42 protein-coding genes, 4 tRNA genes, 1 other RNA gene and 1 pseudogene (1 of these 48 cut by a window edge) are annotated in these 43,597 nt (G+C 69.9%); 12 read left to right on the forward strand and 36 right to left on the reverse strand.

The features are described from left to right. Positions 1-89, forward strand: partial view of a serine acetyltransferase gene (locus R4P08_RS06045; RefSeq protein WP_317812880.1) — the end only. It extends 472 nt beyond the left edge of the window; the window shows 89 of its 561 coding nt (coding positions 473-561); its start codon lies beyond the left edge, outside the window; its stop codon occupies positions 87-89. 17 nt (positions 90-106) lie between these two features. Here R4P08_RS06045 and R4P08_RS06050 read toward each other — a convergent pair. Then, positions 107-188, reverse strand: a tRNA-Leu gene (locus R4P08_RS06050). Positions 189-246: 58 nt separating this feature from the next. Here R4P08_RS06050 and R4P08_RS06055 point away from each other — a divergent pair. Both R4P08_RS06055 and R4P08_RS06060 read left to right on the forward strand, forming a co-directional pair. Continuing rightward, positions 247-828, forward strand: a complete 582-nt coding sequence (locus tag R4P08_RS06055) for a hypothetical protein (protein WP_317812881.1) — start codon at positions 247-249, stop codon at positions 826-828. Further along, positions 825-1,199, forward strand: a complete 375-nt coding sequence (locus R4P08_RS06060) for a DUF3817 domain-containing protein (RefSeq protein WP_317812882.1) — start codon at positions 825-827, stop codon at positions 1,197-1,199. Before R4P08_RS06055 ends, R4P08_RS06060 begins: the two co-directional genes overlap by 4 nt. 46 nt (positions 1,200-1,245) lie before the next feature. Here the strand turns inward: R4P08_RS06060 and R4P08_RS06065 are convergent, their stop codons facing one another. From R4P08_RS06065 to clpS, 7 genes are all read right to left on the reverse strand, one after another. Then, complete coding sequence (locus tag R4P08_RS06065; protein ID WP_317812883.1) at positions 1,246-1,896, reverse strand: non-canonical purine NTP pyrophosphatase; 651 nt, start codon at positions 1,894-1,896, stop codon at positions 1,246-1,248. Between the two features lie 2 nt (positions 1,897-1,898). Further along, positions 1,899-2,684 carry a ribonuclease PH gene (gene rph / locus R4P08_RS06070; RefSeq protein WP_317812884.1) on the reverse strand — a complete coding sequence of 262 codons (786 nt, stop codon included), beginning with the start codon at positions 2,682-2,684 and terminating at the stop codon, positions 1,899-1,901. A gap of 42 nt (positions 2,685-2,726) precedes the next feature. Further along, positions 2,727-3,506, reverse strand: a complete 780-nt coding sequence (locus R4P08_RS06075) for an MBL fold metallo-hydrolase (protein WP_317812885.1) — start codon at positions 3,504-3,506, stop codon at positions 2,727-2,729. A 94-nt stretch (positions 3,507-3,600) separates the two neighbouring features. After that, positions 3,601-4,446, reverse strand: coding sequence for a glutamate racemase (gene murI, locus R4P08_RS06080; protein WP_317812886.1), 846 nt, complete (start codon positions 4,444-4,446; stop codon positions 3,601-3,603). Continuing rightward, complete coding sequence (locus R4P08_RS06085) at positions 4,443-5,144, reverse strand: rhomboid family intramembrane serine protease (RefSeq protein WP_317812887.1); 702 nt, start codon at positions 5,142-5,144, stop codon at positions 4,443-4,445. The genes murI and R4P08_RS06085 overlap by 4 nt, the downstream gene beginning before the upstream one ends. 73 nt (positions 5,145-5,217) lie before the next feature. Then, the gene (locus tag R4P08_RS06090) at positions 5,218-5,829 is read right to left on the reverse strand and encodes a DUF2017 domain-containing protein (RefSeq protein WP_317812888.1); all 612 of its coding nucleotides are present in this window, start codon (positions 5,827-5,829) and stop codon (positions 5,218-5,220) included. A 4-nt stretch (positions 5,830-5,833) separates the two neighbouring features. Further along, positions 5,834-6,178: an ATP-dependent Clp protease adapter ClpS gene (gene clpS / locus R4P08_RS06095; protein ID WP_411741169.1), complete on the reverse strand. Its 345-nt coding sequence runs from the start codon at positions 6,176-6,178 to the stop codon at positions 5,834-5,836. 53 nt (positions 6,179-6,231) lie between these two features. Between clpS and R4P08_RS06100 the strand changes: the two genes are divergently transcribed. Beyond that, the gene (locus tag R4P08_RS06100; protein WP_317812889.1) at positions 6,232-7,602 is read left to right on the forward strand and encodes a nicotinate phosphoribosyltransferase; all 1,371 of its coding nucleotides are present in this window, start codon (positions 6,232-6,234) and stop codon (positions 7,600-7,602) included. Positions 7,603-7,649: 47 nt separating this feature from the next. After that, complete coding sequence (locus tag R4P08_RS06105; protein ID WP_317812890.1) at positions 7,650-9,758, forward strand: ATP-dependent DNA helicase; 2,109 nt, start codon at positions 7,650-7,652, stop codon at positions 9,756-9,758. 55 nt (positions 9,759-9,813) lie between these two features. On the opposite strand, the gene R4P08_RS06110 is transcribed toward R4P08_RS06105, so the two are convergent. From R4P08_RS06110 to ctaD, 3 genes are all read right to left on the reverse strand, one after another. Then, on the reverse strand, positions 9,814-10,653 hold the full coding sequence (locus tag R4P08_RS06110; RefSeq protein ID WP_317812891.1) for an aminoacyl-tRNA hydrolase: 840 nt from the start codon (positions 10,651-10,653) through the stop codon (positions 9,814-9,816). Beyond that, positions 10,650-11,879 carry a phosphoserine phosphatase SerB gene (serB, locus tag R4P08_RS06115; RefSeq protein WP_317812892.1) on the reverse strand — a complete coding sequence of 410 codons (1,230 nt, stop codon included), beginning with the start codon at positions 11,877-11,879 and terminating at the stop codon, positions 10,650-10,652. Before serB ends, R4P08_RS06110 begins: the two co-directional genes overlap by 4 nt. Before the next feature lie 180 nt (positions 11,880-12,059). Next, entirely contained in the window at positions 12,060-13,820 is a 1,761-nt protein-coding gene (gene ctaD / locus R4P08_RS06120; protein WP_317812893.1) for a cytochrome c oxidase subunit I, read from the reverse strand. Positions 13,821-14,072: 252 nt separating this feature from the next. Here ctaD and R4P08_RS06125 point away from each other — a divergent pair, with 252 nt between their 5' ends. Beyond that, complete coding sequence (locus tag R4P08_RS06125; protein ID WP_317812894.1) at positions 14,073-15,209, forward strand: ABC transporter substrate-binding protein; 1,137 nt, start codon at positions 14,073-14,075, stop codon at positions 15,207-15,209. A 112-nt stretch (positions 15,210-15,321) separates the two neighbouring features. On the opposite strand, the gene nrdF is transcribed toward R4P08_RS06125, so the two are convergent. The 5 genes and pseudogenes from nrdF to ykgO all read right to left on the reverse strand — a co-directional run bounded on the left by nrdF (position 15,322) and on the right by ykgO (position 20,235). Then, positions 15,322-16,338, reverse strand: a complete 1,017-nt coding sequence (nrdF, locus tag R4P08_RS06130) for a class 1b ribonucleoside-diphosphate reductase subunit beta (RefSeq protein WP_317812895.1) — start codon at positions 16,336-16,338, stop codon at positions 15,322-15,324. Positions 16,339-16,393: 55 nt separating this feature from the next. Beyond that, positions 16,394-18,499 carry a class 1b ribonucleoside-diphosphate reductase subunit alpha gene (gene nrdE / locus R4P08_RS06135; RefSeq protein WP_317812896.1) on the reverse strand — a complete coding sequence of 702 codons (2,106 nt, stop codon included), beginning with the start codon at positions 18,497-18,499 and terminating at the stop codon, positions 16,394-16,396. A 4-nt stretch (positions 18,500-18,503) separates the two neighbouring features. Beyond that, positions 18,504-18,995 (reverse strand): annotated as a pseudogene (nrdI, locus tag R4P08_RS06140) (class Ib ribonucleoside-diphosphate reductase assembly flavoprotein NrdI); the annotation flags it as partial. Between the two features lie 96 nt (positions 18,996-19,091). Then, positions 19,092-19,322: a glutaredoxin-like protein NrdH gene (gene nrdH, locus R4P08_RS06145; protein ID WP_317813120.1), complete on the reverse strand. Its 231-nt coding sequence runs from the start codon at positions 19,320-19,322 to the stop codon at positions 19,092-19,094. A gap of 790 nt (positions 19,323-20,112) precedes the next feature. After that, positions 20,113-20,235 carry a type B 50S ribosomal protein L36 gene (gene ykgO / locus R4P08_RS06150; protein ID WP_317812897.1) on the reverse strand — a complete coding sequence of 41 codons (123 nt, stop codon included), beginning with the start codon at positions 20,233-20,235 and terminating at the stop codon, positions 20,113-20,115. A 175-nt stretch (positions 20,236-20,410) separates the two neighbouring features. Here ykgO and nadE point away from each other — a divergent pair, with 175 nt between their 5' ends. Next, positions 20,411-21,274, forward strand: a complete 864-nt coding sequence (nadE, locus tag R4P08_RS06155) for an ammonia-dependent NAD(+) synthetase (RefSeq protein ID WP_317812898.1) — start codon at positions 20,411-20,413, stop codon at positions 21,272-21,274. A gap of 37 nt (positions 21,275-21,311) precedes the next feature. On the opposite strand, the gene R4P08_RS06160 is transcribed toward nadE, so the two are convergent. The 11 genes from R4P08_RS06160 to prfB all read right to left on the reverse strand — a co-directional run bounded on the left by R4P08_RS06160 (position 21,312) and on the right by prfB (position 29,851). Then, on the reverse strand, positions 21,312-22,406 hold the full coding sequence (locus tag R4P08_RS06160) for a serine hydrolase domain-containing protein (RefSeq protein WP_317812899.1): 1,095 nt from the start codon (positions 22,404-22,406) through the stop codon (positions 21,312-21,314). A 79-nt stretch (positions 22,407-22,485) separates the two neighbouring features. Next, a tRNA-Ala gene (locus R4P08_RS06165) sits at positions 22,486-22,561 on the reverse strand. A 124-nt stretch (positions 22,562-22,685) separates the two neighbouring features. Further along, positions 22,686-23,429 (reverse strand): DsbA family protein, encoded by a 744-nt coding sequence (locus tag R4P08_RS06170; protein WP_317812900.1) that lies wholly within the window; start codon positions 23,427-23,429, stop codon positions 22,686-22,688. Positions 23,430-23,594: 165 nt separating this feature from the next. Beyond that, positions 23,595-23,968: a transfer-messenger RNA gene (gene ssrA, locus R4P08_RS06175) on the reverse strand. A 92-nt stretch (positions 23,969-24,060) separates the two neighbouring features. After that, a complete protein-coding gene (locus R4P08_RS06180; protein ID WP_317813121.1) occupies positions 24,061-24,906 on the reverse strand; it encodes a DMT family transporter in 846 nt (281 codons plus the stop codon). Continuing rightward, positions 24,906-25,412: an SsrA-binding protein SmpB gene (gene smpB, locus R4P08_RS06185; RefSeq protein WP_317812901.1), complete on the reverse strand. Its 507-nt coding sequence runs from the start codon at positions 25,410-25,412 to the stop codon at positions 24,906-24,908. Before smpB ends, R4P08_RS06180 begins: the two co-directional genes overlap by 1 nt. 145 nt (positions 25,413-25,557) lie before the next feature. Next, positions 25,558-26,460: a permease-like cell division protein FtsX gene (gene ftsX / locus R4P08_RS06190; RefSeq protein ID WP_317812902.1), complete on the reverse strand. Its 903-nt coding sequence runs from the start codon at positions 26,458-26,460 to the stop codon at positions 25,558-25,560. Continuing rightward, the gene (gene ftsE / locus R4P08_RS06195) at positions 26,460-27,149 is read right to left on the reverse strand and encodes a cell division ATP-binding protein FtsE (protein WP_317812903.1); all 690 of its coding nucleotides are present in this window, start codon (positions 27,147-27,149) and stop codon (positions 26,460-26,462) included. Before ftsE ends, ftsX begins: the two co-directional genes overlap by 1 nt. Positions 27,150-27,216: 67 nt before the next feature. Beyond that, positions 27,217-27,849, reverse strand: a complete 633-nt coding sequence (locus tag R4P08_RS06200) for a hypothetical protein (protein WP_317812904.1) — start codon at positions 27,847-27,849, stop codon at positions 27,217-27,219. Continuing rightward, positions 27,849-28,745 carry a mechanosensitive ion channel family protein gene (locus R4P08_RS06205; protein ID WP_317812905.1) on the reverse strand — a complete coding sequence of 299 codons (897 nt, stop codon included), beginning with the start codon at positions 28,743-28,745 and terminating at the stop codon, positions 27,849-27,851. Before R4P08_RS06205 ends, R4P08_RS06200 begins: the two co-directional genes overlap by 1 nt. Continuing rightward, positions 28,742-29,851: a peptide chain release factor 2 gene (gene prfB, locus R4P08_RS06210; RefSeq protein WP_317812906.1), complete on the reverse strand. Its 1,110-nt coding sequence runs from the start codon at positions 29,849-29,851 to the stop codon at positions 28,742-28,744. The genes R4P08_RS06205 and prfB overlap by 4 nt, the downstream gene beginning before the upstream one ends. A gap of 169 nt (positions 29,852-30,020) precedes the next feature. Here prfB and R4P08_RS06215 point away from each other — a divergent pair, with 169 nt between their 5' ends. The 3 genes from R4P08_RS06215 (at position 30,021) to R4P08_RS06225 (ending at position 33,635) form a co-directional block, all read left to right on the forward strand. Then, positions 30,021-30,854, forward strand: a complete 834-nt coding sequence (locus R4P08_RS06215; RefSeq protein ID WP_317812907.1) for an inositol monophosphatase — start codon at positions 30,021-30,023, stop codon at positions 30,852-30,854. Positions 30,855-30,973: 119 nt separating this feature from the next. Beyond that, positions 30,974-32,380, forward strand: coding sequence for an acyl-CoA dehydrogenase family protein (locus R4P08_RS06220; protein ID WP_317813122.1), 1,407 nt, complete (start codon positions 30,974-30,976; stop codon positions 32,378-32,380). Between the two features lie 49 nt (positions 32,381-32,429). Next, positions 32,430-33,635 (forward strand): acyl-CoA dehydrogenase family protein, encoded by a 1,206-nt coding sequence (locus tag R4P08_RS06225; protein ID WP_317812909.1) that lies wholly within the window; start codon positions 32,430-32,432, stop codon positions 33,633-33,635. An 83-nt stretch (positions 33,636-33,718) separates the two neighbouring features. Here R4P08_RS06225 and R4P08_RS06230 read toward each other — a convergent pair whose 3' ends face one another. Both R4P08_RS06230 and R4P08_RS06235 read right to left on the reverse strand, forming a co-directional pair. After that, a complete protein-coding gene (locus tag R4P08_RS06230; RefSeq protein WP_317812910.1) occupies positions 33,719-34,429 on the reverse strand; it encodes a peptidase S1 in 711 nt (236 codons plus the stop codon). Positions 34,430-34,565: 136 nt separating this feature from the next. After that, positions 34,566-35,180, reverse strand: coding sequence for a helix-turn-helix domain-containing protein (locus tag R4P08_RS06235; protein WP_317812911.1), 615 nt, complete (start codon positions 35,178-35,180; stop codon positions 34,566-34,568). A gap of 150 nt (positions 35,181-35,330) precedes the next feature. Here R4P08_RS06235 and R4P08_RS06240 point away from each other — a divergent pair, with 150 nt between their 5' ends. After that, a complete protein-coding gene (locus R4P08_RS06240; RefSeq protein ID WP_317812912.1) occupies positions 35,331-36,491 on the forward strand; it encodes an acyl-CoA dehydrogenase family protein in 1,161 nt (386 codons plus the stop codon). A gap of 61 nt (positions 36,492-36,552) precedes the next feature. Here the strand turns inward: R4P08_RS06240 and R4P08_RS06245 are convergent, their stop codons facing one another. Further along, positions 36,553-37,251: a helix-turn-helix domain-containing protein gene (locus R4P08_RS06245; protein WP_317812913.1), complete on the reverse strand. Its 699-nt coding sequence runs from the start codon at positions 37,249-37,251 to the stop codon at positions 36,553-36,555. Positions 37,252-37,409: 158 nt separating this feature from the next. On the opposite strand from R4P08_RS06245, the gene R4P08_RS06250 reads away from it, so the two are divergent. Then, positions 37,410-38,240 (forward strand): class I SAM-dependent methyltransferase, encoded by an 831-nt coding sequence (locus R4P08_RS06250; RefSeq protein WP_317812914.1) that lies wholly within the window; start codon positions 37,410-37,412, stop codon positions 38,238-38,240. Between the two features lie 19 nt (positions 38,241-38,259). On the opposite strand, the gene R4P08_RS06255 is transcribed toward R4P08_RS06250, so the two are convergent. The 6 genes from R4P08_RS06255 to R4P08_RS06280 all read right to left on the reverse strand — a co-directional run bounded on the left by R4P08_RS06255 (position 38,260) and on the right by R4P08_RS06280 (position 43,595). After that, positions 38,260-39,348 (reverse strand): NAD(P)-binding domain-containing protein, encoded by a 1,089-nt coding sequence (locus R4P08_RS06255; RefSeq protein WP_317813123.1) that lies wholly within the window; start codon positions 39,346-39,348, stop codon positions 38,260-38,262. A 150-nt stretch (positions 39,349-39,498) separates the two neighbouring features. Beyond that, positions 39,499-40,314, reverse strand: coding sequence for an enoyl-CoA hydratase/isomerase family protein (locus R4P08_RS06260; protein ID WP_317812915.1), 816 nt, complete (start codon positions 40,312-40,314; stop codon positions 39,499-39,501). 7 nt (positions 40,315-40,321) lie between these two features. Further along, entirely contained in the window at positions 40,322-41,794 is a 1,473-nt protein-coding gene (locus R4P08_RS06265) for an aldehyde dehydrogenase (RefSeq protein WP_317812916.1), read from the reverse strand. Between the two features lie 168 nt (positions 41,795-41,962). Beyond that, the gene (locus R4P08_RS06270) at positions 41,963-43,060 is read right to left on the reverse strand and encodes an NAD(P)-dependent alcohol dehydrogenase (protein ID WP_317812917.1); all 1,098 of its coding nucleotides are present in this window, start codon (positions 43,058-43,060) and stop codon (positions 41,963-41,965) included. Between the two features lie 179 nt (positions 43,061-43,239). Then, a tRNA-Met gene (locus tag R4P08_RS06275) sits at positions 43,240-43,313 on the reverse strand. Between the two features lie 205 nt (positions 43,314-43,518). Beyond that, positions 43,519-43,595: transfer RNA gene (locus R4P08_RS06280), tRNA-Met, on the reverse strand. Positions 43,596-43,597 lie beyond the last annotated feature (2 nt).

Below are 43,597 nucleotides of genomic sequence, written 5' to 3' on the forward strand. Positions count from 1 at the left end.
TGCGAACCGAAGTGCCGCCTGACGTCGAAAACCCTGCCGAGGTCGGGGTCACCCTGAGCGGGCGGGTTCCGTCTGGGCCAGCCGCCTAGGGCATGCCGGACACCTGTGCGCCCGGGGAGACTTGAACTCCCACATCCGTAGATACTGGAACCTAAATCCAGCGCGTCTGCCAATTCCGCCACGGGCGCCCGCCCGGGGGTACCGGGCGAGGTGAGCTTACCGCGCGGTCGGCGGTACCGTGGAGGGGTGTCCGACACCCTGAGTTCCCGCGCGGCCGCAGGCGAGCCCGCCTCCGGCCGTCCGGCCTCCGCGAAGGTCGCGCATCGTCCCGCGTGGATCGCATTCGTGGTCGTCGGAGCGATCTTCTGCCTGGGGATGGGCTTCTGGCAGCTCTCGGCCTACCAGGCGGCCTCGGGCACCGTGCAGAACCTCGGCTACACCTTCATGTGGCCGTTCCTCGCCGGGTTCCTGGTCTATGCGTACCTGAAGTACATCCGGCTCGAGGCCGACGAGCGCGAGACCGATCCCGACGCGGGAGACCGCGGGCCGGTGGACGGCGACGACGACGAGGTGGGCGATCAGCCGGACGGACCGCGGACGGCCCGGACCGCCCGCACGCGCGCCCCCGTGGTCACCGAGATCCCCGCCGATCTCCTGCCCACCCGGCGACCCCCCGCCGATACCCGGGCCCGCGACGAGGGCCTGGACGCCTACAACGCCTACCTCGCCGAGCTGGCTCGCCATGACCGGGCCGCTACGGTCAAATCCGAATCGGGCACATCCGAATCAGGCACGCCCGACAATCCGCAGGAGAGACCAGCCACATGACCGCCGCGACCGCCCCCGAGACCGACCGCCGCAAGCCGGATCCCAACGGCAAGATCCGCGGCGCGCTCACCCGGTACCGGGTCCTCGCCTGGATCACCGGCGTGTGGCTCCTGATCCTCACGGCGGAAATCGTCTTCAAGTACCTGATCCTGGACAACTCGGCGGACGCGCCCGACTGGTTCACCTACATCGGGCAGGCGCACGGCGTCTTCTACATCCTCTATCTCTTCATGACGCTCGATCTGGCCATCAAGGCGCGCTGGGCGGCCTCCCGCACCCTGCTGACCGCGCTCGCCGGAACCATCCCGTTCCTGTCGTTCTGGTTCGAGCACAAGCGGACGGCGGACGTGCGGGCCGAGTACGCGGTCTAGATACGCGGTCTAGACACGACCCGACCCCTGGCCGACCGATGGGCCGTCAGCGGCGCCTGCCGCGCTCCGCGAGCTCGCGCAGCGCCGGCACCAGCGCCCGCAGCGCCCGGCCGCGGTGGGAGTCGGCGTCCTTCTCCCCCGGCGTGAGTTCGGCGGCGGACCGATCGGAGCCCTCGGGCAGGAACAGCGGGTCGTAGCCGAACCCGCCCTCGCCGCGAGGTTCCCGCAGCACGCTGCCCGGCCAGCGTCCCTCCGCGACCCGCGTCATGAGGGTCGCCGTCGAGGGTGCCGAATCCCGCGCCGAGTAGACCAGGGCGCAGCTGGAGAAGAAGGCCGCGCCGCGGCGATCATCGGGGACATCCGACAGCTGCGCCAGCAGGAGCGCGTTGTTGGCCTCGTCGTCGCCGTGCCGCCCGGACCAGCGCGCGGAGAGCACGCCGGGCATCCCGTTCAGCGCGTCCACGGCCAGCCCGGAGTCGTCGGCCAGGCACGCCAGGCCCGTCGCCTTCCAGCCGGACCGCGCCTTGATCAAGGCGTTGTCCTTGAACGTCGCGCCGTCCTCCGGCTCCTCCGGGAAATCGGGCACCTCGTCCAGGCCGATCACCTCGATGCCGTCGATCCCCTCGGCCTCCAGCACGCGGCGCAGCTCGGCGAGCTTCTTGGCGTTCCGGCTGGCGACCAGCAGGCGCACGGCCACCGCTATCGCCTCGCGGCCCGCGCGGCCGCGGGCGTGGGCAGCTCGCCCGGGTAGGGGGCGGCGAGGGCCTCGCGCTGCAGCTCGAACAACCGCTCGCAGCCGGCCTGCGCGGAGTCCAGCATCTCGTCGAGGACGTCCCGACCGAACGCGGCCCCCTCGGCGGTCCCCTGGACCTCCACGAGCTCCCCGCCGTCGGTGCAGACGACGTTCATGTCCACCCCGGCGCGCGAGTCCTCCTCGTAGGGCAGGTCGCACAGCACCCGGCCGTCGACCACGCCCACGCTCACCGCGGCCACCGCGCACGTGAGCGGGTTGCCGGTCACCGCACCCTTGGCCTGCAGCCAGGTGACGGCGTCCGCCAGGGCCACGTACGCCCCGGTGATGGCGGCCGTGCGGGTGCCGCCGTCGGCCTGGAGCACGTCGCAGTCCAGGGCGATGGTGTTCTCCCCCAGCTTGGACAGGTCGATGCACGCGCGCAGCGACCGGCCGACCAGGCGGCTGATCTCGTGGGTGCGGCCGCCCACCTTCCCGCGCACCGACTCGCGGCCCGAGCGCTCGTGGGTGGCGGCCGGGAGCATCGCGTACTCGGCGGTCAGCCACCCCAGGCCCGAGCCCTTGCGCCAGCGGGGCACGCCCTCGGTGACGCTGGCCGTGCACATGACACGGGTGTTCCCGAAGGTGACGAGTACCGAACCCGCCGGGTGCGAGGTGAAACCCCGCGTGATTGTCACGTCGCGCAGGTCGTCGTCCGCGCGTCCGTCTGCTCTGCCGTCAGTAGTTGAGGTCACGACCGCCGATTCTAGCTGGCCACCACACCCACGGGCCCGGCGCTAGATGTCGATCCGGAGATCCGCCTCGGCCAGCAGGACCTCGCCGTCGAACTCCGCGGCGGCCTCCGCGCGAACGGCCCCGCGGTCCGTCCACGGTGGGATGTGGGTCAGCACCAGCCGTCCGACCCCGGCGAGCCGGGCCGTGCGGCCGGCCTCCGCGCCGGACATGTGGATCCCCGGTGGCCGACCCTCCTCGTGGGTCCACGACGCCTCGCAGAGCAGGACATCCGCGCCGGCGGCGAGCTGGACCAGCGAGTCGCAGTAGGCGGTGTCGCCGCTGTAGACCAGGACGCGACCGGACTCCGAGGTCAGGCGCATCCCGTAGGACTCGGGCGGATGGTCCACCCGGTCGGCCCGCACGCGGAGGCCCACCTCGCCGTCGTCGCCCCTCATCTCCACCTCGGGGGTGACATCCCACGACCCGACGTCGAAGGTGTCGGACAGGTCGTCGACGGCGCCCGGCTCCTCGGCCGAGGCCACCCCGATCCGGTACGCGGTCCCGGACGGGCCGATGAGCGGGACCCGGCCCGCGCCCCGGGCCCCGGGGCCGAAGCGCCGCAGCACCAGCAGGCTCGGGATGTCCAGGCAGTGGTCGGCGTGGAGGTGGGACAGCAGGATCGTGGCCTCCTCCGGCGCCACGTATCGCTGCAGCGCGCCGAGCACCCCCGGCCCCATGTCGATCACGACCGGGGGGACCCCCTCGACCTCCACGAGATACCCGGACGCCGGCGAGGTGGGTCCGCCGATACTTCCCGAGCACCCCAGGACAGTCAGAAACATGGGCACCATCGTGCCACGGCTCGCCACGGGTCGTCCGGACAGTGCCCCAGACAGCGACCAGGACGGTGACCGGAGCCGGGCAGCGGGCGGCCGATCACAAGGGGTCTGACGAGAGTGCATCCGACAGCACCGTGCCCGAGCGGCCGACCGCCACGAGCCCCGGACCGAGGAACCGGGACGCCACCCGGCGGAACGCCGCGGGGTCGCCCGTGACCAGGAATTCTCGCGTCGCCGGCGACCCGGGATCGTGAGGGCGCAGCAGATCGCCCGAGGTGAGCACCCGCAGCACGTCCTTGGCCGTCTCCTCGGCGCTGGAGACCAGGGTGACGTGGTCGCCCACGGCGAGCTGCACCACCCCGGACAGCAACGGATAGTGGGTGCAGCCCAGGACCAGGGTGTCCACGTCGGCGTCCCGGATCGGGGCGAGGTAGGCCTCCGCCAGGCCCAGCACCTGACGCCCACTGGTGATGCCGCGCTCCACGAACTCCACGAACTTCGGGCACGCCACCGAGGTCAGCTCCACCCCGGACGCCGCGGCCACCGCGTCGTCGTACGCCTGGGACGCCACGGTCGCGCGCGTGGCGATCACCCCGATCCGCCCCGAGCGCGTGGTGGCCACGGCGCGCCGCGCCGCCGGCTGGATCACCTCCACCACCGGCACGGGGTAGCGCTCGCGGGCGTCGCGCAGCATCGCGGCAGAGGCGGTGTTGCACGCGATCACCAGCGCCTTGACCCCGCGGTCGACCAGGGAGTCGGCGACCGCCAGGGCGTGGTGGCGGACCCGGGCGATGGGCAGCGGGCCGTAGGGTCCGTTGGCCGTGTCCCCGACGTAGATCAGCGACTCGTCGGGGAGCTGATCCATGATCGCGCGGGCCACGGTCAGTCCGCCCGCGCCGGAGTCGAACACCCCGATCGGGGCCTGCTGACCGGGCTCTGTCACCTCGGGAACCCGGCACCGCGCCGCGGCTGCCCGGCGTTCACGGCGGTCGTCTTCCCGCGGTTCCTACGCAGTCCGTACGCCGAGAGCACGCCGCCCACGGCACCGCCGAGATGCCCCTGCCAGGACACCCCGTCGAGCATGGGCGAGAGCCCCGCCAGCGCCTCGAGCCCGTAGTAGAAGCCGATGATCAACCCGATCGCCAGATGGAGGAACCGGCGGGAGAACAGGCCCCGGACGATCACGTAGAAGATGTAGCCGAACACGATGCCGGACGCGCCGATGTGGACCGTGCCGACGCCGCCCAGCAGCCACGACACCGCGCCGGACAGGACCCACGAGACCAGCGTGACCCGGATGAGCGGGGACAGGCCCGAGAGCGCGATGATCGAGCCCAGGACCAGCAGCGCGACCGAGTTGCCGATCAGGTGCGCCCAGTCCCCGTGGAGGAACGGCTGGAAGAGGATCCCGGGGAGCCCGTCCGACGAGAGCGGGCGGACCCCGTCGTCGTCGAGTCCCGGAGGGCCCACCGCGGACCGGAGGAGCCAGTCCCCCGCCTCGACCACCCACATCAGTGCGACAAAGCAGAAGAGCAGGATCAGGGCGGGCCAGCGGCGGGGCCCCCGGGGAACGGTTCCGGCGGCGCCGACGCCACTCGTCCGGAACGCGCGCGGGTCTGGGTTCACGGTGTGCTTCCTCATCGACGTGGTCCTCGCTGGTCCGTCCTCGGCACGAATGTGATCTGCACGGGTGCCATCCCCCCGGGCGTCATCCTCACGGGCCCGTCAGGGCGCTGCACAGGGAGTCCTGCATGAAGGTCAGCCAGTGGTAGACGTCCAGGTGCGCGGACCTCGGATCATCCTCGGGGACGTCCTCGGGGATGTCGGTGGCCGGGACGCCGTTCACCATCCCGTGCTCGAGCAGCAGCGCGCCGAGGCCCAGCCGGACATCGTTGAGGCAGCGCATCCAGGCCTGTGCCTGTTCCGGGTTCAGCGAGACGGTCCCGCCGCGTGAGGGCAGGGACCTGAGGACCACGGCCGCCGCGCTGAGCTTGGCGTCGATGATCGCCGGCTCATGGATCATCCGCATCCCCGCATTGTGGGCGCGCGTCACCGCCGCCCCGTCCGCGTCGGAGGCCTCCCCGGGCTCGGGCCGGTGGAAGTCGGGCAGTAGGCGTGCCAACGGCGCCTGGTCGGGGAGCTCCGAGTGGCCGCTGCGCATCCCGGTGATCTCGGCGAGTTCGTCCCTGGGCGAGGAGTCGCGCCGCTGCTCCAGCATGTCGACGATGTTGGACACCAGGGCGTGGAGGATCTGCACCTCGTGCGCCTCCATCGCCGCCTTGATCCGTGGGCCGCTGATCGACCCCTTGCGCTGCCAGGCCTTCACCGCCTCACGCCTCCCGCTGCATCGTGGCCCACAGTCCGGCCTCCTGCAGCTTGCGGACATCGTTCTCCACCTTGTCGCGGCTCCCGGAGGACACCACGGCGCGGCCATCGTTGTGGACCTTGAGCATGAGGTCGTGCGCCTTCTCCCTGCTGTAACCGAACACCTGCTGGAACACCAACGTCACGTAGCTCATCAGGTTGACCGGGTCGTCCCACACCACGGTCAGCCATGGGTTGTCCACCCCGCCGGCGCGCTCCGTGTCCGTGGACTCCACGGGCGCGGCCGACGGCATGGCCATCCCGGGGACGGCGCTCCGGACGTCCGCGCGCGGTGCGGTCACGGTGTGCATACGGCTAACGATACGGATTACCGGCGGGTCGGCCACGCCGTAGAGTCGGCCGGGTGAATTCGACCACGCCCCCGCACGCCTCGGACTCCCCTGGCCGCCCCTCCACCGGCCGCCCCTCCACGGCGCTGCTCACGGACAAGTACGAGCTCACCATGATCCGGGCGGCCCTGGCCGACGGGACCGCCGATCGTCCGTGCGTGTTCGAGGTGTTCGCCCGCAGGTTGCCCGCCGGGCGGCGGTACGGCGTGGTCGCCGGCATCGGCCGGCTCATCGAACGGCTGGCGGACTTCCGGTTCGGCGACGAGGAGATCGCGGTGGTGGCCGAGTCCCTCGACAAGGCCACCACGGACTGGCTCCGGGCCTTCCGCTTCACCGGCGATGTGGACGGTTACCCCGAGGGTGAGCTGTTCTTCCCCGGCTCACCGGTGCTGAGCATCCGCGGCGGGTTCGCCGAATGCGTGGTGCTCGAGACCCTGGTCCTGTCCGTGCTCAACCACGACAGCGCGATCGCCTCCGCCGCCGCGCGGATGACCACCGCGGCGGGCGGCCGTCCCATCATCGAGATGGGATCCCGCCGAACCCACGAGGAGGCCGCGGTGGCGGCGGCCCGCGCCTCCTACCTCACCGGCTTCGCGTCCACGTCCAACATCGAGGCCACCCGTCGCCACGGGGTCCCCTCCGCCGGGACGTCGGCGCACGCGTTCATCCTCCTGCACACCGGACCGGACGGGACCGATGAGGCGTCCGCGTTCCGCTCGCAGGTGGCGACGCTCGGAGTGGACACCACCCTGCTGGTGGACACCTACGACATCACCCGCGGCGTGGAGACGGCGATCGAGGTGGCCGGGCCGGAACTGGGCGGGGTGCGGATCGACTCGGGCGATCTGGGGGTGCTTGCCAGTCAGGTCCGCGGTCAGCTCGATGCGCTGGGCGCGCACCGCACCCAGATCGTCGTCTCGGGCGACCTGGACGAGTACGCGATCGCCGCCCTGCGCGCCGAGCCCGTGGACGTGTACGGCGTGGGCACCCGCCTGGTGACCGGGTCTGGAGCCCCCACGGCCGGGATGGTCTACAAACTCGTCGAGGTGGACGGGATCCCGGTGGCCAAGCGCTCCGCCCAGAAGGAGTCCCTCCCCGGTGCCAAGCGGGCGGTCCGCGTGCACCGACGCTCGGGCACCGCGGTCGAGGAGATCCTCCTGCCGTGGAACGGGACCGTGCCCGCCGAGCCCGGGCTGAACCAGCGAGACCTGATGGTCCCCCTGGTGCGCGGCGGCGACCCTGTTCCCGGTCTGCCGTCGTTGGACGAGTCCCGAGCCCACCACGAGGCCGTGATGGTGACCCTGCCCTGGGCCGGTCTCGCCCTGAGTCAGGGCGACCCGGCGATCTCCGTCCGGGTGGTGCCCCCGGGAACGCCCCCCAGGTGACCTGCACGCCTCGCCGGGACACCGGGCGGGGCCGCTAGGGTTACCGCGTGACCGACTCCCTTCCTCCCGTCTCCGACCTGCTCGCCACCGCGGTCGAGAGCCTCGGCGGAAGCGAGCGCAGCGGCCAGGTGACGATGGCCGAGGCAGTGGGTAACGCCCTGTCCACCGGCGAGCACCTGGCGGTCCAGGCCGGCACCGGCACCGGCAAGTCCCTGGCCTACCTGGTGCCGTCGCTGCGCCATGCCGTGTCCACCGGAAAGACGGTGGTGGTCTCCACCGCCACGATCGCCCTGCAGAACCAGCTGGTGGACCGCGACCTCCCGCGGCTGGCCGCCGCCCTCAAACCGCAGCTCGGGGTGACCCCCTCGCACGCGATCCTCAAGGGCCGCGGGAACTACCTGTGCCTGCACCGCGTGGGATCCGGACCGGTCGACGAGGTCGACCCGGAAGAGGTACTGACCGAGGAGCTCTTCGACCTCCCCCTGGGCGGCGAGTCCACGGCGGCGCGCCCCCCGCGCGGGTCGTCGTCCCGCGACACCGGCCCCGACTCTCGCCTCGGGCAGGAGATCTCCCGGCTGTACGACTGGGCCCAGGAGACTGATACCGGCGACCGGGACGACCTCCCCCGCGGCGTGTCCGACGCAGCGTGGCGGCAGGTGTCGGTGACCAGCCGCGAATGCCTGGGGCAGCTGTGCCCCCACGTCACCGAGTGCTTCGCCGAACTCGCCAAGCAGCAGGCGGGCCGGGCCGACGTGGTGGTGACCAACCACGCCCTCCTCGCGATCGACGCCATGACCGACGTCTCCGTCCTGCCCGAGCACGACGCGGTGGTGATCGACGAGGCCCACGAGTTGTCCGACCGGGTGACCGGGGTGACTACGGCCGAGCTGACCGGTGCCGCCGTGATCCAGGCCGCCCGGCGCGCGGCCAAGCTCGTGGACCAGCAGTCCGCCGACCGCATGGTGGCCGCGGGCGAGGGTCTGGCCGGGCTGCTGGAACTCTGCCCCGAAGGCCGGTGGGACCTGCTCCCCGAGGGCGCCGACCTCGCGCTCGCCGCGGTCCGCCAGACCGCGGAGCACTGTCGGAGCGCCGTCCCCGGCCCCAAGCCCGGCGAGGCTTCGGGCGACCCCCAGGGTGCGTCCGACCGGCAGAAGACCCTGGCCGCGCTGGACGAGATCGCCGAGGCCGCCGATCGCATGCTCTCCTCGTTCGAGCGCCCGGTCACCGAGCGGCTCGAGATCGTGTGGATGAGTGAGGAGGACCGTCGGGGACGGATCCTGCGGGTCGCCCCGCTCTCCGTCGCCGGGTTGCTCCGGGCGCGACTCTTCGCCGAATCCACCGTCATCCTCACCTCCGCCACCCTCACCACCGGCGGGAAGTTCGACGGTCTCGCGGCCACCTGGGGGTTGCCGTCGGCCTCCTCCGCGCGCCCCGACCCGGCGACCGCCGTCGCCCTGGAACCACCCTCCGACGACGACGCGAGCAGCCTCCGGTGGACCGGGCTGGACGCCGGATCGCCCTTCGACTACCGCCGCAACGGCATCCTCTACGTGGCCTCGCATCTCCCCGCGCCCGGCCGGGAGGGCGCCTCCCCCGAGGCCGGTGACGAGCTGGTCGACCTCGTCACCGCCGCGGGCGGCCGCACTCTGGGCCTGTTCTCCTCGATGCGCGGGGCCAAGGCCGCCGCCGAACTGCTCCGGGGGCGGCTCGACACCCCGGTGCTGTGCCAGGGCGATGACTCGACCGCCAACCTGGTCCGGAAGTTCGCGGCGGACGAACAGACCACGCTCGTGGGCACCCTCTCGCTGTGGCAGGGCGTCGACGTGCCCGGGCGGTCGCTCTCGCTGGTGGTGATCGACCGGATCCCGTTCCCGCGGCCGGACGACCCGCTGCTCTCGGCACGTCAGCGGGCCGTGGGGGCCCGCGGCGGCAACGGCTTCCTGGCCGTCGCCGGCAACCATGCCGCGCTGCTGCTCGCGCAGGGCGTCGGCCGGCTCCTCCGGCGGACCGATGACCGGGGCGTCGTGGCCGTCCTCGACTCCCGCCTGGTCACTGCCCGCTACGGCGGCTACCTGCGGGCCTCGCTTCCGCCGTTCTGGCAGACCACCAATCGTGACGTGGCGATCGGCGCTCTGGAGCGGCTCCGGGACGCCTGATTCCTGTACCGGCACCGCGCACGCACGCGTCCACGGCGGGAAGCGGATCCCGGTGTCAGCTCGCGTCGACGGCGATGACCGTCAGCGAACCCGGCGCGACCTCGGTGTACCCGGCGTCGACCACGGCGGCCACGCCCGGGGCGCGGGCAGCCACCGCGGCGGAGAGCTCGCGCCAGCGATCGGGATCGGCTTCGCGGACGGCCACCGGCAGCCCGTCGGCGATCCACCGGTCGAGTCGCGGACGCGTCATGACCGCGGCCAGCAGCATCACCCCGTGCCCGACCTGCGCGGCCGCCTTGCCCACAGACATCTCCAGGGCGCCGTCGATCCACACCACCGGGACACCCGGGGGCGGCGGTCCGGGCTCGTCGCGCTCGAGGTCGGTGCCGCCGATCTGCAGTCTGCCGAGCCGGGGGTCGACCTCGTCGACGGGACCGGGAACGAACGCCTTCGCGGCGCACCCGTCCACCTCCCGCATCACCCCGGGGACCCCGAGGGCGGTGCGCCACTGCGCGCCGCGGGCCCGGCGGGCGATCTTGCGCATCCGGGCGTCGAGCCACGCCCCGTAGGGCTCGTGCCACGGACCGCCCGGCGCCACGCGGGCGTCCAGGCAGAGCGCGGCGACGGCACCTGCGACGGCCTCCAGGAGCGGAGTGCGCCGGGGAAGGTCGGCCTTGGGCAGGTGCAGCACGATCGGCATGGACCGGACGGTGCCACGGTCCTCCGGGTCCTCAGCACCCGCCGATCCCGCCCGGAGGCGCGCATGGCACCAGTCGAGCGCCGGGCCGGCGGCGGGAACCGGGGCGTTCGTGGTGACCGCGGGATCCGGGGAGTCGGCGGCGTCCGGGGTGTCGGTCACGCCAGCGGTGCCTGCGGCGTCCGGGGTGTCGGTCACGCCAGCGGCACGCGACGGTACGTGCCGGCGGCCGTATCGGCCGCCTCGATCTCGTCACGGGTGATCCCCAGGACAAACAGGACCGTGTCGAGGAACGGCTTGGACAGCGACGCGTCCGCCACCTCGCGCAGGGCCGGCTTGGCGCAGAAGGCGATGCCCAGACCGGCCGTGGTGAGCATGTCGATGTCGTTGGCGCCGTCACCCACGGCGACCGTCTGGCTCAACGAGATACCGAGCTCGTCGGCGAACTCGCGGAGATACTCAGCCTTGGCCGCGCGGTCGACCACATCGCCGATCACCCGTCCGGTGAGCACTCCGTCCACGATCTCCAGCGTGTTGGCCCGAGCGAAGTCCAGACCCAGCTCCTCGGCCAGCCCGGAGATCACCTGGATGAACCCACCGGAGACCACGCCGCACCGGATCCCGAGGCGCTTGAGCGTCCGGATGGTGGTGCGGGCGCCCGGGGTGAGGACGATGCTGGAGGCCACCTCGTCGAGGACGCTGGCGGGCAGCCCGGCGAGCGTCGCGACGCGCTCGTGGAGGGACTGGGCGAAGTCCAGCTCTCCCCGCATCGCGCGCTCGGTGACCGCGCGGACCTCCTCCTCTTTGCCGGCGTGCGCGGCGAGCATCTCGATGACCTCGCCCTGGACGAGGGTGGAGTCCACGTCAAAGACGACGAGGCGCTTGGAACGCCGGCCGAGGCCCGCCCGGTCCACCGAGATGTCGACCAGGTGCCTGTCCGACAGGGGCGCCAGGGTCTCGCGCAGCCGGGCGTCGTCGGCGGCATCCCGGCCCGCCGTCGACACGTGCAGTTCCAACCCGGTCACCGGGTAGTCGGCGATCCCCCGGATGGTGTCGATGTTCGCGCCGATCGAGGCGAGCGACCCCGCCACTGCGGAGAACGCTGACGCCGTGACGGGACTCCCGAGGATCACCACGGCGTGGGTGGACGGCGGTGCCGACGGCGCGATGTCGTCGAACTGGACATCGAGCTGCATCCCCAGGTCGTGGGCCTGCTCGTTGAGCTCGCGCACCACGCGGACGACGTCCGCGGTCGCGTCGACCCGAACCATGAGCCCCAGGGAGAGGTGGCCGTTGACCACGACCTGCTCGACGTCCACGAGATCGGCGCGGTGGGTGGCCAGGACGGCCATGATCCCCGCGGTGACGCCGCACCGGTCCGGACCGGTGACGGTGAGAAGTGCGGGGGTTCCGGGGGTGCTCACGTGGGCTCCTGACGATAGGTCGGGCGGACGACCGGATACATGAGTACCAGGTCACTGAGTACTGGGGCGATGAGTACTGGGGCGATGAGTACTGGCTGACACGCGGAAACCCCGCCGGTAGACGAGCCTACCGGCGGGGTTTGGCGGGACCTGCGCCCGTGGGTGAGTACGGGCGGGTGATCAGCCCCTCTGCGGGGACGAGCCGCGCTCGGCCACGTCCTTCGCCGAATCCGGGTCCTTGGCCTTCTTGCGGCCGCCGACGTGGGCCTCGGCCCGCATCCGCTCACTCATGTGCGGGTGGTGCAGCTCGAACGCCGGGCGCTCGGAGCGGATCCGCGGGAGCGTCACGAAGTTGTGGCGCGGCGGCGGGCAGGAGGTCGCCCACTCGAGCGAGTTGCCCGCGCCCCACGGATCGTCCACGGTGACGATCTCGCCGTAGCGCCAGCTCTTGATGACGTTCCAGATGAACGGCAGCATCGCGATGCCGAGGATGAACGAGCCCACGGTCGAGATCTGGTTGAGAACCGTGAAGTTGTCCGTCTCCAGGTAGTCGGCGTAGCGGCGGGCCATGCCCTGGTTACCCAGCCAGTGCTGCACCAGGAACGTGGTGTGGAAGCCGATGAACATCAGCCAGAAGTGCCACTTGCCCAGCGTCTCGTCGAGCATCCGCCCCGTCATCTTGGGGAACCAGAAGTACACGCCGGCAAAGGTCGCGAACACGATCGTCCCGAAGAGCACGTAGTGGAAGTGCGCGACGATGAAGTAGGTGTCCGAGATGTGGAAGTCGATCGGCGCCGAGGCCATCATGACGCCCGTCAGACCACCGAAGAGGAAGGTGATGATGAAGCCGAGCGCGAAGATCATCGGCGTCTCGAACGTCATCTTGCCCCGCCACATGGTGCCGATCCAGTTGAAGAACTTCACGCCCGTCGGGACGGCGATGAGGAACGTCATGAACGAGAAGAACGGCAGCAGCACCGCGCCGGTGACGAACATGTGGTGCGCCCAGACCGCCATCGACAGCGCGGCGATCGCCAGGGTCGCGAAGACCAGGCCCGCGTAGCCGAAGAGCGGCTTGCGCGAGAAGACGGGGAAGACCTCCGTGACGATGCCGAAGAACGGCAGCGCGAGGACGTACACCTCGGGGTGGCCGAAGAACCAGAACAGGTGCTGCCACAGGATGGCGCCGCCGTTGCCCGGGTCGAAGATCCGCCCACCGAACTGACGGTCGTAGAAGACGCCGAGGGCCGCAGCGGTGAGCAGCGGGAAGATCAGCAGGATCAGGACCGACGCCACGAGGACGTTCCACGTGAAGATCGGCATCCGGAACATGGTCATACCCGGCGCGCGGAGGCAGATGATCGTGGTGACGAAGTTGACGGCACCGAGGATCGTGCCGATACCACCGATGCCCACGCCGAGGATCCAGAGGTCAGCGCCGACCTGCGGCGAGTGGATCTTGTCCGCCAGCGGCATGTACATGGTCCAGCCGAAGGCCGCGGCGCCACCGGGGGTGAGGAAACCCGAGAGCATGATCGTGCCGCCCGCGGTGAACAGCCAGAAGCCGAAGGCGTTGAGGCGCGGGAACGCCACATCGGGAGCGCCGATCTGCAGCGGCATGATGTAGTTCGCGAAGCCGATCACGATCGGGGTGCCGTACAACAGCAGCATGACCGTGCCGTGCATGGTGAACAGCTGGTTGAACTGCTCGTTCGATAGGAACTGCATACCGGGCAGGAAGAGCTCCGCCCGGATGAGCAGGGCCATGAGCCCACCGATGAAGAAGAAGATGAAGCACATGACGATGTACATGATGCCGAGCATCTTGTGGTCAGTCGTCGTCAGCATCTTCCACACGAACGATCCCTTACGGGCGGTACCCGTGGGTTCGCCCGGTGGATGATCGAGCTCGTGGACCGGCTTGGGGGCCACTGCGGTCATAAGGGTCCTCCTGAACGCCTCACCCGACGTCGTGGGTCGAACCACCGACCCCACGTCGAACGCATAGGAATAGTGCGCGACCGCAATCCTAACCCTCCGCTGAGGATTGCCCGTCACCCGCCCCGCACAACTCGTCGGCCGCGTTCACCACCGCCGGGAGCGGCTCTCGTTACCCGAGCGAGACTGCACGCAGACCCGCCGCCACCTCGACTGACGACAGCACGGCCGGGCCCATCTCCTAGGCTCTTGCGTATGACCGCTCCCGCGCCGATCCGACCCCGTCACCCCCAGTGGGGGCTTCCGAGGACGCCGGCACGTCTGGCCGTCCCTCTTGTCGCGGGGCTTCTTCTCGCGGCCTGCGGCCCCTCCCCCGTCGACATGGTCGAGCACCCGGTGACCACCACACCCTCGCGGGTGGCGGGCGAGGAACTCCAGCGTTCCGCCGAACCCGACGAGTCGTGCGCCGCCGAGCCGGTGCCGGCCGAGTTCGCAGGGGCCGGACAGCGCCGGGTCGCCTCAGAGGGCCAGGTCCCCGACCGGGTCGAGGTGCCGCGATCTCCGGAACGGATCCTGGCACTCGGAGCGGGGGCCGTGGACGTCGCCTGCGCCCTGGGGTTGCAGGACCTCGTCGTCGGCACCTCCGGGTTGCCCCGGGACGCCGACGTGTTCCTCCCCCACTCCCTCGTGGACCTGCCGGACATCCCGATCCCCGCGGGCGTCGCGCCGGGCGAGGTCGCGGCCGCCGCCCGCGACCTCCGACCGGACCTCATCGTGCTCGCCGACACCCCGGGCCGGGACCCGGCCGTCGCGCGGGAGTTGTCAGAGGTCGCCCCGACCGTCGTCTACGACGCCGACGTGCTGCGCTGGACCGACGCGACCGAGTCGATCTCCGACGCCTACGGCCGACCCCGCGCGGGCGGGGACGTCCTGCTCGACGTGATCGACCGCGCCCGCGCGACCACCGCCAGGACCACCCCGTCCGACACCCAGGTCTCCCTCGTCAGCATTGTGGGCGACACCGGGGACGGCGTCGTGACGCAGGACCCGGACACGCTCGGGTCGCTCATGCTCGAGGCGGTCGGCGCGGGCCGGCCCCCCGCACAGCGCACGCGGGAGGGCGAGCGCATCCCGCCGCTGCCGGAGTCCCCGGCCCTGGGTGACGAGCTCGACGGCGACGTGATCTTCACCGTCCTCGGCGGCTCGCCGGAGTCGGAGGAGATCGCACGGCGGGTCTTCAGTTCCGACCGGTGGCTGGAGCTGGACGCCGTGGGCGCCCGCCGGATGTTCGTGGTGGACCGGGCCGTGTGGGAGGGCGCCGGGCCCGTCGCCGCGCGCGCCGTGCTCGAGGACATCGCGAACTCGATCAACGGGATCGCCCCGGACGGATAACCCACAGCACCCTCCAACCCCCGGCGCCCCAGACGCCTCCTGAGAGGTGTCGGGGGCGCCGGGTTCAGGCCTGGTGTGGTGTCAGGGCTGGTGTGTCGTCACTCCTGGTGAGTCAGAAATCCCAGTCCTCGTCCTCGGTGGCCTCGGCCTTACCCATGACGTACGAGCTGCCGGAGCCCGAGAAGAAGTCGTGGTTCTCATCGGCGTTGGGGCTCAGGGCGGACAGGATCGCCGGGTCGACGTCGGTCTCATCCTTGGGGAACATCCCCTCGTAGCCGAGGTTCATCAGCGCCTTGTTGGCGTTGTAGCGCAGGAACTTCTTGACGTCCTCGGTCCAGCCCACCGGATCGTAGAGATCCTCGGTGTAGTCGGCCTCGTTGTCGTACAGCTCGAAGAGCAGCTCGAAGGTGTAGTCCTTGAGCTCGTCGCGCTCGGCCTGGCTCACGTGCTCGAGGGCGCGCTGGTACTTGTAACCGATGTAGTAGCCGTGCACCGCCTCGTCCCGGATGATGAGCCGGATGATGTCCGCGGTGTTGGTGAGCTTGGCCCGCGAGGACCAGCGCATGGGCAGGTAGAAGCCCGAGTAGAACATGAACGACTCGAGGAGGGTCGAGGCGATCTTCCGCTTGAGCGGATTGTCCCCCGCGTAGTACCCGAGGACGATGTGGGCCTTCTTCTGGAGGAAGGGGTTCTCCTCAGCCCAGCGGAAGGCGTCGTCGACCTGCGGTGTCGAGCACAGCGTGGAGAAGATGGTCGAGTAGCTCTTGGCGTGGACCGACTCCATGAACGCGATGTTGGTGAGCACCGCCTCCTCGTGGGGGGTCGAGGCGTCGGGGATCATGCTGACGGCGCCGACGGTCCCCTGGATGGTGTCCAGCAGCGTCAGCCCGGTGAAGACGCGGGCGGTCATCTGCTGCTCGTAGTCCGTCAGGGTCTGCCAGGACGGGATGTCGTTGGACACCGGAACCTTCTCCGGCAGCCAGAAGTTGGTGGTGAGCCGTCCCCAGACCTGGTCGTCGACCTCATCGGGGATGCGGTTCCAGTTGATCGCCGACACCCGGTCGACGAGCCGGGGGGTGATGCCTGCGGCGGGGCTGTGTGATCCCGGAGCGTGGAGCTCGGCTGTCATCGGATCTCCTCTTGGTGGCGGGTGGGGTCGGGGACGCAGGTTTGCGGCCGCGGGATCAGAGCATGCACGAGACGCAGCCCTCGACCTCGGTGCCCTCGAGCGCGAGCTGACGCACGCGGATGTAGTACAGGGTCTTGATCCCCTTGCGCCAGGCGTAGATCTGGGCGCGGTTGACGTCGCGGGTGCTGGCCGTGTCCTTGAAGAACAGGGTCAGCGAGAGCCCCTGGTCCACGTGCTGGGTGGCCGCCGCGTACGTGTCGATGATCTTCTCGTAGCCGATCTCGTACGCGTCCTGGTAGTAGTCCAGGTTGTCATTGGTGAGGTACGGCGCCGGGTAGTAGACGCGCCCGATCTTGCCCTCCTTGCGGATCTCTACCTTCGAGGCCACCGGGTGGATCGACGAGGTCGAGTTGTTGATGTAGCTGATCGACCCCGTGGGCGGCACGGCCTGCAGGTTCTGGTTGTAGATGCCGTACTGCTGCACGTCTGCCTTGAGGGCGCGCCAGTCATCCTGGGTGGGCACCGCGATCCCCGACTCGGTGAACAGCTCACGCACCCGCTCGGTGGCGGGCTCCCACACCTGGTCGGTGTACTTGTCAAAGAACTCGCCCGAGGCGTACGTGGACTCCGGGAACCCGGCAAACCAGGTCCCGCGCTCCCGCGCGATGAGGTTGGACGACCGCAGCGCGTGGTAGAGCACCGTATAGAAGTAGATGTTGGTGAAGTCGATGCCCTCCTCGGATCCGTAGAGGACCCGCTCACGGGCGAGGTAGCCGTGGAGGTTCATCTGTCCCAGGCCGATCGCGTGCGACTCCGCGTTGCCCCGCTCGATCGACGGGACCGAGTCGATGTGGGTCTGGTCGGACACTGCGGTCAGACCCCGGATGGACGTCTCGATGGTCTGGGCGAAGTCAGGCGAGTCCATGGCCTTGGCGATGTTCAGCGAGCCCAGGTTGCAGGAGATGTCCTTGCCTACATGGGAGTAGGACAGGTCGTCGTTGTACGTCGACGGAGTGGAGACCTGGAGGATCTCCGAGCACAGGTTGGAGTGCGTGATCTTGCCGGCGATCGGGTTGGCCCGGTTCACCGTGTCCTCGTACATGATGTACGGGTAGCCGGACTCGAACTGCAGCTCCGCCACGGTCTGGAAGAAGTGCCGGGCGTTGATCTTGGTCTTCTTGATCCGGCTGTCCTCGACCATCTCGTGGTAGTGCTCCGAGATGTTGACGTCCGCGAAGGGCTTGCCGTAGATCCGCTCGACGTCGTACGGCGAGAACAGGTACATGTCGTCGTTCCGCTTGGCCAGCTCGAACGTGATGTCGGGGATCACCACGCCCAGCGACAGGGTCTTGATGCGGATCTTCTCGTCCGCGTTCTCCCGCTTGGTGTCGAGGAACTTGAAGATGTCCGGGTGGTGGGCGTGCAGGTACACCGCTCCGGCACCCTGGCGGGCACCGAGCTGGTTGGCGTAGGAGAAGGAGTCCTCCAGCAGCTTCATCACGGGGATGACGCCCGAGGACTGGTTCTCGATGTGCTTGATCGGGGCGCCGTGCTCGCGGAGGTTGGACAGCAGCAGCGCCACGCCGCCACCCCGCTTGGACAGCTGCAACGCGGAGTTGATGTTGCGACCGATGGACTCCATGTTGTCCTCGATGCGCAGCAGGAAGCACGAGACGGGCTCGCCGCGCTGCTTCTTGCCGGAGTTGAGGAACGTGGGCGTGGCGGGCTGGAACCGGCCTTCGATGATCTCGTCGACCAAACGCATCGCCAGTGCCTCGTCGCCGTCCGCGAGCGTGAGGGCGACCATGCAGACGCGGTCCTCGTAACGCTCGAGGTAACGCTTCCCGTCGAACGTCTTGAGCGTGTACGAGGTGTAGTACTTGAACGCACCGAGGAAGGTCTGGAACCGGAACTTCTTGGAGTAGGCGTGGTCGAACAGCTCACGCACGTAGTTGCGCGTGTACCTGTCGAGCACCTCGCGCTCGTAGTAGTCCTTCTCGACCAGGTAGTCCAGCTTCTCGTCCAGGTTGTGGAAGAAGACCGTGTTCTGGTTGACGTGCTGCAGGAAGTACTCCCGCGCCGCCTCACGGTCCTTTTCGAACTGGATGTTCCCGTTCGCGTCGTAGAGGTTGAGCATGGCGTTGAGCGCGTGGTAGTCCATGCGCTGCCCCTCGCCCGCCTCTGTCGCAGTCAGGCCTTCGGGGGTCACGGTTGGTGCTGCCATGCCAGAACTCTTCCAATCCTTCGCGGACGCGTATGACGTCCTCTTGTGTGCCCATCAACTCGAACCGGTAGAGGTACGGGACCTCGAGCTTTCCTGCGATCACGTCGCCGGAACGACCGTAATCCGCTCCGAAGTTGGTGTTGCCGGCGGCGATGACACCCCGGCAGAGGCTTCTGTTGTGTGCGTTGTTGAGGAACGCGACCACCTGTCGCGGGACCGCGGCCCCGCTCTTCCCTGTGACCTCGAGGCTTCCCCCGTACGTCGGGACGATCAGAACATATGGGTCCGACACGACCACGGGCGTCTCGGTCTTGCGCACGGGTATCCGTAGCGCCGGGAGCCCCAGTCGATCGATGAAACGCTTGGTGTTCTCGGAGAAGTTAGAGAAGTAGACGATCCTCACCGGCTCGGTGGCCGGTAGCGGAGCCGCCATGACTGCCCCCCTTGTTCAACCTCAGTACTGGACGACCGTGCCGCAGGCCGCCACCATGTTGCAGTCGCCCACCGTGTTGCAGTCCGCGGTCGAGCCTCAGGCCGCGACCGTGGCAAGCGCCTTGATCCGGTCCGGGCGGAACCCCGACCAGTGGTCGCCACCGGCCACCACGACGGGCGCCTGCAGGTACCCGAGGGCCATCACGTACTCCCGAGCCTCGTCGTCCACCGAGATGTCAACGATCTTGTACTCGAGGCCCTGCTTGTCGAGCGCCTTGTAGGTGGCGTTGCACTGGACGCAGGCGGGCTTGGTGTAGACGGTGACCATGAGTTCGTGGACCTCTTTCGGCACTGGCGCCGGGTCGGCGCGGAGGGGGTCTTCTCGGACGGTCATCGGCTCCGGCGCTCGCGCCCGGCCTGTGACTAACCGTGATGTCTGTTAAGTGTTTGTCTGTATTTGTTGCTGCCTGCCGGGGTTCTCAACCCGAATGTCACGAGTGGCATTCATCGGGCGTCGCAACGCTCTTAACACTACCCCTAGTGGCCGACGAGTCAATCGACCACAACATTTTGGTCTTACAACACTGATATTCCCAGGTCGCGATCCCGCCTTGTGGACATTCTCAGCCCCCCGTGGGAACTGTCGGCTCCGACCCTGTCGCGTCGACCGCCGACCGTCACTCTCCCACACCGGGGCCGGTCCCGGAGACCACATTCGGCACCCCACAGGCACCCCGCTGGCGCCCCACAAGTTGTCCCCAAGCCGTCCCCACACCGACCCCAGCCCGTCCACAGGACTGCTGGTCAGCGGGGTGGATTTCGGGGTGGCCGGACCGGTTGGCGCGGTAGCTGAAAGCGGGGCGAACCGCGGGAGACTGGCACCGCGGGGCGCGCGGCGGCACGGCCCTGGTACCGCGGAGCGCGCGGCGGCACGGGTGCATCGCGGGAGCGTCGCGGGACGCCCGGCACGGCTGCATCGCGGGGGTATCGCGGGACGCCGGGAGCGGCGGGGTCACGCCGGCGTGGGGCGCCCCGACCCCCGGGGACGACGACGAGGGCCCGCCACCGGCGAACCGGAGACGGGCCCTCGAGGGTGCGTGGGATCCACGCGGACGAACTCAGCCCTGACGGGCCTTGAAACGGGGATCCTTCTTGTTGATCACGAAGACCTTGCCGTGACGGCGGACAACCTGGGCGCCCGGCTTCTTCTTCAGCGACCGGAGGGACTTGCGAACCTTCATCTGGCGCTCCTTAGGCTCTCGGGGCGGCCGCGTTGGCCGCCGACAGGACGGGAATGACTGTGCGACACCTCCGACCTCGAAGTCGGATGCACGACACACAACTGGATCATCGTAACGGACCGGCACACCGGAACTCCAACCGGCGGTGACGGGCCCACCACCTATGCTGGCCCCCATGAACGCCTCCCCTGTCGGAACAGAACTCCGGTCCGCGATCATCGACGAGCTCGGGGTGTCTCCCGAGATCGATCCGGCCGAGGAGGTCGGGCGCCGCGTCGACTTCCTCGCCGACTATCTGCGGTCCACCCCTGCCACGGGGTTCGTACTGGGGATCAGCGGTGGCCAGGACTCCACGCTGACGGGCCGACTCTGCCAGCTCGCCGCCGAGAAGCTCCGGGACGAGGGCGTGGCGGAGGCCGGTTTCGTAGCCATGCGTCTGCCCTACGGTGTCCAGTCCGATGAGGCTGACGCCCGCACGGCCCTGGAGTTCATCCGGCCCGACGCCACAGTCACGGTCGACGTCCGCGCGGCCTCCGATGCCTCCTCCGCCGCGGCGGCCGCCGCCCTCGCCGACCTCCCGGGGCGTGCGGGCCCGCTCCGCGACTTCGTCCGCGGCAACGTCAAGGCGCGCGAGCGGATGATCGCGCAGTACGCGGTGGCCGGGCAGCTGGGCCACCTCGTCGTCGGCACCGACCACGCCGCCGAGGCCGTCACCGGCTTCTTCACCAAGTACGGCGACGGCGGTGTCGACCTGACCCCCCTGACCGGCCTCACCAAGCGCCAGGGCGCCGCACTGCTGCGTCACCTCGGCGCCCCCGAGTCGACGTGGCACAAGGTCCCCACGGCCGACCTGGAGGACGACCGCCCGGGCCTGCCCGACGAGGTGGCGCTGGGCGTGACGTACGAGCAGATCGACGACTACCTGGAGGGACGCGACGGCGTCCCGCCGGAGGCCGCGGCCCGGATCGAGCACCTGTTCCTCACGTCCCGCCACAAGCGCGCCGTCCCCGCCACGCCGATGGACCACTGGTGGCGGTAGCCACGCGATGAGCCCGGGAGGTCGGCCGGCTGTCCGGTCAGGCCAGGAGGGACCAGACCGATTCGAGGGCGTCCGCCGTCCCGGGCACGTCGTAGGACTGGGTGGTGAACACCGCCGCTGACCGGCCGGTGCGACGGTCGACGTACCCGATGGTCCCCAGTCCGCCCGCCCAGCCGACCGCGCCGTCCGGCCGGACCTCCACCTGGAACCCGTAGCCACACCCCGGGCCGATGAACCCCTCGGCGGTCGCACGCTGCCCGGCGGTCAGGTGGTCGGTTGCCATCTCCTGCGCGTACTCCGCGCCCAGTACGGCCCTCCCGTCGATCAGGACGTCGAGGAACGCCAGGTAGTCGGCGACCGTGGACACCAGCCCGCACGCCAGCGACTCGAACTCCGGGGCCCGACCGAACCGTCCCGCGGTATCGAGCTCGCGGAGCCCCCCGCCCGGTCCGACCCCGTATCCGGTGGGTATCCGGTCCGATTCCGCGCTGAAACCGAGGTCACGCAGCCCCAGCGGACCGGTGACGTGCTCGGCCAGCAGCTCGGCCACGGAGGTGCCGGTCGCCCGGGCCAGGAGGACGCCCAGGACGTCGCTACAGGTGTGGTAGTACCACCCCCGACCCGGGTGGTCGGCCAACGGGAGTGCGCCGAGGAGACGCAGGTACTCGTCGGGGGGCATCGGCGGGGCATACGGTCCCGGTGCGACCTGCCGCTCGCTCATGGCGTGGGCCAGCGGGCTGCCCTCGCCCGCCCAGCCGAAGCCGGCGGTCATGGAGAGCAGGTGCCGGAGTGTGACCGGCCCCTCCGCCGGGACGGTCTCCTCCAGTGGGCCACCGGGCCGCGCCAGGACCCGCGGCTCCGCCAACTCGGGCAGGTACCCGGCGACCGGGTCCTCGAGCTCGAGGACTCCCAGCTCGATCAGCCTCATCGCGAGGACACCGCCCACCGGCTTGGTGTTGGACGACAGCGGGAACACCGAATCCGGTGCGAGAGCGGGGCCGCCTACTGACCGGGCGCCGCCCGCGAAGATCCGTGACCGGCCGTCGTCGCGGACTCCGGCGACGTACCCGACCAGGTGGCCGCTCCCGACGAGCCCGTCCAACGCGGCCCCGACGTCCCCCGGCTCAACCATGCGCCCACACTACGACGGTGATCGACATGAAAAAAGGGATGCCCCGGCTCATCTCTGCAGATGAACCGGGACATCCCCGTGGTGGAGCTAAGGGGATTCGAACCCCTGACCCCCACACTGCCAGTGTGGTGCGCTACCAGCTGCGCCATAGCCCCGTACCTTGTTCACCGTTGACCTCTCGGTCACCGGCTCGACCAAAGTTACACCATCGCGGTTCGGGCCTCCAAATCGGCTCCGGCCCCGCCACGAACGGGCGGGGCCGGTGCCCTTCAGAGGTGATCAGGCGAGGATGTCGTCGAGCCACGCCGGGTTGCTGATCTCCACGACCTCGCCCTCGAATGCGACGGTCGGAGTGGAGACCTTGTCGGTGATCTCGCGGATGCTCTGCTGCGCGTTGTCGGCGCTGTCGGAGGCCTTGTCCATGCCACCGTTGGTCTCCACGTTGCCGATGCACTCCACCGTGTCCGGGTTGGCGCCGGCCGCCTCCGCGATGTCGGCGAGCTGGCCCGCGGTGTTGTCCCCGCCGCCCTCCGCAGGCTGCTGGGCGAAGAAGGCGTTCTTGACGTCAAAGAAGACGGGCAGCGTGTCCTTGGCCGCGACACACTGGATGGCGGCGAGGGCTCGCGTGGAGTACTCCCCCGATCCCGACTGGCCGTTGAGGAAGTTCAGGGTGTGGAATTCGACACGCAGGTCGCCGGCCTCGACAGCGGACGCGATGCGCTCGCCGTTCTGGCCCTCGAACGAGCCGCACGCCGGGCACATGTAGTCCTCCCAGATCTGGATGGTCGGGGCACCCTCCTCGCCGACGGTCATCACGCCGGTATCCGAGACAGCGATCAGCGGATCGGCCGTCTCTCCGAACGTGATCGGGTTGGCCTCGCCACCCCGCTGGGCTGCCCACACGATGCCGCCGAGAACCAGCACGGCGATGGCGATCAGCGCCGCGACGGTGATGAGCATCCCGTTGTTGGACTTGGTCTGCAGCACCTTGGTGCTCTTGTTACCTGCGGGCTTGGCGTTCACGTGTGCGCGGGCCTCTCTCTACTGGGATACCGACGGCCCTCTCCCGGGCGATCAGCGACTACCGCGAGGGTACCGAAGCGGAGACCGGCAACCCCGCGCGGCGGGCGCCAGCCGGGAGAAATGCACCGAGCCCCCTGTCGATGTTCGACAGGGGGCTCGGCCCGATGGTGGAGCTGCCGGGAATTGAACCCGGGTCCTCCGCAGCATCGGCAGGGCTTCTCCGTGCGCAGTCCGCGTTGGCCTCTACTCGGATCTCGCCCTCATGCGGACATGTCGGCGATGACGATCCCAGTCACTGTTTGATGTCCCGACCCACCCCGTGACCGGGTGAGCCGGTGATCCCTCTAGATGATGCCGGTGACCGGGGCGAGAGCGACCCCGGGCCGACAGACTACGAGCTCGCTGTCAGGCAGCGAGGGCGTAGTCGCGCTGATTGGTATCGGCGCGTAATTGGTTGCCGCGACGCTTACGGTGGTCTCTGGCCTGCACCGGCACGCTTCCCCTGCGTCAACTCACGTAGTCGAAACCACATCAGCCCCGTCAGGTACCGCCGACTTTCGCCGACGGATCACCTACAGTACTCCGCCCCCTGCCGCGCCGCCAGTCCAGCGCCGCCGCCAGTCCCCGCCGGTCAGCCGAGGGCGAGCAGGATGATCGCCGCACCGGCCAGCGCGAGCCCGAGCATCTGGACCGGGCGCATCCGCTCCCCGCCGTGCGTGACGGCCAGTGCCACCGTGAACGCGGGGTAGAGCGCGGCGATCACGCTGACCAGCGAGAGCATGCCCGCCTGCGAGGCGAAGTAGAAGGCGCCGTTGGCCACCACGTCGAACACCGCGATCACCAGGCCCACCGCGATGAGGCGTCGGGAGAATCTGAAGGATTCCCGGGCGGCGACCGCAGCGCCGAGCACGACCCCGGTGGCCCCGATCCGGGACGCCAGGACCGGCCACAAGCCCTCGTCGGCGGGAACCTGCGCCAGCAGGACGAAGAAGGCCGCGAAGGCCAACCCGGCGACCACCGTCAGCACCATGAGATTCCTGGTGAGACGGCCGTGCCGGGCGGAGGAGCCCTCGTCGCTCTCCAGCGACACCAGCACTGTGGCCACGAGCGCCACGCCCATGCCGGCGAGCGCAGTGGTGCTGGGCCGCTCCCCCGCCGCCAGCCCGAATGCGAGCGGGACGGCCGCGGCGAGCACCGCCGTGATCGGCGAGATCACGCTCATCGGCCCGCGCGAGAGTGCCACGTAGAAGGACCACACGGCGATCCCCGACGCCAGACCCGAGGCCAGCCCCCACGCCACCCCGACAGGCGTCGGCGAACCACCGGCCACGACGGCCGCGACGCCGACGAGCAGGATGGACAGCGGATACGAGACGCTGACGACCCGCAGCGCGCGGGCGCGCCGGGAGGCCACCCCGCCGAGATAGTCGCTGACGCCGTACGCCACCGCCGACGTGGACGCCAGCGCGACGGGCATCACGCGTGCATGCCCTTGATCTTCCTGCCGAGTTCGCGAACAGCCTCGCGCTCGGCGGTCCGCTTGGCGAGGTCGTGCCGCTTGTCGTGGGCCTGTTTGCCGCGAGCCACGGCGAGCTCGACCTTGACGCGCCCATCCACGAAGTAGAGGGAGAGCGGGACCAGGGTGGCGTTGCCGTCCCGGACCTTGCCCATGAGCGAGTCGATCTCGCGGCGGTGCATGAGCAGCTTGCGGGCCCGCTTGGGCGCGTGGTTGGTCCAGCTACCGTGCGAATACTCGGGGATGTGGAGCCCGCGGAGCCACATCTCGCCGTCGTCGATCGTCGCGAACGCGTCGACCAACGAGGCCTGGCCCTCGCGCATGCTCTTGATCTCGGTGCCCTTCAGCGCGATGCCGGCCTCGTGGGTGGAGAGGATGGTGTACTCGTGCCGGGCCTTGCGGTTGCTCGCGACCACGCTGCCGTCACGACCAAGGGTCGACGCACCCTTCTTGCCCTTCTTGGCCACGTCGGCTCACCTCCTCGTCCGGTAGTTGCGGATCGTCCGTCAGCACGGCTCGTCCGTGAGAACGTCCAGTCCGGCGATACGGCTAGTCCGGCAGTGCAGCTAGTCCGGTAGTCGGGCAGACCCCTGAGTCTAGATCAGGGGCAGGTCAGTGCCGAACCGTGATCCGCAATGTGACCCAGGCGGTCAGCGCGGAGACCGCGGCGCCGGCCACCACCAGCACCGGCGCCAGCAGCAGGACGTCGCCGGTGGTGATGCGTTCCACGAGGTTCGCCCGATAGGCCTCCGCCAGCACCCGGTCGAGGAAGACGCTCTTGGCGGCCAGCAGCCCGCCCACCGCGAGCAGCGCCCCGACCACGGCGGCGAGCACCGCCTCGAGCACGAACGGCAACTCGGTGTACCAGCGGCTCGCCCCCACCAGCCGCATGATCCCCACCGCGGTACGGCGGGTGAACGCCGCGATCTGGGTCATGTTGGCGATGAGCAGCACGGTGGCCAGGAGTTGGACCACGGCGACGGCGAAGGCCGCGTTCCGGATCCCGTCCAGCACGGAGAAGACCCGCTCGACCAGCTCGCCCTGCCCCTGCACGATCTCGATCCCCTCGACGGCACCCAGGTCGCGGGCCACCGACTCGGCGCGGGTCGGGTCGTCCAGGGTGAGGGTGAACCGCGAGCCGAGGGCGTCCGGGGAGGTCGACTCCACGAGGACCGGGTCGGTCGAGGAGAACAGTTCGACGAACTCTGCGAATGTCTCCTCCGGGTTCCGGTACTCCACCGAGGCGACGCCCGTCGTCGCCTCCAGCTGGTCGCGGATCTCCGCGCACTCCGACGCGCAGTCGGGGTCCTCCAGCGAGATCGACCGGTCCACGTAGACACGGAACTCGTTGAGGTAGTCGTACTTGGCCTGGCTGGCGGACGCGGTCATCACCACCAGCACCCCGGCGCCGAGCATCGCCAGCGCGACCGCGGTGGTGATGATCATGGCCAGCGTCATGGACAGGTTGCGGCGCAGACCCTGCCCGACCTCGGACGCGATGAACTTCAGCGGCATCAGCGACCCACTCCGTAGGTACCCCGGGCGTCGTCGCGGACGACGGCGCCGTCGACGAGTTCCACCACGCGGCGCCGCGACCGGTCCACGATGTGCCGATCGTGGGTGGCCATCAGGACGGTGGTCCCGGTCCGGTTGATCCGGTCGAGCAGCAGCATGATGTCCTCGCTGGTCTCGGGGTCGAGATTCCCGGTCGGCTCGTCCGCGAGCAACAACAGCGGACGGTTGACGAACGCCCGCGCGATCGCGACGCGCTGCTGCTCACCACCGGAGAGCTCGTGCGGTCGACGGTTGGCCTCGCGGCCCAGACCCACCATGTCGAGGGTCTCCGGGACGACCTTGTCGATCGTCTTGCGCGACTTGCCGATGACCTGCAGGGCGAACGCCACGTTCTCGGCGACGGTCTTGCCCGGCAGCAGGCGGAAGTCCTGGAAGACGCAGCCGAGCGTCCGCCGGAGTACCGGAACCGCGGAGGTCTTCATCCGGGTGAGGTCGTGGCCGGCGACGACGAGGGTCCCCGAGTCCGGCCTGTCTTCGCGGAGCAGGAGGCGCAGGAACGTGGATTTGCCCGAACCGGAGGCGCCGATGAGGAACGCGAACTCGCCCTTGGCGATCTCCACGCTCACGTCGGACAGAGCCGGTCGCGTCGAGGACGCGTACGACTTAGTCACATGGGAAGCATTGATCACTTCAGTAGACTAGCGCTACTCCAGTCACACTGTTCGGCGGCGGCGCCGACTGAGGTGGCGCGGTCTGCTACTCCGCGGTCCGGCCGTCCCCGGTCGGACCGGCCACCGTGCCCTCGGGCACCCGCTGAGGCTGTAGCTGCGGCTGTTGCTGGGTCTGCTCCTGCTGTTGCGGCGCCTGCTGTTGCTGCTGCGTTCCCTGCGGAGCCTGCTGAGTGGTCCGGCTTCCCAGCCGGTCGGAGCTGGGCGTGGTGGTCTGCCGACTCAACGACTCCGGATCCTCCGTGGTGAGCTCCGTCGGCGCTGACGTGGTGGGCTCCGTCGGCACCGACGTCTCCGTGGCCTGCTCGGTCGAGGGCGACGGGGTGACCTGCTCGGACGGGACGAGAGTCTGAGTTGGTACAGGCGGAGGGCCGACCCTGAGGACCGGCGCGTCCTTGACCATCGAGTACAGAATGCTGACCAACACGAACGTCACCAGGAGGATAGCGGTGGTCCGCGACATCTTGAAGAACTCCCCCAGGAGGGACACGATCTTCGGTCGGGGACGACGGGACGGGGCGTCGGGTTCGGGCATTCCCAAGAGACCCAACGGATCCCCGCTGACCACGGGCTGCGGTGGCGTCGTCGAGGTAGTGGGCTCCCCCTCGCGGGCGAGGTCGGGCCGGGCGGCCGAGGTGTCGTCTTCTGGCTTGTCTGTCATCAGACGCTCCCTTCTCCGGTCTGCGGGCGGAGCATGCCCGCCCGGATGGCCGCGAGTGCCTCGGGTTCCAGGACGATGCCCTCGGCGCGGAACCGGCGGAGGATGACCGCGCGCATGCGGCGGCCCACCTCCCACTGCATTCCGGGTTTGGTACGGGCCAGCAGCCGGATCACCGTCTGCTCGAGCTTGATCGACTGCACGCCCATGACGGTGGGCTCGTCCAGGATGTACTGGCCCACCCTGTCGTCGTCGATGATGTCCCGACAGACTCCCGTGAGCACCTCGTGGGCCTTGTCCATGTCCGCGTTGTTGGGCACCGGCACGTCGATGATCGCGCGCGCCCAGTCCTGCGACTGGTTGATGGCGGTGACGATCTGCCCGTTGGGAACGATCACCGCCTCACCGTCGAGCGTGCGCAGCCGCGTGATCCGCAGGGTCACGTCCTCCACCGTCCCCGCGGTCACGCCGGTGGACGTGGTCAGTTCGACGATGTCCCCGTACCCGTACTGGCGCTCGGCGAGGACGAAGAACCCGGCCAGGAAGTCCTGGACGATCTTCTGGGCACCGAAACCCAGCGCCGCGCCGAGCACCGTGGCCGGCGCGACGAGCGTGACGAGGTTGACGCCGAAGCGCAGCAGGACCTGGATACCGAACAGGATGTACAGGACACCGACGGCGACGTAGGAGATCACCTGGATGAGGGAGTGCAGGTGTTTGGACTCCTCCGACCAGAAGTCCTCTCCGGAGTGCTTGGAGTCGATCCGCCCGGTCCACATGCGCGCGATCTTGGCGATCACCCTCGTCAGCAGCGCTGCGCCGAGGACGAGCAGGACGACCTCGAGGCCGTTATTACTCAGCCAGCCCAGGATCGGACTGAAGTCACTGTCGAAATTCACGCCGGAGTGGCCCCCTCCCGCATCCGCCAACGGATGCCGGCCTCGATGAACCCGTCGATGTCCCCGTCCAGCACGGCGGACGGGTTGTTGACCTCGTACTCGGTCCTCAGGTCCTTGACCATCTGGTACGGGTGCAGCACGTACGAGCGCATCTGGTTGCCCCAGGAGGCGTTGCCGCCCGCGCCGAGGGCGTCCAGGGCCGCCCGCTCCTCCTGCTGCTTGCGCGCGAGCAGCTTGGCCGCCAAGACCTTCATGGCCGCGACCTTGTTCTGCAGCTGCGACTTCTCGTTCTGACAGGTCACCACGATCCCGGTCGGGACGTGGGTGAGGCGGACCGCGGAGTCGGTGGTGTTGACGGACTGACCGCCGGGGCCGGACGAGCGGTAGACGTCCACGCGGACCTCGTTCTCGTCCACCTCGATCGAGTCCGTGTGCTCGACAACCGGCAGCACCTCGACCTCGGCGAACGAGGTCTGGCGGCGGCCCTGGTTGTCGAACGGGCTGATCCGCACCAGCCGGTGGGTGCCCTGCTCGACCGAGAGTGTGCCGTACATGTACGGGTCGTGGACGACGAACGTCGCCGACTTGATGCCGGCCTCCTCCGCGTACGAGGTGTCGTAGACCTCGACCTTGTGACCGGCCTTCTCGGCCCAGCGGATGTACATGCGCATGAGCATCTCGGCGAAGTCCGCGGCGTCGATGCCACCGGCGCCGGAGCGGATGTTGACCACGGCTTCGCGGCTGTCGTACTCGCCGCTGAGCATCGTCTTGACCTCCATGGCCTCGACGTCCTCACGGAGCTGGGCGCGCTCGGCGTCGGCGTCCTCGACGGCGCCCTCGCCCTCCTCCTCCGCCAACTCGTACATCAGCGGGAGGTCGTCGATCCGCTGGCGCAGCGCGCGACACCGCCGCAGGTCGGCCTGGATGTAGGAGAGCTCGCTGGTGACCTTCTGAGCCCGCTCCTGGTCGCTCCACAGGTCGGGGTCGGCGGCCATCTGCTCGAGCTCGTCGACACGGCGAGCGAGCTCGTCGATGTCGAGGACCTTCTCGACCGTGGTCATGGTCGAGTCGAGGGCTGCGATGTCGGAGGAAACGTCAGGGTGCACGGAATCCAACTCTACGCGGCCCGGGCGGTGTCTCGTGTTTTCCCACCCGACCCCCACGCGTGGTCCGCCCCACGCCCTCCCGTCGACCGCCGGCGGTAGCGTCTCCGAGTGGCGGACCCACCACTGCCCGAGGTCAGCGAGCCGCCACGGCCTGAACCGGAGGAAGTGCATGTCCATCGACGCCCGCCACCCGCGGCCCCCGCGGCCGCCCCTGCACGCGCCCCTGCGCCCTGAGGCCATCACGCCGATGACCGACGCGGATCTGGCTGCCCGCCTCGTCGTCGACGCCGGGACCCTCGCCAGACGTCTGCGCGAGGACGGCCTGGACGTCCGACACAAGACCTCCGTCTCCGACGTGGTCACCGAGGCCGACCACGCCGCCGAGCAGCACATCACCGGACTCCTGTCCGCCCACCGTCCCGGGGACGGGGTCCTGGGCGAGGAGGGCACGCTCGTGGCCGGCAGCCACGAGCGCCGGTGGGTGGTCGACCCGGTCGACGGCACCTACAACTTCGTCACCGGCTCGGACTACTGGTGCTCGGCCGTCGCCCTGACCGGCGGCGACGACTACCTTTTGGGGGCCGTGCACCGACCGGTCACCGGGGACACCTTCGTCGGCGGATCGGACGTCCCCACCCGCCGCAACGGCGTCCCCGTCGCCCGCCTCTCCCCTGGCGACCTGGCCGCCGGAAGCCTCGCCACCTACCTCCACCCGCCGTTCTTCGCCGACCCCGACCTCGCCGCGCCCTTCCACCGGCTCAGCGGCGGCGCCGCGACCATCCGCATGCTCGGATCGGGCTCGGTCGACCTGGCGTCGGTGGCCTGCGGCATCCACACGGTGTGGTGCCAGCACTCGTGCCCGGAATGGGACTGGCTGCCGGGCCGGGCACTGGTCGAGGGCGCGGGCGGGGTCTGCGCGACTGTCGAGGTCAACGGCTACGACTGGTTTGTGGCCGGCCGGCCCAGGGCCGTGGAGCAGGCCGTCGCCCTCCTGCGCGGCTGAACACCCACCCTCACCTGCTGTTCACGACGACTTGCGGGAAAGTATGGCGTCCTTAACTTACTCCGGAGTAAGGTGTGGGCGACAGCACCGTCCACCGTCCGTCACGAGAACAGCTGGTGATGATGATCAAGAACCCCACGCCCCCGTCCACGACCGGACGCGCGCAGACCTCCACGCCGGGGAAGAACCCCACGCGGATGGACGCGATCGGCGCCGCCATGCGAGCACTCACGACCATCACCGGGTCGGAATTCGCCGAGCGCTTCAATCTCCGGCACAAGGTCGACCGGGTCACCTACGAGGCCACCAAGACCGGCTTCAAGACCCTCGGCGCCGCGACCCAGTCCTTCAAGAAGGTCTCCGGCTCCGGCGCACCCAAGCGCCTCCCGGATGCCGACTCCGAGGCGCGGCCCGACCTGTTCGACCTCACCCTGGACGACGAGCAGAAGATGATCGTCCAGACCGTGCGCGACTTCGCCACCGAGGTCATCCGCCCGGCCGCGCACGATGCCGACCACGCTGCCGAGGCGCCCGAGTCGCTGCTGATCCGGTCCGCCGAGATCGGTGCCACCATGCTCAACGTGCCCGAGGAGTTCGAGGGCATCGCCTCCGAACGCGGCGTGGTGACCAACTCGCTCGTCGCCGAGGCCCTGGCCTACGGCGACATGGGCCTGGCCCTGCCGATCCTCGCCCCGTCGGGTGTGGCCACCACGCTCACCCAGTTCGGCTCGGACGCCCAGCAGAAGTCCTACCTCCCGGCGTTCGCCTCCGAGAAGGTCCCGGCGGCGGCCGTCGTGGTGGCCGAGCCGCGGCCGCTCTTCGACCCGTTCGAGCTCAAGACCACGGCCACCCGCGTGCCCGGCGGCTTCTCGCTCAACGGCGTCAAGTCCATGGTGCCCACAGCCGGGAGCGCGGAGCTCTTCGTCGTCGCCGCCTCCCTCGACGGCGCGCCGACCTTCTTCGTGGTCGAGTCGGACACCGACGGCCTCGTGGTGGAGGCCGACCCGTCCATGGGTCTGCGCGCCGCGGGCCTGGGCCGGATCGTCCTCACCGACGTCTCCCTGCCCGCCGACGCGGTCCTGGGTGGTCCGGAGGCGTCCGGTGAGGACCGGTCGTCCACCTACGCCGACATCATCCGGCTGTCCCGCCTGGGCTGGGCCTCCCTCGCGGTGGGCACCTCCCATGCGGTTCTCGACTACGTGATCCCCTACGTCAAGGAGCGGCACGCGTTCGGTGAGCCGATCGCCCACCGCCAGGCCGTGGCGTTCGCGGTGGCCGACATGGCCACCGAGCTCGACGGCATGCGCCTGGTCACCTGGCGCGGCGCCTCCCGTGCCGAGCAGGGCCTGTCCTTCGCCCGCGAAGCCGCACTCGCCCGCAAGATCGCGGCCGACAAGGGCATGAAGATCGGCCTCGACGGCGTCCAGCTGCTCGGCGGCCACGGCTTCACCAAGGAGCACCCCGTGGAGCGGTGGTACCGCGACCTGCGGGCCATCGGCGTGGCCGAGGGAGTGGTGGTCCTGTGAGCACCGCCCACCAGCCCTCCCCCACTCCCGGATCTAAGGACCACTGACGATGATCAACCTCGAACTCCCCAAGCGGCTCCAGGTGGGCGCCAACCAGGCCCGTCAGGTCGCCACCCAGATCTTCCGTCCCGTCTCCCGCAAGTACGACCTCGCGGAGCACGAGTATCCCGTCGAGCTGGACACGCTCAAGGCCATGATGGAGGCCATGGAGGACGCCGGTAAGGCCGCCTCCGGCGCAACGATGGGTTCGGGCGGCGCCCCGCGCCGCGAGGGCGTGGCCAACGGCGGCAACATGAAATCGCTGCTCAACATCATCGAGACGTGCTGGGGAGACGTGGGCCTCACGCTGTCCATCCCCCGCCAGGGCCTGGGCAACTCCGCGATCGCGGCCGTCGCCGACGACGAGCAGATGGAGAAGTTCGGCCGGGTGTGGGCCTCCATGGCCATCACCGAGCCCGAGTTCGGCTCCGACTCGGCCGCGGTCTCCGCGACCGCGCGGCTCGACGGCGACGAGTACGTTCTCAACGGCACCAAGATCTTCGTCACCTCCGGGGCCCGCGCCGATCACGTGGTGGTGTGGGCGACGCTCGACAAGAGCAAGGGCCGCGCGGCCCTCAAGTCGTTCGTGGTCCCGCGCGAGAGCCCGGGGGTCAGCATCGACCGGCTCGAGCACAAGCTCGGCATCCGCGCCTCCGACACCGCGCAGATCACGTTCACCGACTGCCGGGTCCCCAAGGAGAACCTCCTGGGCGATCCGGAGGTCCGCGTGGACAAGGGCTTCGCCGGCGCCATGCAGACCTTCGACAACACCCGGCCGCTGGTGGCCGGCATGGCGGTGGGCGTCGCCCGCGCCGCACTCGAGGAGATCCGGACCCTCCTCGAGGAGGCCGGCCTGGAGATCGACTACGACCGGCCCGCCACCAGCCAGCCGGCCGCGGTGGCCAAGTACCTCGAGCTCGAGGCCGACTGGGAGTCCGCGTACCTGCTCACGCTGCGGGCGGCGTGGATGGCCGACAACAAGATGCCCAACACCAAAGAGGCGTCGATGTGCAAGGCCAAGGCGGGGCGCACCGGCTCCGCCGTCACCCTGGGCGCCGTGGAGCTGGCCGGTTCCTTCGGGTACTCCGAGCGCAGCTTCCTGGAGAAGTGGTCACGCGACTCCAAGATCCTCGACATCTTCGAGGGCACCCAGCAGATCCAGCAGCTGGTGATCGCGCGCCGACTGCTCGACCTGAACAGCTCGCAGCTCAAGTGAGCTGACCCCCACGGGATACACGAGGGGCCCGGTACCGATTCGGTACCGGGCCCCTCGTGGTGAACCGCCGCGCCGGAGGCCGGTCAGGCCATCCGGAAACCGGCGCCCGGCCAGTTGCGATCGGTGGCGTCCGCCACGATCGTCTCAAAGGAGTACGCCAGCGCCGGGAGGAAGAAGGGCGCCTGCGCGGGATGGAGGCACGACGGCAGGACAGCGCCGAGTCCACCGACGCTGCCCGCCACCGGCGGGATGTGCCCACCCGAGAGGAGCCCGACCAGGCGGCCCTCCCTGATGATGGGCCCACCGGAGTCGCCGTATCCGGCGCAGGCCTGGCTCCAGAACTTGGCGCCCTCGCGCTGCCAGGTGATGCCGCAGGTGTGGCCGGTGGCCAGTCCGTCCTTGCACACCACGTCGCCGAACTCGGGCGCGGGGCCGGTGCCCGTGACGCCCGGTTGACGGACCGGAACCGCAACACGGGGGTCGAGCCGGATGACGGAGTAGTCGAGGATCTCGTTCCGCGTGGCGACGGTGCCGATCACGCCGGCCCGCTTGTCGTCCCGCAGGATGACGGGGGAATTGATCCGATCACTGCAGTGAGCTGCGGTGAACGCCACCGACGCTCCGGTGGCGTCGTATCCCGCCGCGGTGAGGGTGCACCCCGCCACGCCACCGACCAGGATCGGGGTCCCGCCCCCCACGGGCACTGCCGCCTGGGCTGCAGCCGGGACGGCGAGTGCCGTGGCACCTGCCATGACGGCGGTGACGGCGACTCGCGCCAGACCGGTGAACCTCATGAGCGTGTCCTTCCCACCCTGGTGAACTACCCGGGTTTACGCCCTCGCCAGCTTATCGCCCGATGGCCCGGAGCGCACGACGTGAGCGACCCGCCCGGTGGTCTCCGTCACCCCCTGTGGGCCCGCGGGATCGGCGCTATCGACTCTCGACGGCGATGCCGATCGAGGGCCGCTCGTCCGGCTCGCCGTCCACCTGCGCCCAGATCGCCGCGACGACGGGCTCCAGGAACAGCTCCCCGACCTGGTGCATGAGCGTGCGCACCACCTGCACCTTGTCGGAGGTGCGGGTGGACGCGTGGCCGCCGCGACGCAACCCCTCGACCTCCCGGGTGGTGAGGTCGACGATCGCCCCCAGCAGGGAGGCGCCACGCCCGTCGGGCTCGATCAGGGCGCGGTTGATGTACTTCACCGCCTGGGGGTTCTCGCGGAGCATCGCCCGGACCGCCGCGTCGCGCGCGGCCACGACCTCGGCGGCCGGGCCCGTGTGTTCGACCGTCCCGAGGGCCGCGACGACCTGTTCCACCACCAACTCGTCGACCGCCCTGCGCAGGCCGTCCTTGGTGCCGAAGTGATGCTGGATCAGGCCGATGGTCACCCCCACCTCGGAGGCGACCTTCCGCATGGAGACGCGGTCCTCACCGTGCTCGGAGTAGAGCTCCAGGGCCGCGTTCCGGATCCGGGCCCGCGCGGTGAGCTCGCCGTCCGGGGGTCGGGGCCCCGGCGTCCGTCGATCGGCAGCGCTCCCGGTCACGTGGCCCTCCCTGTGTGCGGATCGGTCGATGAAGTTAGACCCTACAACCCAATACAATTGCATAGTAAAGCGTGCAATCGTATTGTGATGGCAGCTTGTGATGTCAGCGAGGGGCCGACTCGGCCCACACGACCCCTTTGGAGATGCCCAGTGTTCGAGCCCGCCCCCTACCGCTCCCCGTGGATGACCGACGACCTCGACGCGCTCCGCGCCCACACCAGGGCGTTCCTGCAAAAGGAGACCGCCCCGAACCTCGAGCGGTGGGCCGAGGAGGGAGCCGTCGATCGCGGGTTCTGGAACAAGGCCGGCGACGCCGGCCTGCTGTGCATCTCCATCCCCGAGGAGTACGGCGGGGGCGGCGGCACGTTCGCGCACGAGGCCGTGATCGCCGAGGAGCAGACCCGCGCCCTCGACGACGGCTGGGGGAATTCTGTCCACAGCACGATCGTGGCGCACTACGTCCTCCAGTACGGCACCGAGGAGCAGAAGCAGCGGTGGCTGCCCAAGTTGGCCAGCGGCGAGATGGTGGGCGCGATCGCCATGACCGAACCCGGCGCCGGCTCCGATCTGCAGGCGCTGCGCACCACGGCGGTGCGTGACGGCGACGACCTGGTGGTCAACGGCGCCAAGACCTTCATCTCGAACGGCATGCACTGCGACCTCCTCGTCATCGTCGCCCGCACCGGCGGCGAGGGCGCGCAGGGCCTGTCCCTGGTGGTGGCCGAGACCGACGGCCTGCCCGGTTTCGACCGCGGCCGCAAGCTCGACAAGATCGGCCTCAAGTACCAGGACACGATGGAGTTGTTCTTCGCGGACATGCGGGTCCCCGCCGCCAACATCCTGGGCGGCGAGGAGTGCGAGGGCCAGGGCTTCATTCAGCTCATGCAGCAGCTGCCCCAGGAACGGCTGATCATCGCCGTCACCGCCGTGGCCGCCGCCGAGACCGCCGTCCGGCTCGCGACCGACTACGCCAAGGAGCGCGAGGCCTTTGGCAAGCCCATCCTGAAGTTCCAGAACCTGCGCTTCGAGCTGGCCGAGTGCAAGACCGAGGCCCTGGCCTCGCGCACGCTCCTGGACCACTGCATCACGCTGCACGTCGAGGGCAAGCTGGACCCGGCCACGGCGTCCATGGCCAAGTACTTCTGCACCGACAAGCAGTGCGAGATCATCGACCGCTGCCTGCAGGTCTTCGGCGGTTACGGCTTCATGACCGAATACCCGATCGCGCGGATGTACGCCTCCGCGCGCGTGCAGAAGATCTACGGCGGCACCAACGAGATCATGAAGGAACTGATCTCCCGGACGCTCTGACCGGTCGGGGCCCACAGCCGGGACCCTGGCCGGCGACGGTTAGGGTCCCGGCGGTCCGCCACTACCCGGGGACAGCGGCGGCGACGATCGGCGGGCGCGGCACCGCCGCGAGAGTCATCCGCCCGATCCAATCCGGCACCCGGGCGGTGACGTGCCTCGGCCCGCCCAGCACCACGGCCGAAGCCCGGATCGCGTCGTTCCAGGACAGGTCCCCTCGCCAGATCTCCACCAAGGTGCGCAGGCTGGAGTGCAGGGTGGCGTCGACCTCGTACCCGGGGTCGGCGTCACACACGTCCACCTCGTCGCCCTGCACCACGAGCCACCAGCGGGCCGTGGCCGCGGGCACGTCGTCCAGGACAAAGAGGAGCACCGTGCGTCCCCGGGGCCAGCGGTCCACCGGGACGGTGCGGCGGATGTCCCAGAAGAGCAGGTGCGGGTCGAGGTCACGGTCTCCCAGCTCACCCACCCACCGCATCCCCCACGCCCCGAGCGCCTCGACGACCGGGCGCAACTCCTCGCCGCTCTCGGTGAGCCGGTAGCTGCTGCGACCCTCGTGCTCCACCCGGCGCACGACCCCCGCGCGCTCGAGGGTCTGCAGCCGCTTGGACAGCAGCGCGGGCGACATCCTGGGGTTGCCCCGGCGCAGTTCGTTGAAGCGGGCGCTGCCCGACAGCAGCTCGCGGACGACGAGCAGGGTCCAGCGCTCATCCAGCAGCTCCATCGCCTTGGCGACAGGACAGAACTGTCCGTATCCGGTCATGGATGACTCCTCGTCCGACCACCAGTAGACCGCAATCCCCGGTCGGGCACCAGTACGAAAATCGAACCGCCACCGCTATAGATGTGGTACTAGACGCCTTTCCCGCTCCGGCGCACGATCGAGATGTCCCCTTCTCGACCCTTCGCCAGGAGGCAGTCATGACCCACCAGACCCTGACCGACACCGCCGACGCCCAGCTCAAGTCCAGACACCGAGCCATGTGGGCGTCAGGCGACTACCCCGAAGTCGCCGACGTCGTGATCCCGACCCTGGGACGACGGCTGGTCGAGGCCGCAGAGATCGGCCGGGGCGACCGGGTGCTGGACATCGCCGCCGGCTCGGGCAACGCCTCGATCCCCGCCGCCCGCACCGGCGCCGACGTCGTGGCCACGGATCTCACGCCCGAACTGCTCGACGCCGGGCGCGCTCGCGCGGAGGCCGAGGGGCTCGACCTCGCGTGGCAGGTCGCCGACGCCGAGGCGCTGCCCTTCGACGACGGCGAGTTCGACGTCGCCGTCTCCACCGTGGGCATCATGTTCGCGCCGCACCACCGCGCCGCCGCCGACGAGGTGCTGAGGGTGGTCCGGCCGGGCGGCCGCATCGCTCTGGCCAACTGGACGCCGGCGGGCTTCATCGGCCAGATGTTCGCCACCATGAAGCCCTACGCTCCCCCGCCTCCTCCCGGCGCGCAGCCCCCACCGCTGTGGGGCGACGCCGACCACGTCGCAGAACTGTTCGGGGACCGGGTGACCAGCATGTCCGCCACCAGGACCCCGCTGCCCGTCGACTGCTTCTCCGGCGGCGAGGACTTCCGGGACTTCTTCAAGGCCACCTACGGCCCGACGATCGCGGTCTACAAGGCGATCGCCGACGACCCCGACAAGGTCGCCGCCCTCGACGCGGCGCTGGTCGAACTCGCCCGGTCCCACGACACCGGCGGGGGGCGCATGGAGTGGGAGTACCTGCTCTGGACGGGCACTCGAACCTGATCCGACGCCGGGTCAGGCGCTACGTCCGCCCGGACTCGGCGACGATCGCGAGTACCGCGTCACGGCCCGCCCGGTTGGCCCCCACGGTCGACTGGGACGGGCCGTAGCCGATGAGGAACAGCCGCGGCTCGTCGAGGGCCCGCCCGTCTGCCACGCGGATCCCGCCGGCCGGGGTCCGCAGGCCCAGCGGCGCGAGGTGCGACACCGCCGGTCTGAACCCGGTGGCCCACAGGATCACGTCCGCCGCTTCCAGAGTGCCGTCCGGCATCCGCACGCCGTCGGGCTCGATCCGGGTGAACATGGGGTGCCGGATCAGTGCCCCCCGCGCCTCCGCCCGCTCGACCCACGGCCCGCGGAGCATCCCGGTCACGCTGATGATGCTCTCCGGCGGCAGTCCCTGCCGGGTCCGCTCTTCGACCGAGGCGATCGCCTCGACAAAGTGCCCCGAGGCCGGTGCCTGCTGCCACTCCGGCTCCCGCCTGGTCACCCAGAACGTCTCGGTCACCCGCGAGATCTCGTCGAGCAGTTGGGTCGCCGAGATCCCGGCGCCCACGATCACCACACGCTGGCCGGTGAACTCCTCGGCGCGGACGTAGTCGTGCACGTGGAGCTGCCGCCCGCGGAAGCTCTCCCGACCGGGGTAGTGCGGCCAGAACGGGCGCGACCAGGTTCCGGTGGCGTTGATGACGTGCCCGGCCGACCACCCCTCGGCGTCGGTACCCCTGGTGGCGACGACGACGAGGCGCGCGTCCCCGGAACCGGCCTGCCCGGGCGGGGTACGTCGCACGGACCTCACGCGCACCGGCCGCCGGACATCCAGGGCGAAGCGCCTCTCGTAGTCGGCGAAGTAGGCGGGCAGGACCTCCCGGCTGGGCCTGGCCTGGTCCACCGCCGGCACCGGAGCCCCCGGCAGGCCAAAGATCCCGTTGACGGTCGCCATCGTCAGCGACTCCCAACGGTGCCTCCAGGCCCCGCCCGGACCTTCCGCGGCATCGAGCACCACGAACGTGCGGTCGCCGGCGCCGGCCTCGTCGACGGGGACATAGCCCCTGCGCTGCAGGTGGTACCCGGCCGACAGGCCCGCCTGGCCGGCGCCGATCACCACCACGTCGACCTCACGGGGGGCGGGGTCCGCGGACGCGTCGTGCGCGTCATGCGAGTCGTGCTCTCCGTGCGAGTCGTACGCGATCACTGGCTGGGCGGTCACGTCACCATCTTCGACTACCCGGCTGCCGGCGGGCGGCCCGGACCCCTGCGGTCAGCCGCCGCTCGGTAGGGCGGTGAAGTCCGCAGGCCGGCCCTCGGCGAACGCGGTGAGCGCCTCGGAGTTCGCGGGACCGCCCATCAGCTCGGCAAAGCACTGGTTCTCACGCTCCCGCGCCGCGGCGATCTGCTGAGCAAGCGGCTCGACCATCGTCCGCTTGACCGCCCGCAGACTCGAGATCGGCAGCCGCGCCAGCCGGGCCGCGTGCCCCGTCGCCACTGCCTGCAGCTCACCGGGGGGACACAGCCGCCAGACCAGCCCCATCTCGTGCGCCTCGCGAGCGGTGATCCACTCCGAGGACAGCAACACCCACGCGGCGTTCTGACGGCCCACCAGACGGGGCAGCAGGTAGCTCGAGGCCGCCTCCGGCGCCACCCCGAGGCTGGTGAACGGACACTTGAGCCGGGCGTCCTCGGCCATGAAGACCAGATCGGCGAACCCGATGATCGTCAGGCCTATACCCAGGCCGAGCCCGTTGATCGCCAGGATCAGCGGCTTGTCGAACTCGGCCAGGGCATCGATCAGACCGACGAATCCGTGCTCCCCCGGGACGAAGTCGGGGTTGGTGACCCGCTCGGTCATCTCGACCAGGTCGGTCCCGGCGCTGAACGCCCGGCCCTCACCGGTCAGCAGCACCACCGCGACGGCAGGGTCCGCCGACGCCTCGCGCAGCGCGATGGTGAGAGCGTCGTACAGCGCCTCATCAAACGCGTTGAGCGACTGCGGCCGCGACAGCGTCAGCGTGCGGACCCTGTCGGCATCGTGCACCGACAGGATGGTGCTCTCCCCCTCGTCCATAGCGTCTGTCATCGCGGGGTCAGGCGACCACGGTGGCCGCGGGCTCGCCGAGGTAGACGGTCTTGACCTCGGTGTACTGCGCCAGGCCCTCGGGCCCGAACTCGCGCCCGACCCCCGAAGCCTTGAAACCGCCGAACGGCGCGGCGAAGTCCATCGTGTAGGTGTTCACGCCGTAGGTGCCGGTGCGGACCCTGCGGGCCACGCCGAGTCCGGCCTCGCGGTCGGCGGTCCACACCGTACCGGCCAGTCCGTACTCGGAGTCGTTGGCGATCCGGACGGCGTCGTCGACGTCGTCGTACGCGATCACCGACAGGACCGGTCCGAAGATCTCCTCCTGCGCGATCCGCATGGAGTTGTCCACGCCGGCGAACACGGTCGGCCGGACGTACCACCCGGTGTCCAGTCCGTCGGGGCGGCCGGTGCCGCCGGTGAGGAGCGTGGCGCCCTCCTGCTGGCCGATGTCGATGTACGAGGCCACCCGCTCCTGCTGCCGCTTGGCGACCATCGGCCCGATCTCGGTGGCGGGGTCCATCGGGTCGCCGACGACCATCGCCCCGATCCCCTCGGCCAGCGCGTGGGCGACCTCGTCGTGCCGGTCCCGGCTCACCAGGATGCGGGTCTGCGCCACGCACGCCTGGCCGGAGTTCATCACGCCCAGGAACTTGATCCCCTCGACCACGCTCGTCAGGTCGGCGTCGTCCAGCACGATCGCGGCGGACTTGCCGCCGAGTTCCAGCGAGCACCGCTTGAGCTGCTCACCGCAGATCGCTCCGATCTTCCGCCCGGCCGCGGTGGACCCGGTGAAGGCGACCTTGTCGATCGCGGGATGACGCACCAGGTGCTCTCCCACCTCGCGCCCGGCGGCCACGATGCTCACCACTCCGGCGGGGACGCCCGCCTCGATCAGCAGCTCCCCCAACAGGTACGTGTCGAGCGGGGTCTCCGGTGCGGGCTTGATCACGATGGTGCACCCGGTCAGCAACGCCGGGATCAGCTTGGACAGCACGGTGAACTGCGGGACGTTCCACGGCGGGATGGCCGCGACCACGCCCACCGGCTCGTGGCGGACCAGCACGTCGCCGCCGAGCGCGCCCGGCCGGACCTCCTCCCACGGGAACTCCCGGGCAATATTGAGGAACGTCTCGATCTGCATCCACGGGGCGGGTGACTGCGCCAACTTGCTGAAGGAGATCGGCGAACCCATCTCGGTGGAGATCAGGGTGGCCATGTCGTCCAACCGCGCGGCGTACAGGGCGGACAGCCGGGCCACGATCTCGATCCGCTCCTGGGGGCTCATCCGGGGCCACGGACCGGAGTCGAACGCCTCGCGGGCGGCGGCCACGGCGGCGTCGATGTCGGCGATCGACCCCTCCGGGACCCGTGCGACGACCTCCTCGGTGTGCGGGCTGATCACCTCGATGACGCCGTCGGTGGCTGGGGTGCGCCACTCGGTGCCGATGAGAAGTGCGTCGCGGTCGAGAGAGGTGGTCATGGGCGGGCTCCTGCCGTCACGGGGTCGATCCTGCCGCATCAGACATGCGAACAGACACCTGTCCATCCTACGATCGCCCCGGGCCGGAGGACGGCTTTTGCGGCAGAAAACCGCCCCCGTCACCAGTCGATCGGTGGCGGGGGCGGCCGGGTGCCGGGGAGCCGACGGTCAGAACACCAGGACGGGCTTGACCACCGCTCCGGCGTTCACGTCCTCGACGGCCTTGTTGATCTGGTCGAAGGGGTAGGTGGTGATCAGGCTGCCGAGAGGCAGCGTGCCCGCTCCGAGCATCTCCAGCAGCTGCGGGATCATGGTCAGCGGATCGGAGTCGCCCTCGATGCAGCCCCGGACGATCTTGCCGTTCTGCATGAGGTCGACGGCGTCCAGCTCGATCTCGGGCGCCCCCAGTCCCAGCACGACGAGGGTGCCACGCGGCGCGAGCGCCCGGACGGCCTGCTTGATCACCTGCGCCACCGCCGTGGTGTCGACTCCGGCCGTGGCACCGCCGGCGGTGAGCTCCTTGAGTCGCTCGACCAGCGCGCCGTCGCCGAGCTCGCCCGGGTTGACCCCGACCGCACCCAGCCGCGTCGCGTGCTCGAGGCGGGAGTCCTGGGTGTCCACCGCGACGATCGTCTGCACTCCGCGCGCCTTGGCCGCGGCGACCGCCGCCAGGCCCACCGTGCCGGCGCCGTAGATGACGATGCTCGAGACGGGATCGGGGTCGATCGTGTTGAGGACCGCGCCGGCCCCGGTCTGGAAGCCGCACCCGAACGGCGCGGCGATGGCCAGGTCGACTGCGGGGTCGATCACGACGACGTTGTCGCGGGTGCCGAGCGCCAGCTCCGAGAAGCTGGACTGACCGAAGAACGAGCCGGCCACATCGGACCCGTCGTGGTGGAGGGTGGTCGAGCCGTCCATCCGGCACCCCATGTAGTTCAGCATCAAGGTCTGGTCGCAGTAGCCGACCTCCCCGGCCTGGCACCGGGCGCACTCGCGGCAGGACCGGAAGCTCATCACCACGTGGTCGCCCACAGCGACTCCCTCGACATCGGGCCCGACGGCCTCGACCACGCCGGCGCCCTCGTGCCCGAACACCCGCGGGAACATCTCGGCGGGGAGCATCTCCTTGACCGTCAGGTCGGTGTGGCACAGGCCGACGGCCTTGATGCGGACCAGGATCTCGTCCGACCGGGGCTCGTCGATGTCCAGCTCGACCAGCTGGAACGGCTGTCCGGGTCCTTGGGCGACTGCGGCACGGGTCTTCATGATGGGGCCCTCCCGGGCGAGAATGCGCCGCCTGGCGTCGGCGCGGGTCAACGGTCGCTGTGGCCTTGGTCACGCCACGACGGACACAAGACTAGACAGGTGTCTTCCACGAACTGCCGACCGGCCCTGAAATGACCTCAGGCCCGGCTCCCTCTTAGGGAACCGAGCCTGGGTCGTAGTAGCGGGGACAGGATTTGAACCTGCGACCTCTGGGTTATGAGCCCAGCGAGCTACCGAGCTGCTCCACCCCGCGTCGGGTACGGCTATGACGGTACGGCCCGGTCGCCTCGGATGGCAAACCAGAGGGACGTGCAGCCACCATTTCATGACGCACGACACATCCGCGACGGCATGACCACGCCACGTCGGTGGCCGCCCCCGGTCACTTCCCGGGACCCGTGACTGGTCCCGAAATGACTGCAGGCCCGGCTCCCCTTGGGGAACCGAGCCTGAGTGCATGGTAGCGGGGACAGGATTTGAACCTGCGACCTCTGGGTTATGAGCCCAGCGAGCTACCGAGCTGCTCCACCCCGCGTC

It is taken from the genome of Rhodococcus sp. IEGM 1408 (assembly GCF_033142235.1).
Classification (GTDB): domain Bacteria; phylum Actinomycetota; class Actinomycetes; order Mycobacteriales; family Mycobacteriaceae; genus Dietzia.

Bases quoted from the DNA above. Each gene is read 5' to 3' on its own strand.
- R4P08_RS06215 (WP_317812907.1), top strand. From the start codon at position 30,021: ATGTCCATCGACGCCCGCCACCCGCGGCCCCCGCGGCCGCCCCTGCAC.
- nrdE (WP_317812896.1), bottom strand. From the start codon at position 18,499: ATGGACTACCACGCGCTCAACGCCATGCTCAACCTCTACGACGCGAAC.
- nrdH (WP_317813120.1), bottom strand. From the start codon at position 19,322: ATGGTCACCGTCTACACCAAGCCCGCCTGCGTCCAGTGCAACGCCACC.
- R4P08_RS06180 (WP_317813121.1), bottom strand. From the start codon at position 24,906: ATGCCCGTCGCGCTGGCGTCCACGTCGGCGGTGGCGTACGGCGTCAGC.
- R4P08_RS06230 (WP_317812910.1), bottom strand. From the start codon at position 34,429: ATGAGGTTCACCGGTCTGGCGCGAGTCGCCGTCACCGCCGTCATGGCA.
- ctaD (WP_317812893.1), bottom strand. From the start codon at position 13,820: ATGACCGCAGTGGCCCCCAAGCCGGTCCACGAGCTCGATCATCCACCG.
- nadE (WP_317812898.1), top strand. From the start codon at position 20,411: ATGAACGCCTCCCCTGTCGGAACAGAACTCCGGTCCGCGATCATCGAC.
- ykgO (WP_317812897.1), bottom strand. From the start codon at position 20,235: ATGAAGGTTCGCAAGTCCCTCCGGTCGCTGAAGAAGAAGCCGGGCGCC.
- nrdF (WP_317812895.1), bottom strand. From the start codon at position 16,338: ATGACAGCCGAGCTCCACGCTCCGGGATCACACAGCCCCGCCGCAGGC.
- R4P08_RS06250 (WP_317812914.1), top strand. From the start codon at position 37,410: ATGACCCACCAGACCCTGACCGACACCGCCGACGCCCAGCTCAAGTCC.
- R4P08_RS06160 (WP_317812899.1), bottom strand. From the start codon at position 22,406: ATGGTTGAGCCGGGGGACGTCGGGGCCGCGTTGGACGGGCTCGTCGGG.
- R4P08_RS06075 (WP_317812885.1), bottom strand. From the start codon at position 3,506: ATGTTTCTGACTGTCCTGGGGTGCTCGGGAAGTATCGGCGGACCCACC.
- R4P08_RS06260 (WP_317812915.1), bottom strand. From the start codon at position 40,314: ATGACAGACGCTATGGACGAGGGGGAGAGCACCATCCTGTCGGTGCAC.
- R4P08_RS06225 (WP_317812909.1), top strand. From the start codon at position 32,430: ATGATCAACCTCGAACTCCCCAAGCGGCTCCAGGTGGGCGCCAACCAG.
- ftsX (WP_317812902.1), bottom strand. From the start codon at position 26,460: ATGCCGCTGAAGTTCATCGCGTCCGAGGTCGGGCAGGGTCTGCGCCGC.
- R4P08_RS06085 (WP_317812887.1), bottom strand. From the start codon at position 5,144: ATGAGGAAGCACACCGTGAACCCAGACCCGCGCGCGTTCCGGACGAGT.
- R4P08_RS06125 (WP_317812894.1), top strand. From the start codon at position 14,073: ATGACCGCTCCCGCGCCGATCCGACCCCGTCACCCCCAGTGGGGGCTT.
- R4P08_RS06265 (WP_317812916.1), bottom strand. From the start codon at position 41,794: ATGACCACCTCTCTCGACCGCGACGCACTTCTCATCGGCACCGAGTGG.
- R4P08_RS06270 (WP_317812917.1), bottom strand. From the start codon at position 43,060: ATGAAGACCCGTGCCGCAGTCGCCCAAGGACCCGGACAGCCGTTCCAG.
- R4P08_RS06060 (WP_317812882.1), top strand. From the start codon at position 825: ATGACCGCCGCGACCGCCCCCGAGACCGACCGCCGCAAGCCGGATCCC.
- R4P08_RS06245 (WP_317812913.1), bottom strand. From the start codon at position 37,251: ATGACCGGATACGGACAGTTCTGTCCTGTCGCCAAGGCGATGGAGCTG.
- R4P08_RS06220 (WP_317813122.1), top strand. From the start codon at position 30,974: ATGATGATCAAGAACCCCACGCCCCCGTCCACGACCGGACGCGCGCAG.
- clpS (WP_411741169.1), bottom strand. From the start codon at position 6,178: ATGCACACCGTGACCGCACCGCGCGCGGACGTCCGGAGCGCCGTCCCC.
- R4P08_RS06200 (WP_317812904.1), bottom strand. From the start codon at position 27,849: ATGACAGACAAGCCAGAAGACGACACCTCGGCCGCCCGGCCCGACCTC.